This is a genomic window from Leucobacter sp. CX169 (genome assembly GCF_017161405.1).
Taxonomy (GTDB): domain Bacteria; phylum Actinomycetota; class Actinomycetes; order Actinomycetales; family Microbacteriaceae; genus Cx-87.
In genome coordinates this window covers 691,344-747,070 of sequence record NZ_CP071051.1, presented here as the reverse complement: position 1 = coordinate 747,070, position 55,727 = coordinate 691,344, and the positions used below count along the sequence as shown (strand labels likewise).

Annotated in this window: 58 protein-coding genes and 1 riboswitch (2 of these 59 cut by a window edge); of the genes, 8 read left to right on the top strand and 50 right to left on the bottom strand. The window is 67.6% G+C overall.

What is annotated here, in order from left to right:
• The 7 genes from JW030_RS03325 to sucC form a co-directional block, all read right to left on the bottom strand.
• A protein-coding gene (locus JW030_RS03325) for an iron ABC transporter permease (protein WP_188045690.1) crosses the window boundary here: on the bottom strand, positions 1-1,456 show its 5' portion. It extends 260 nt beyond the left edge of the window; only the first 1,456 of its 1,716 coding nucleotides appear in the window; its start codon is at positions 1,454-1,456; its stop codon lies beyond the left edge, outside the window.
• Between the two features lie 19 nt (positions 1,457-1,475).
• Positions 1,476-2,546 carry a thiamine ABC transporter substrate binding subunit gene (locus tag JW030_RS03320; RefSeq protein ID WP_188045691.1) on the bottom strand — a complete coding sequence of 357 codons (1,071 nt, stop codon included), beginning with the start codon at positions 2,544-2,546 and terminating at the stop codon, positions 1,476-1,478.
• Positions 2,541-2,650: riboswitch (TPP riboswitch) on the bottom strand. (Overlaps the previous gene by 6 nt.)
• Positions 2,651-4,519: a DUF6350 family protein gene (locus tag JW030_RS03315; protein WP_188045692.1), complete on the bottom strand. Its 1,869-nt coding sequence runs from the start codon at positions 4,517-4,519 to the stop codon at positions 2,651-2,653.
• A gap of 56 nt (positions 4,520-4,575) precedes the next feature.
• Positions 4,576-5,553: an endonuclease/exonuclease/phosphatase family protein gene (locus JW030_RS03310; RefSeq protein ID WP_188045693.1), complete on the bottom strand. Its 978-nt coding sequence runs from the start codon at positions 5,551-5,553 to the stop codon at positions 4,576-4,578.
• A 132-nt stretch (positions 5,554-5,685) separates the two neighbouring features.
• Positions 5,686-6,765: a hypothetical protein gene (locus JW030_RS03305; RefSeq protein ID WP_188045694.1), complete on the bottom strand. Its 1,080-nt coding sequence runs from the start codon at positions 6,763-6,765 to the stop codon at positions 5,686-5,688.
• Between the two features lie 210 nt (positions 6,766-6,975).
• Positions 6,976-7,878: a succinate--CoA ligase subunit alpha gene (gene sucD, locus JW030_RS03300; RefSeq protein WP_188045695.1), complete on the bottom strand. Its 903-nt coding sequence runs from the start codon at positions 7,876-7,878 to the stop codon at positions 6,976-6,978.
• 35 nt (positions 7,879-7,913) lie between these two features.
• On the bottom strand, positions 7,914-9,080 hold the full coding sequence (gene sucC / locus JW030_RS03295) for an ADP-forming succinate--CoA ligase subunit beta (RefSeq protein WP_188045696.1): 1,167 nt from the start codon (positions 9,078-9,080) through the stop codon (positions 7,914-7,916).
• Between the two features lie 260 nt (positions 9,081-9,340).
• Here sucC and JW030_RS03290 point away from each other — a divergent pair, with 260 nt between their 5' ends.
• Complete coding sequence (locus JW030_RS03290) at positions 9,341-9,994, top strand: TetR/AcrR family transcriptional regulator (RefSeq protein WP_241095534.1); 654 nt, start codon at positions 9,341-9,343, stop codon at positions 9,992-9,994.
• A 60-nt stretch (positions 9,995-10,054) separates the two neighbouring features.
• On the opposite strand, the gene JW030_RS03285 is transcribed toward JW030_RS03290, so the two are convergent.
• Genes JW030_RS03285 through JW030_RS03275 form a run of 3 tightly spaced genes read right to left on the bottom strand, consistent with a single transcriptional unit; the run spans position 10,055 to position 15,262 of the window.
• Positions 10,055-11,452 carry an MFS transporter gene (locus JW030_RS03285; RefSeq protein WP_188045697.1) on the bottom strand — a complete coding sequence of 466 codons (1,398 nt, stop codon included), beginning with the start codon at positions 11,450-11,452 and terminating at the stop codon, positions 10,055-10,057.
• Between the two features lie 60 nt (positions 11,453-11,512).
• Positions 11,513-14,146, bottom strand: a complete 2,634-nt coding sequence (locus JW030_RS03280) for an ATP-dependent helicase (RefSeq protein WP_188045698.1) — start codon at positions 14,144-14,146, stop codon at positions 11,513-11,515.
• A gap of 36 nt (positions 14,147-14,182) precedes the next feature.
• Positions 14,183-15,262 (bottom strand): glycerophosphodiester phosphodiesterase family protein, encoded by a 1,080-nt coding sequence (locus JW030_RS03275; protein ID WP_188045699.1) that lies wholly within the window; start codon positions 15,260-15,262, stop codon positions 14,183-14,185.
• A gap of 114 nt (positions 15,263-15,376) precedes the next feature.
• On the opposite strand from JW030_RS03275, the gene JW030_RS03270 reads away from it, so the two are divergent.
• Both JW030_RS03270 and JW030_RS03265 read left to right on the top strand, forming a co-directional pair.
• Positions 15,377-16,201: a Bax inhibitor-1/YccA family protein gene (locus tag JW030_RS03270; RefSeq protein ID WP_188045700.1), complete on the top strand. Its 825-nt coding sequence runs from the start codon at positions 15,377-15,379 to the stop codon at positions 16,199-16,201.
• Between the two features lie 24 nt (positions 16,202-16,225).
• Positions 16,226-17,254 (top strand): nitronate monooxygenase, encoded by a 1,029-nt coding sequence (locus tag JW030_RS03265; protein ID WP_188045701.1) that lies wholly within the window; start codon positions 16,226-16,228, stop codon positions 17,252-17,254.
• Positions 17,255-17,462: 208 nt separating this feature from the next.
• Here JW030_RS03265 and guaA read toward each other — a convergent pair whose 3' ends face one another.
• The 8 genes from guaA to groES form a co-directional block, all read right to left on the bottom strand.
• Positions 17,463-19,046, bottom strand: coding sequence for a glutamine-hydrolyzing GMP synthase (gene guaA / locus JW030_RS03260; RefSeq protein WP_188045702.1), 1,584 nt, complete (start codon positions 19,044-19,046; stop codon positions 17,463-17,465).
• The gene (locus JW030_RS03255; RefSeq protein WP_188045703.1) at positions 19,043-19,540 is read right to left on the bottom strand and encodes a DUF3817 domain-containing protein; all 498 of its coding nucleotides are present in this window, start codon (positions 19,538-19,540) and stop codon (positions 19,043-19,045) included. The genes guaA and JW030_RS03255 overlap by 4 nt, the downstream gene beginning before the upstream one ends.
• Positions 19,541-19,550: 10 nt before the next feature.
• Entirely contained in the window at positions 19,551-20,432 is an 882-nt protein-coding gene (locus JW030_RS03250; protein ID WP_241095533.1) for an SURF1 family protein, read from the bottom strand.
• 124 nt (positions 20,433-20,556) lie between these two features.
• Positions 20,557-22,311, bottom strand: a complete 1,755-nt coding sequence (locus JW030_RS03245; RefSeq protein ID WP_188045704.1) for a glycerol-3-phosphate dehydrogenase/oxidase — start codon at positions 22,309-22,311, stop codon at positions 20,557-20,559.
• 39 nt (positions 22,312-22,350) lie between these two features.
• Positions 22,351-23,472 carry a GuaB3 family IMP dehydrogenase-related protein gene (locus JW030_RS03240; RefSeq protein ID WP_188045705.1) on the bottom strand — a complete coding sequence of 374 codons (1,122 nt, stop codon included), beginning with the start codon at positions 23,470-23,472 and terminating at the stop codon, positions 22,351-22,353.
• Between the two features lie 48 nt (positions 23,473-23,520).
• Complete coding sequence (gene guaB / locus JW030_RS03235; RefSeq protein ID WP_188045706.1) at positions 23,521-25,023, bottom strand: IMP dehydrogenase; 1,503 nt, start codon at positions 25,021-25,023, stop codon at positions 23,521-23,523.
• An 81-nt stretch (positions 25,024-25,104) separates the two neighbouring features.
• Positions 25,105-26,040 carry an EamA family transporter RarD gene (gene rarD, locus JW030_RS03230; RefSeq protein WP_188045707.1) on the bottom strand — a complete coding sequence of 312 codons (936 nt, stop codon included), beginning with the start codon at positions 26,038-26,040 and terminating at the stop codon, positions 25,105-25,107.
• A 113-nt stretch (positions 26,041-26,153) separates the two neighbouring features.
• Positions 26,154-26,450 carry a co-chaperone GroES gene (gene groES, locus JW030_RS03225; protein WP_188045708.1) on the bottom strand — a complete coding sequence of 99 codons (297 nt, stop codon included), beginning with the start codon at positions 26,448-26,450 and terminating at the stop codon, positions 26,154-26,156.
• 212 nt (positions 26,451-26,662) lie between these two features.
• Between groES and JW030_RS03220 the strand changes: the two genes are divergently transcribed.
• Positions 26,663-27,145: a DUF4190 domain-containing protein gene (locus tag JW030_RS03220; RefSeq protein WP_188045709.1), complete on the top strand. Its 483-nt coding sequence runs from the start codon at positions 26,663-26,665 to the stop codon at positions 27,143-27,145.
• A gap of 2 nt (positions 27,146-27,147) precedes the next feature.
• A complete protein-coding gene (locus JW030_RS03215; RefSeq protein WP_188045710.1) occupies positions 27,148-28,401 on the top strand; it encodes a class I SAM-dependent methyltransferase in 1,254 nt (417 codons plus the stop codon).
• On the opposite strand, the gene tsaD is transcribed toward JW030_RS03215, so the two are convergent.
• From tsaD to glmS, 7 genes are read right to left on the bottom strand one after another with little or no spacing between them, the layout of a single operon-like run.
• A complete protein-coding gene (gene tsaD, locus JW030_RS03210) occupies positions 28,379-29,434 on the bottom strand; it encodes a tRNA (adenosine(37)-N6)-threonylcarbamoyltransferase complex transferase subunit TsaD (protein ID WP_188045711.1) in 1,056 nt (351 codons plus the stop codon). The two genes, JW030_RS03215 and tsaD, sit on opposite strands and share 23 nt — an antisense overlap.
• On the bottom strand, positions 29,434-29,949 hold the full coding sequence (gene rimI / locus JW030_RS03205; RefSeq protein ID WP_241095532.1) for a ribosomal protein S18-alanine N-acetyltransferase: 516 nt from the start codon (positions 29,947-29,949) through the stop codon (positions 29,434-29,436). The genes tsaD and rimI overlap by 1 nt, the downstream gene beginning before the upstream one ends.
• A complete protein-coding gene (tsaB, locus tag JW030_RS03200) occupies positions 29,946-30,707 on the bottom strand; it encodes a tRNA (adenosine(37)-N6)-threonylcarbamoyltransferase complex dimerization subunit type 1 TsaB (RefSeq protein WP_241095531.1) in 762 nt (253 codons plus the stop codon). Before tsaB ends, rimI begins: the two co-directional genes overlap by 4 nt.
• Complete coding sequence (tsaE, locus tag JW030_RS03195) at positions 30,704-31,186, bottom strand: tRNA (adenosine(37)-N6)-threonylcarbamoyltransferase complex ATPase subunit type 1 TsaE (RefSeq protein ID WP_188045835.1); 483 nt, start codon at positions 31,184-31,186, stop codon at positions 30,704-30,706. Before tsaE ends, tsaB begins: the two co-directional genes overlap by 4 nt.
• A 47-nt stretch (positions 31,187-31,233) precedes the next feature.
• Entirely contained in the window at positions 31,234-32,358 is a 1,125-nt protein-coding gene (alr, locus tag JW030_RS03190; RefSeq protein ID WP_188045712.1) for an alanine racemase, read from the bottom strand.
• Positions 32,359-32,369: 11 nt separating this feature from the next.
• Entirely contained in the window at positions 32,370-32,774 is a 405-nt protein-coding gene (locus tag JW030_RS03185; protein ID WP_188045713.1) for a holo-ACP synthase, read from the bottom strand.
• Between the two features lie 26 nt (positions 32,775-32,800).
• Complete coding sequence (gene glmS, locus JW030_RS03180) at positions 32,801-34,651, bottom strand: glutamine--fructose-6-phosphate transaminase (isomerizing) (RefSeq protein WP_188045714.1); 1,851 nt, start codon at positions 34,649-34,651, stop codon at positions 32,801-32,803.
• Positions 34,652-34,683: 32 nt separating this feature from the next.
• Here glmS and coaA point away from each other — a divergent pair, with 32 nt between their 5' ends.
• Positions 34,684-35,652 carry a type I pantothenate kinase gene (gene coaA / locus JW030_RS03175; RefSeq protein WP_188045715.1) on the top strand — a complete coding sequence of 323 codons (969 nt, stop codon included), beginning with the start codon at positions 34,684-34,686 and terminating at the stop codon, positions 35,650-35,652.
• 237 nt (positions 35,653-35,889) lie between these two features.
• Entirely contained in the window at positions 35,890-36,717 is an 828-nt protein-coding gene (locus tag JW030_RS13485; RefSeq protein ID WP_241095530.1) for a type IV toxin-antitoxin system AbiEi family antitoxin domain-containing protein, read from the top strand.
• A gap of 134 nt (positions 36,718-36,851) precedes the next feature.
• Here the strand turns inward: JW030_RS13485 and JW030_RS03165 are convergent, their stop codons facing one another.
• The 8 genes from JW030_RS03165 to truA all read right to left on the bottom strand — a co-directional run bounded on the left by JW030_RS03165 (position 36,852) and on the right by truA (position 43,805).
• Positions 36,852-37,781: an ABC transporter substrate-binding protein gene (locus JW030_RS03165; RefSeq protein WP_188045716.1), complete on the bottom strand. Its 930-nt coding sequence runs from the start codon at positions 37,779-37,781 to the stop codon at positions 36,852-36,854.
• Positions 37,782-38,582, bottom strand: a complete 801-nt coding sequence (locus JW030_RS03160) for an ABC transporter permease (RefSeq protein ID WP_188045717.1) — start codon at positions 38,580-38,582, stop codon at positions 37,782-37,784.
• On the bottom strand, positions 38,567-39,268 hold the full coding sequence (locus JW030_RS03155; RefSeq protein ID WP_188045718.1) for an ABC transporter permease: 702 nt from the start codon (positions 39,266-39,268) through the stop codon (positions 38,567-38,569). The genes JW030_RS03160 and JW030_RS03155 overlap by 16 nt, the downstream gene beginning before the upstream one ends.
• A complete protein-coding gene (locus tag JW030_RS03150; RefSeq protein WP_188045719.1) occupies positions 39,265-40,116 on the bottom strand; it encodes an ABC transporter ATP-binding protein in 852 nt (283 codons plus the stop codon). The genes JW030_RS03155 and JW030_RS03150 overlap by 4 nt, the downstream gene beginning before the upstream one ends.
• 128 nt (positions 40,117-40,244) lie before the next feature.
• A complete protein-coding gene (gene glmM, locus JW030_RS03145; RefSeq protein ID WP_188045720.1) occupies positions 40,245-41,594 on the bottom strand; it encodes a phosphoglucosamine mutase in 1,350 nt (449 codons plus the stop codon).
• A 22-nt stretch (positions 41,595-41,616) separates the two neighbouring features.
• Positions 41,617-42,099 (bottom strand): 30S ribosomal protein S9, encoded by a 483-nt coding sequence (rpsI, locus tag JW030_RS03140; protein WP_188045721.1) that lies wholly within the window; start codon positions 42,097-42,099, stop codon positions 41,617-41,619.
• Between the two features lie 42 nt (positions 42,100-42,141).
• On the bottom strand, positions 42,142-42,588 hold the full coding sequence (rplM, locus tag JW030_RS03135; protein ID WP_188045722.1) for a 50S ribosomal protein L13: 447 nt from the start codon (positions 42,586-42,588) through the stop codon (positions 42,142-42,144).
• A gap of 197 nt (positions 42,589-42,785) precedes the next feature.
• On the bottom strand, positions 42,786-43,805 hold the full coding sequence (truA, locus tag JW030_RS03130) for a tRNA pseudouridine(38-40) synthase TruA (RefSeq protein WP_371813517.1): 1,020 nt from the start codon (positions 43,803-43,805) through the stop codon (positions 42,786-42,788).
• A 97-nt stretch (positions 43,806-43,902) separates the two neighbouring features.
• Between truA and JW030_RS03125 the strand changes: the two genes are divergently transcribed.
• Complete coding sequence (locus tag JW030_RS03125) at positions 43,903-45,810, top strand: acyltransferase family protein (RefSeq protein WP_241095529.1); 1,908 nt, start codon at positions 43,903-43,905, stop codon at positions 45,808-45,810.
• 144 nt (positions 45,811-45,954) lie between these two features.
• On the opposite strand, the gene rplQ is transcribed toward JW030_RS03125, so the two are convergent.
• The 17 genes from rplQ to rplX form a co-directional block, all read right to left on the bottom strand.
• Entirely contained in the window at positions 45,955-46,431 is a 477-nt protein-coding gene (rplQ, locus tag JW030_RS03120; protein WP_188045724.1) for a 50S ribosomal protein L17, read from the bottom strand.
• Positions 46,432-46,481: 50 nt separating this feature from the next.
• The gene (locus JW030_RS03115; RefSeq protein ID WP_188045725.1) at positions 46,482-47,471 is read right to left on the bottom strand and encodes a DNA-directed RNA polymerase subunit alpha; all 990 of its coding nucleotides are present in this window, start codon (positions 47,469-47,471) and stop codon (positions 46,482-46,484) included.
• Between the two features lie 118 nt (positions 47,472-47,589).
• A complete protein-coding gene (gene rpsK, locus JW030_RS03110; protein WP_188045726.1) occupies positions 47,590-47,988 on the bottom strand; it encodes a 30S ribosomal protein S11 in 399 nt (132 codons plus the stop codon).
• A gap of 51 nt (positions 47,989-48,039) precedes the next feature.
• The gene (gene rpsM, locus JW030_RS03105) at positions 48,040-48,411 is read right to left on the bottom strand and encodes a 30S ribosomal protein S13 (RefSeq protein ID WP_188045727.1); all 372 of its coding nucleotides are present in this window, start codon (positions 48,409-48,411) and stop codon (positions 48,040-48,042) included.
• 162 nt (positions 48,412-48,573) lie between these two features.
• A complete protein-coding gene (rpmJ, locus tag JW030_RS03100) occupies positions 48,574-48,687 on the bottom strand; it encodes a 50S ribosomal protein L36 (protein WP_009199219.1) in 114 nt (37 codons plus the stop codon).
• A gap of 71 nt (positions 48,688-48,758) precedes the next feature.
• Positions 48,759-48,980: a translation initiation factor IF-1 gene (gene infA / locus JW030_RS03095; protein ID WP_188045728.1), complete on the bottom strand. Its 222-nt coding sequence runs from the start codon at positions 48,978-48,980 to the stop codon at positions 48,759-48,761.
• Between the two features lie 127 nt (positions 48,981-49,107).
• Positions 49,108-49,935 carry a type I methionyl aminopeptidase gene (gene map / locus JW030_RS03090; RefSeq protein WP_370567031.1) on the bottom strand — a complete coding sequence of 276 codons (828 nt, stop codon included), beginning with the start codon at positions 49,933-49,935 and terminating at the stop codon, positions 49,108-49,110.
• A 16-nt stretch (positions 49,936-49,951) separates the two neighbouring features.
• Positions 49,952-50,545, bottom strand: a complete 594-nt coding sequence (locus tag JW030_RS03085; protein WP_188045730.1) for an adenylate kinase — start codon at positions 50,543-50,545, stop codon at positions 49,952-49,954.
• Entirely contained in the window at positions 50,545-51,864 is a 1,320-nt protein-coding gene (secY, locus tag JW030_RS03080; protein ID WP_188045731.1) for a preprotein translocase subunit SecY, read from the bottom strand. Before secY ends, JW030_RS03085 begins: the two co-directional genes overlap by 1 nt.
• 165 nt (positions 51,865-52,029) lie before the next feature.
• The gene (gene rplO / locus JW030_RS03075) at positions 52,030-52,503 is read right to left on the bottom strand and encodes a 50S ribosomal protein L15 (protein ID WP_188045732.1); all 474 of its coding nucleotides are present in this window, start codon (positions 52,501-52,503) and stop codon (positions 52,030-52,032) included.
• Positions 52,503-52,688, bottom strand: a complete 186-nt coding sequence (gene rpmD, locus JW030_RS03070; RefSeq protein WP_188045733.1) for a 50S ribosomal protein L30 — start codon at positions 52,686-52,688, stop codon at positions 52,503-52,505. The genes rplO and rpmD overlap by 1 nt, the downstream gene beginning before the upstream one ends.
• Positions 52,688-53,410: a 30S ribosomal protein S5 gene (gene rpsE, locus JW030_RS03065; protein WP_188045734.1), complete on the bottom strand. Its 723-nt coding sequence runs from the start codon at positions 53,408-53,410 to the stop codon at positions 52,688-52,690. Before rpsE ends, rpmD begins: the two co-directional genes overlap by 1 nt.
• Positions 53,407-53,781 (bottom strand): 50S ribosomal protein L18, encoded by a 375-nt coding sequence (gene rplR, locus JW030_RS03060; protein WP_188045735.1) that lies wholly within the window; start codon positions 53,779-53,781, stop codon positions 53,407-53,409. The genes rpsE and rplR overlap by 4 nt, the downstream gene beginning before the upstream one ends.
• 2 nt (positions 53,782-53,783) lie before the next feature.
• Positions 53,784-54,320, bottom strand: a complete 537-nt coding sequence (rplF, locus tag JW030_RS03055) for a 50S ribosomal protein L6 (RefSeq protein ID WP_188045736.1) — start codon at positions 54,318-54,320, stop codon at positions 53,784-53,786.
• Positions 54,321-54,326: 6 nt separating this feature from the next.
• Complete coding sequence (gene rpsH / locus JW030_RS03050) at positions 54,327-54,725, bottom strand: 30S ribosomal protein S8 (protein WP_188045737.1); 399 nt, start codon at positions 54,723-54,725, stop codon at positions 54,327-54,329.
• Positions 54,726-54,829: 104 nt separating this feature from the next.
• Positions 54,830-55,399 (bottom strand): 50S ribosomal protein L5, encoded by a 570-nt coding sequence (gene rplE / locus JW030_RS03045; RefSeq protein ID WP_188045738.1) that lies wholly within the window; start codon positions 55,397-55,399, stop codon positions 54,830-54,832.
• Positions 55,399-55,727, bottom strand: partial view of a 50S ribosomal protein L24 gene (gene rplX, locus JW030_RS03040; protein ID WP_188045739.1) — the 3' portion only. Its footprint extends 34 nt past the window's final position; 329 of the gene's 363 nt are visible here — the last part of the coding sequence; its start codon lies beyond the right edge, outside the window; the stop codon is at positions 55,399-55,401. Before rplX ends, rplE begins: the two co-directional genes overlap by 1 nt.

Here is a 55,727-nt window from a genome sequence, read left to right as displayed (position 1 = left end):
CGATGGTGCGGAGCACCCGCCACCCGTCAGCGCCCAGTGTCGCCGCGGCGTCGCGCAGCCTCGGGTCGATCGCCCGCAGCACCGGAGCGATCGTGCGCACGACCAACGGCAGCGCAATGAGCGCCTGCGCGACCGGGATCAGCACGATCGAGCTGCGGAGGTCGATGCCGATGCCCAGTGGGCGATGCATCGTGAGCAGCAGCCCAAATCCGACGGTCACGGCAGAGACCCCGATCGGCAACATGACGGCGCCGTCGAAGGCGTGGATCCCGCGACGAAGCGCTCGCGACCGGGGCCGCCGCGACGCGACGAGGGCGACCAGCACCCCGAGCACCACGGCGATGAGCGCCGCGACGAGGGCAAGCCGGATAGACAGCCACGCCGAGTCGAGCACCGAACCCGACAGCGGCGAGTCCGGCGGCGGCACGACGAGGTTGTGGTAGTGCTCGAGCGTCCAGGCCCCGTCGACGGTGCGCAGCGAGCGCAGCACCAGCGACCCGATGGGCAGCATGTGCAGCACGAGAATGGTCACCGCGAAGACGGCAAGTACCGGCAGGTGGGTGCGCCGGATCCGGGCCGCCGCCGGGCGCATCGCCGCCGCGCGTTCGCGCCCCGAGCGCAACCGCGCCGAGACGGCGATCGCCGCGGCGACGATGACGAGCTGCAGGATCGAGAGCACCGCCGCCCCACGCAGATCGAGGTACTGCACCGTGAGCCGGTAGATCTCGGTCTCGATGGTCTGAAACTCGCGCCCGCCGAGCACGAGCACGATGCCGAACGAGGTCGCGCAGAAGAGAAACACGAGGGCTGCGGCGGACGCGATCGCCGGGGTGAGCGCGGGCAGCGTGACCGTCCACCACACCCGCGCGGGGCTCGCGCCGAGGCAGCTCGCCGCCTGTTCCGGGCGGGCATCGAGCTGCGCCCAGAATCCGCCGACGGTGCGCATCACGACGGTCACGTTGAAGAAGGCGAGGGCGAGCACAATGATGACGAAGCTGCCGTCGATGTCGAGAAACGCGAGCGGGCCCCCCGGGCCGAACACCGCGCGAAACGCGACCGCGACGACGACCGTCGGCAGCACGAACGGCACAGTGAGGAGCCCGCGCAGCGCCGCCCTCCCGCGAAAGCGCAGGCGGTAGAGCACGAACGCGGCAGGCACGCCGAGGACGACCGAGAGCGCCGTGCCCGCGGCGGCCTGCGCGAGGGTCTGGCCCAGGGCCCGCCAGGTGCGCGCCGAACCGAGCACCTCGGTGAGCCCCGAGAGGTCGATCCCGCCCGCGCGCCCGCCGACGCCGCCCAGAAAGCCGGTCGACACGAGGGCGACGACCGGCCAGACGAAGAAGACGAGCAGGAACGCGAGCGGCACCAGCACGGCGGCACCCCACGCGATCACACTGCCGAGCGGCCAGCGCCGCACGTGGCGGGCTCGCCGCCGCACGCGCGGTGGTCGATTCATCGGCGGGATCCTGCCGGCCCTAGAAACCTGTCGCCTCGCCCCAGCTGCGCAGCCACTCGTCGCGTTCGGCACCGATCGTCGCCGCGGGCAGGTCGTTGAGCGATTCGGGGAGCGTGGCGAACCGCAGCCACTCCTCGGGCAGCGTGACGCTCGCGTCGACCGGGTACATGAACATCGTGTCGGCGATAGTGCCCTGGAACTCCTGCGAGAGCAGGTAGTCGATCACGGCACGCGCACCCTCCGGATTCTCCGCCCCGCGCAACACCCCGGCGTACTCGATCTGGGTCGAGCAGGTCTCGGGGAGGTTCGCGGTCGTCGACGCGGAACCGTCCTCCGTCACCGTCCAGGCGGGCGACGTGCTGTACGAGACGACGATGGGGCGGGTGCCCGATTCGCCGCCCTGCGTGAACTGGCCGTTGTACCCCTCAGTCCAGCCCTGCGCGAGCAGCGCACCGTTGTCCAGCAGGTCCGCCCAGTACTCGGCGAACGCGTCCTCGCCGAAGTGCGCGACCGTGCCGACGAGGAACGAGGTCCCCGTCGAGGACGAGGTCGGGTCAAGCAGCACCGTGAGGTCGCGGTAGGCGGGCTTCGCCAGGTCCTCATAGCTCACCGGTGCAGGGATACCCCGCTCGGCGAACCACGCAGGATCAATGTTGACGCAGGTGGCGCCGTGGTCGACCGGAACGACCGAACCCTTATCGTCAAACGCGAAGTCGGCGGCGCCCTGCGGCAGCTCGGCCGCGTACGGCTCGACGACGTCGTGCTCGATGAGGCGGGAGACGAGCGCGTTGTCGACGCCGAAGAACGCGTCGGCGATCGGGGCGCCCTGGGTGAGCACGAGCTTGTTCGTGAGCTCTCCCCCATCGCCGGCCGTCAACACCGTGACGTCGAGGCCCGTCGCCGCGCTCGCGGCCTGCGCGAACTCGTCGTTCGGGAACGAGTCGTGCACCATGATCGTCACGGCGTTCGGCGACGCGCTGCCGGTGGCCTCCGCCCCCTGGCAGCCGGCGACGGCAAGCGTGGCCGCAATGACGATCGTCACGGGAAGCGCGCGTCGCGCCGTCCGATTCACAATTCGGGTACGCATCATTCTGAGGTTCCTTCCTCCGCTGGTATGACCCAGATCAGGTTGAACGGTCGAAGCGCGCGCGCTCCCTCTCAGCCCGCCGCGTGCGGGCTCCCGTGGATACCTCGTTAGTCTAGCTGCTCCGGCCGCGCGAGCGGGTCGCTGCCCAGATCGACCGTGGGCAGGTCGGTGGCCGTCTCGTCATCGGCCTCCGAAGCCTTCGCCTTGCGCCCGCGTCGCGTCGCGCGCTCGCCGAGCTGGCGCCACCACGGAGCCACGGCGCCGCGTCCGCTCGCCTCGTCGGAGTGGTCATCGGCCGGCGCGGGCAGCACCTCGCCGGTAAACGACGCGTCGTCCCAGGCGTACGCGCGCACGAGGGCTTCTTCCTCGTCGATCGGGTCAGTTTCGGTGAACGGCGCGGGCACGGGCTCCGGTTCAGATGCGCGCTGGAGCTCAGCCTCGATCCCTGGGGCAGCCGGGGCCCACTGCCCGTCCTCCTGCGGCGGCAGGGTAGCGCGAACAGGCGTGCCGGAATGCGCCGCGTCGTCGAGCTCGTCCGCTGGCAGCAGCGCCGATGCACCGTAGTCCTCGGTCACCTGTTCGGCGTCGTCGATCTCGGGCAGCACGCCCTCTTGCACTGCGCGGGCGACACCGTAGGGCAGCGTCACTTCGGGGGCAAAGTCCGCCGCGTCGGCCGGGTCGAGCGGGCTCTGCTGCGCAGCGCTTGCGCCCAGCACGTCCGTAGTGCCCGCCCCCGCACGCCCCAACCGTGCGAGCTTGCGGGTCAGGTCATGGCGTGCGGCGAACGCGCCGATGGCCAAGCCGAACGCGACCTCGGCCGCGACGAACGCCCCGGCCTGCCACGGGTTTGGCCCAGTGGTGTCGAGTCGATCGGGGCCGATCGATCCGGTCGCGAGCGCCGAGAGACCGACGACCGCAAGACCGACGAGCGCCGCCCCGCTCAGGACGATTCCCGCTTCCCGGAGCGCCCCGGCGGCCCCGCGTCGACCCGCGAAGAGCACCCCACAGGCGATCGCGCAGAGCACGACGAGCAGGATCGCAATTGAGCCCCACGTGCCCCAGGCGGGCGGGATGGCCCCGAAGATCGGGAGCGCCGGGACGGGCCCGAGCAGCGTCTCGAACGGGGTCACCGAGCTGCCCGCACCGATGGCAAACCCCGACCCGCTGAACCAGGCGAGCGCCCAGATGACGGCCACCGGGAGGAATGCGATCTGCAGGATGAAGACCGCGGTCGCGCCGATGGGATCCAGCTGCAGGTGCTGGCTCAGGGTGACGACCTGGACGTACCCGCCCACAATGCTCACCCCAACGCCCAGCGCGGCGAGGGCGAGCAGCACGGCGAGGGTCGCTGCGGCGAGCCGCAGGGCGTCGGCGAGAGCCGCGATGACCTCGGGCGAACGACGCCAGCCCAGGCCAGCGATGCCGCGGTGCAGCTCACGCAGGGCGCGGTGCCACCACTCGTGGCCGTCGTGGGCCGCGCGCAGCAGGAAGCCCGCGACGGCGGGAAGCGTGAAGAACAGTGTGGGCGCGAGCACAGCGCCCCAAACCGGAGCGGCAAGCAGCGGGGCGGCGAGCGCCACCGGCAGCAGTGTGACGGCGGCGAACCCGGCGAGGCCTGCGGGCAATCCCACGGCCCCCGCCCCACCGCGACGCCCGAGCCGCCAGCCGATCCGCGCGCCTGCGCCCGCGGTGATGAGGCCGATCCCGAGCGGCGCGAGCGAGAGGGTGAACCGCAGTGCCTCTGGTGCGAGGCCGAAGCTCAGCGCGGCTTGCGCATCGAGCGTGAATCCGAGGGGCACCGCGTGCCCGAGCAGCCAGACCGCGGACAGGGCGGAGAGCACCTCGCCCGGCTCGCTTCCGAGCTGAAAGGTGATGATCCAGAGCAGGATCGTCGGGATCGCCACAATGACGAGTCCCGCCAGCGCGACGGCGCCCGCCTCGATCGCAGTGATCACTGCCGTCAGGATGCGTTTCATGCCGCAAGCAGTGTATCGAGCGCAGCCGGGCCAAACCGACCGGCACGCCCCATCACTCAGAGGTTGAGCGTCGCGACAATGGCGCGGTGATCGCTCTGCCCAGCGCGCAGCGTGGTGTTCGCCACGACGTCCATTCCCCGCTGAAAGAGGTGATCGATCCGCATGATCGGCGCGGTGCTCGGCCAGGTGAAGCCAAATCCACCGCCGCTCTGCCGCGGTTCGGCGAGCACCGACGTCAGCGCGCGCAGCGAGCGGTCGGTGGAACTGGCGTTGAAGTCCCCCACCGCAATCACCCGGTCGTTCACGTCCCGTTCGAGGGTGTCGGCCAGGTTCACCAGCATGGTGTCGCGGTCCCCGTGGTCGCCCAGACGAGCGGAGGCGGCATGGACGACATACAGGCTGACCGGTCCGCTCGGGGTCACCAGGTCCACCGAGAGGCCGCGGCTCCACCCCAGGCCCAGATCGAGCATCGTGGCGTTCTCGAACGGGTACACGCTCCAGACCCCGATCGTGCCCGCCCCGTACGAGTACGGGTAGCGCGCATCAAGCACGGCGGCGGCGGCGCCCCGGGACTCCGCGTCCATCTCCTGTAGCGCGACGACGTCTGCGGACTGCGCGGCCAGGACCTGGGCCGTCTCCGCGGCGGTGCCGGAGCCCGCGCGCACGTTCTGGCTCGCGATCGTGAGGTGTGCGTCCGCCACAGGCGGCGCGGTCCACGACAACGGAAGGATGAGGGGCACGACGATCGCGCACCAGACCGCGGCAGTCGCGACCGCCGCGGCGATCGCCGCACGAGCCCGCGAGAGCAGTGCCGCGAATATGAGCGGCGGCAGCAGGATTCCGAGCCAGGGAAGGCCGGAGTCGAGCGCAAGCGCCAGCCCTCCAACGTCGGGGACCACCAAGTGCAGCGCGAGCAGGATCCCGAGCGCGACGCCGGCGACGAACGTCACGCGGGCGAGCCCGACCCGCGGGGTGCGCGGACGCCGGGGCGGGCCGTGCTCGGCGCTCGGCGCGTTCGTCTGCAGCGTGGTCATCCCGTCGAGGCTAGCTCACGGTGGCTGCGGAAACTCACGCGCGACGCTCGGCACCGAGTCGCGCCACGCGGCGAGCAACCTGGCATCCCGCCGAGCGAACGAAACCCGGACCGCTGATCCGTCGGGTGTGAATCAGCTGGAGGTCGCGCCCGCGTGCGCGGCCGCGACGGCGCGGTGCGCCTCGTACAGTGCGGTCGTCGTTCCCTCGGGGGCCCGGCCGAAGCCGCACTCGGTGGCCACGCCAAATTCGCCAGCGTGCGCTCGCGCGGCGTCGATCCGGCGCTGGGCGCCCTCAGCGCCGTCCTGACGGTGCACCAGCCCGAGGTACAGCTCAGTCTCGTCCGCCAGGTTCAGCTGTGCGAGCGGGGAGAAGTAGGCGGCGTCGTCGCGCTCGATAGGCACGGGAAGGTGCAGCCACGTGATGGGGCGCGTCGTCGCCTCCCGCACGAGGTTCGCGAACCGCACGAGATTTGCCGTGTCCGTCGGCTCAACGAAGTGCTTTTCTGCCACGTCGCCGTAGCACAGGTGCACCCCTGCCTCGACGCCAGCAGGCACGCGGTCGAGCTGCCTGGCCAGGCGTTCGCTCGTGGCCACCCATTCGTCGTCGAACCACGCGGGCGACGGCGCGGCCGTGCGGCCAGCTTCCAGGATCGCGAACTCCAGCGCCGCGTCCCACTGGATCGCCAGGCGATCGTGCGGAATCGCGTCCACGATCCGCTCGAGCTCTGCAGCGAGCGCCGCCTCGTACACGGGCTCGAAGGCCGCGCGGTCCTCCGCTGCGACCAGCGCAGCGACAAAGCCGATTGGGGTCGGCAGCGAGACCTGGAAGCGCGTCGCATCGGCAATGACGCCCGCGTCCTGCAGCTTCGAGAAGATTGCCCACGACTCGAGCGCGGCGTCGGCGTAGCCCAGACTGGGCAGCACGATGTCCGCGGCGCGCACCCCGTCTGCCACGCGGACTGGGCGGAAGTCGATGCCGCGCTGGATGAACGGTTGGTCACCGACCCGTTCGATTCCCTCCGCGGCCCCGACACGATCGGCCTGGAACACAATCCAGTGGAAGCGCTCGCCCACCTCCCCGTCCGGGATCCGGCGCAGCAACGGACCGAGGTGTTCCGCGGCGGTGCGGAAGACGCTCTCGGCGTCGTCGAGGTTGATGCTGCCGACGAGGTGCGCGCCGCGCGGCGTCGGTGCGGCGATGGTTTCAGTCATGTCGTGCTCCCCGTAAATGGTCGTGGTGGACTGCGGCGCGGGCTCCCCCGCCAGCCCAGTGTCACACCGGGAGCAAGGTGCTCGCCGGACGTGCGACACGCAGCGTCACACACCGCGCCGCGGCACAACGTTCCCCGGCCCCACCAGACGCCACAGACGCACCAGGGCGGCCGAGGCAATAGCCCCGACCGCCCTGGTGAATCGCGCGAACTAGCGCGCGGCAAACACCTCGCGCAGCAGGCGAGCCGTCTCAGACGGCGTCTTGCCGACCTTGACACCGGCGGCCTCGAGGGCCTCCTTCTTCGCCTGGGCGGTGCCGGCCGAGCCGGAGACGATTGCGCCGGCGTGGCCCATCGTCTTGCCCTCGGGCGCGGTGAAGCCTGCGACGTAGCCGACGACCGGCTTCGTCACGTGCGCCTTGATGTACTCCGCCGCACGCTCCTCAGCATCGCCGCCGATCTCGCCGATCATGACGATCGCCTCGGTCTCGGGGTCTGCCTCGAACGCCGCGAGGGCGTCGATGTGCGTCGTGCCAATGACGGGGTCGCCGCCGATGCCGATCGCGGTCGAGAAACCGAGATCTCGCAGCTCGTACATCATCTGGTAAGTCAGCGTGCCCGACTTCGACACGAGGCCGATCGGGCCCTTGCCCGTGATCGTCGCGGGGGTAATGCCCGCGAGCGCCTCACCCGGCGTGATGATGCCGGGGCAGTTCGGGCCAATGATGCGCGTGTGGTTTCCCGTCGCCTTGGCGTGCGCCCAGAGCTCGGCAGAGTCCTTGACCGGCACGCCCTCGGTGATGATGACGAGCAGGCCGATGCCGGCGTCGATCGCCTCGATAGACGCGTCCTTGGTGAACGCGGGGGGCACGAATGCCACCGATACGTCTGCCCCGGTCGCGGCCATCGCCTCGGCGACCGTTGCGAAGACGGGCAGCTCGACGGCCGCGCCGTTGGCGTCAACGTGCGAGACCGTGGTGCCGGCCTTGCGCGCGTTGACGCCGCCCACGATCTGGGTACCAGCCGCGAGCATGCGGGCGGTGTGCTTGGTGCCCTCGCCTCCGGTGATGCCCTGGACGATGACCTTGGAATCCTTGTTCAGGAAGATAGACATTCTGGTGCTTCTCTCTTCGTAACGTTCGTCGTGGGCTAGCGCGCGTTCGCGAGCTCGGCGGCCTTGTCGGCGCCCTCGTCCATGGTCTCGGCCAGCGTGACGAGCGGGTGCGCGGCCTCGTTCAGGATGCGGCGTCCCTCCTCGACGTTGTTGCCGTCCAGTCGCACGACGAGCGGCTTGTTGGCCGTGTCGCCCAGCGTGTTCAGCGCGCCGACGATCCCGTTCGCGACCGCGTCACAGGCGGTGATGCCACCGAAGACGTTGACGAAGACTGACTTCACCTGCGGGTCACCGAGGATGACGTCGAGGCCAGCGGCCATGACCTCAGCCGATGCGCCGCCGCCGATGTCGAGGAAGTTCGCGGGCTTCACGCCGCCGTGGTTCTCACCGGCGTAGGCGACGACGTCGAGGGTCGACATCACGAGGCCCGCACCGTTGCCGATCACACCGACCTCGCCGTCGAGCTTGACGTAGTTGAGATCCTGCGCCTTGGCCTTCGCCTCAAGCGGGTCGACCGTGTCCTGGTCTTCGAGCGCCGCGTGCTCCGCGTGACGGAACCCGGCGTTCTCGTCGAGCGAGACCTTGCCGTCGAGGGCGACGATGTCTCCCTCTTCCGTGAGGACGAGGGGGTTGACCTCGACGAGCGTCGCGTCCTCACCGATGTAGACCTCGTACAGCTTCTGCAGCACGGGGACGACCTTGCCAATGAGCTCCTCGGGGAACTTCGCAGCGCGGGCAATCTCTTCGGCCTTCGCCGCGTCAATGCCGCCGATCGGATCAACCTCGATGCGCGCGAGCGCCTCGGGCTTCTCGACCGCGAGGATCTCGATCTCCATGCCGCCCTCAACGCTGCACAGCGAGAGGTACGAGCGGTTCGCGCGGTCCAGCAGCACCGAGAAGTAGAACTCCTGGGCGATGCGAGCGCCAGCCGCGACCATCACGCGCTTGACGATGTGGCCCTTAATGTCGAGGCCCAAGATTGCCTCTGCGGCGGCGAACGCCTCGTCGGGCGTCTTCGCGACCTTCACGCCGCCAGCCTTGCCGCGGCCCCCGGCCTTCACCTGCGCCTTGACGACGACAACGCCGCCAATTTTCTCCGCAGCGGCCCGGACGGCCTCCGGGGTCTCAGCGACGATGCCGGCAAGCACCGGAACCCCGTATCGCTCGAACAGATCACGTGCCTGATACTCGTAAAGATCCACGCCTATCCCATCATGCTGGTTGCGGAACCGTAAGTCTGCATGGCTTCGGCGCCGCGGTGTCTCGAGGAATGCACGACGTCGTGCCCCGGATCACGGGACCATACGCGTGCAAATCCAGCCTACACCCGCGCCACGCCCCAGAAAGCCGTCCCAGGGAGCCTGGAAATCCCGGCGGTAGACTGGGTTCAGTGTCACCGTTGGGGAGTGAACCGGGCAGACCCCGTCCGGCAGCTCCCCGCCAGGAAGAGAGGAAGTTCTCAGTGAGCTCTTCACCACCGAAACTCGGTCTTCGCGCTCGAAAACGTCGCGCCACTGAGAACGCCATCGAACTCGCTGCCGTTGAGCTCGCTCTCGATCTGGGCGTCGAACACGTCACCGTCGAAGCAATCTGCGAGCGCGCGGACGTGTCTCGTAGCACCTTCTTTAACTACTTCGCCGGTCGTGACTACGCGATCGTCGGACGCGCGATCACCGTGCTACAGGGCGACGAGGCGTTTGCCGTGCTCGACACGTGCCCGGGCGATTTGCCGCGCGGTATCTTCCGCCTCATTTTTGCCTCAATCGGACACCGCAACGTCCACACCGATGTTGCCCGCGGCCGCGCGAAGCTGGCGCGCGAGCAGCCCGCCGCACGCCGTCTCTCGTCGATCTCCATGGTCGAATCGGGCGAGGCGCTCATCGAGGTCGCGACGCAGTGGCTGCTCGCCCACCCCGAACACTCGCGGCTTGATTCGCCCGTGGTTGAGGCGAATCTCGCCGCCTCCCTTGCCCACGCTGCGGTCACGACGATGCTGATCGAGTGGGCCACGGGAGAGGGCGACATCGACGCGGACGAGAGTTCACTCGACGAGGCCTTCGCGCAGTTGCGCACCATCCTGGGCGAGGCTCCGCCGGCGAACTCGCCCGCCCCGTAGCGAAAGGCCTCCCCTTGGCGAGCGGGCGCCTACTCGGCAATGTCGCGATGGCGTAGCGCCTCAGCCCGCCCCCACTGCGTCGGGCTCCCCCGACGCGACCGGAACCGACTCCCGCTGGCCGGCAAACTGGTGCGACAGGATCCGGTACGACCGGGTCGCGAACGCCAGCCCGCCAATGACGATCATGGCGACCCCGGTGAACAGGAAGACGAGCGCGATCCCCCGCGCGTCTCCCTCGCCCAACAGCCACCCCCACCGGTCGCCCCCGGCGTCGGTGCGCATATACGGAATGACCCAGAACTGGGCGATCGGGGCGATCAGAAATGACGTGATCGGGGCCGCCGAGAACTCGAGCGCGGTCGCGGCGCCGAAGACGCGCCCCTGCTTGTCGAACGGCACCACCTTCTGAATCACCGTCTGCTCGGCCGCCTCTACCGCGGGCACGAGCGCCATGTACAGCCAGATTCCCCCGGCATACAGCCACCACGACTCGCGGATCGTGAAGACCGCCCCCAGCAGCCCCATCGCGATCACGACGAGCAACATGGTGCGGATGGGGTTTCTCCCCAGACCCCTGGCGGCGATGATCGCGCCGCCAATGATGAAGCCGGTCGAGGCGACGCCGAGCACGATCCCCCAGATCTGCACGTCGAAGAGTGTCAGCCCGTACGGGTCCATGAGCGCCATATAGACGCCGCCGATGAGGTTATTGAGCGTCGCGAACAGGATCAAGGCGAAGAGCCCGGGCACCGCACGAATCGCGGCCACCGCTCCGCGAACGTCGATCGCCTGGGCTCCGGCCACCCGCTCGGGTTTCGCCTCGGGCACCCGAATGAGCACGAGATGGAGGAGCGGGAGGGCGGTCAGGACAATCGAAATGATCAGCGTCCACCCCATCCCGAGGAACCCGATGGAGAGGCCAGACAGCACGCTCGTGACGACGAAGGCGAGGCCCTGCACCGTCCCGACGAGTCCGTTGGCGTTCGCGTGCCGCTCGACCGGTACGAGCAGGGTCACGGTCGTCGACAGCGCGATGTTGCGGAGGTTCTCGACCACCGCCCCGGCCAGGATGATCGTGGAAAAGATCCAGAACAGCGGGCCGCCGAGGTCGAGCATCGCCGACTCCGGCTGAGTGAAGAAGAGCAGGGCCGCCGTGAGGAACGCGACGAGGGTGACCAGCGCGGAAAAGACCATGACTCGTTGCTTGCGATGCCGGTCGACGACGGTGCCAAACACCATCCCGAAGATCGCGAGCAGCAGCAAGTATGCGCCGCCGATGATGCCGGTCGCGAGCACCGACAACGTCTCGAGGTACACCCAGAACACCAGCGCAAACCAGAGAAAGCTCGTCGTAATGTTCGCGAGGGCCGTGTTGATCAGGACGTGCAGGAAGATCCGCGACCCACCCGGAGGAGGTGGGGCGGCATCCGTCACGACTGATTCTGGCCCTACGCCCATGTTGCAACGATACGCCGGGATGCGACCGATCACGAGGGCCCCGGGGGCCGAGGGCGCCGCCTAGTCCTCCGCAGCAACCTTCGTGATCGGTGCGAGCTTCACCAGCAACTTCCGCTCGCCGACCGAGTCGAACATGACGTGCGCGACCCGCTTGGTACCGACACCGGTCACCGCGTCGACGCGCCCCTCGCCGTAGTCGTCGTGCAGGATCCGGTCGCCAGGCACCAGCTCGAGGTCACCGTTGTCGCGTATCGAGCCGACGATCGTGTTCGGGAAGCCGCCGCCGGCCGCCTGCAACGCCTTCGCGGCCTCCTTGCGCTCGCGCCACTTGTCGAGCGCTGACTGCATATTTCCGCTCGCGGGCTCCGAGATCGCGGCAGATCCGCGGCCGCCCCCGCCGAAGCTGACGGGCGAGTCGGCGTTTCGGCTTGTCGCCCCGCCCGAGCGCGACCAGCCCGATCCGCCCGATCCGTTGAGGGCCCGCGGCTGTGTGCCGCCGTGCGAGGTGACCTCGCCGGGCGACTGGCGCCAATCGATGAGCCCCTCGGGGATCTCCTGCAAAAAGCGCGAGGGCAGCGCCACGGAGACGTTGCCGAACTGCGATCGCGTGCTCGCCAGCGAGATGAAGAGCCGCTCGCGCGCCCGGGTGATGCCGACGTACATCAGTCGGCGCTCCTCCGAGACGCCGCCGACCTCGTCGACGGACATCTGGTGCGGCATCAGGCCTTCCTCGACCCCGGTCATAAAGACGACGCGGTATTCGAGGCCCTTCGCGGTGTGCAGCGTCATGAGCGAGACCGTGCCGCTCGTGTCGTCGAGGTCGTCCGCCGCGGCGACCAGGCTCACCTCGGTGAGGAACTCTACGAGACCCGCGCCCGGGTGCTGCACGTCGTACTCACGGGCCACGGCGACGAGCTCCTCAAGGTTCTCGGCGCGCGCCTCGTCCTGCGGGTCACGGCGCGAACGCAGTTGCTCGATCATCTGCGTCTCCGACAGGATCAGCGAGAGCACCTCGGCGACCGGGGCCGGCCGTTTGCCCGCGCCGGGGCTCAGCGTCTCCTCCGACGCCGGGTCGGCCGCCGCCGGCTCATCGACGGGGCCGGCAGGATCCTGCCCGGTGGCCGGCGTGCCCGCCGCCATCTGCGCCGCGCGCTCGAGCAGCTGCCCGAGCTCGAGGATCGCGCCGCGCACCTTGGGCCCGAACGATAGCTCGTCGACGCGCAGCATCGCCTCGTGGAACGAGATCTGCTGCGCCTCGGCGAAGTTCGCGAGCTGCGCCTCCGCCATCGGGCCGATGCCGCGCTTGGGAACGCCGAGCAGACGCGACCAGGCGATGGGGTCGTACGGGTTCATGACGCTCGTCAGGTACGCCATCGCGTCCTTAATCTCGGCACGCTCGTAGAACTTTGTGCCGCCGAGCACCCGGTACGGGATGGCCGAGCGGATGAGCAGCTCCTCCAGCGCCCGCGTTTGCGCGTTGGTGCGGTAGAACACCGCCATGTCCTGGTAGTCGATGGCGCCGCCGCTCGGACGGTGCAGCGACTCGATCTCCTCGGCGACGAAGCGCGCCTCATCGTGCTGCGAGTAGCCGGTGAATCCCACGATCGCGTCGCCGTCGCCTGCGTCCGTCCAGAGCTTCTTGTCCTGGCGGTCGAAGTTGTTGCCAATCACGGCGTTCGCGGCGCTCAGGATGTTCTGCGTCGAGCGGTAATTCTGCTCGAGCTTGATGACCTCTGCGCCCGGGAAGTCGCGCTCGAACTCGACGATGTTGCGAATGTCAGCGCCGCGGAAGGCGTAGATCGACTGGTCAGAGTCGCCCACGACGGTCAGGCTCGCCGCGGGGATGCGACCGGAGTCGTCAAGCTCCGCTGGGCGGGCGGGCGGCATGAGCCGTTCGACCTCCTCGGGCTCTACGGGCCGTGTGAGCTCGCGGATCAGCGAGTACTGCGCGTGGTTCGTGTCCTGGTACTCGTCGACCAGCACGTGCCGGAAGCGGCGCTGGTACACCGCCGCCACCTCGGGGAACGTGCGGAACAGATGCACTGTCTGACCGATGAGGTCGTCGAAGTCGAACGCGTTGGCCCGGCGCAGCTCGCGCTCGTAGCCACGGAAGATCTCCACGAACAGCCGCTCGCGCGGGTCCGCCTCGTTCGCGGTGCCCGCGTACGTATCGGCGCCGGTGAGCTCGTTCTTCAGCCGAGAAATCTTCGAGCCCGTGTTCGCGGGGGTGAAGCCGTACGTGTCGGCGTCGAGGTCCTTGATGAGGCGCTTGAGCAGCGCACGCGAGTCGGCCGAGTCGTAGATCGTGAACCCCGACACGTAGCCGAAGCGCTCTGCTTCGCGTCGCAGGATCCGCACGCAGGCCGAGTGGAAGGTCGAGATCCACATGCCCTCGGCACCCGAGCCGAGCAAGACCTCGGCGCGCTCGCGCATCTCGGCGGCGGCCTTGTTGGTGAAGGTGATCGCGAGGATCTGGCTCGGCCAGGCTTCCTTGCTGCGAATCAACCCGGCGATCCGATGCGTCAGCACCCGGGTCTTCCCCGAGCCGGCACCCGCCACGATCAGCAGGGCGGGGCCCCGGTAGGTGACCGCGCGTTCCTGGGGCGGGTTGAGCCCAGCGGTCAGCGGATCTGCCCCGGGTGCGGGGTTGCCGGCTGGCTGACCGGAAGGGTCCAGAAGTTCGAAGGTACTCATCGGCTCCAGTCTACGATCGAGCACCGACAGGCAGCTCTACGTGGCGTCCATACTCTCGCGCGCGGCGACGCCGAGGTCCGGGTGATCGACGAAGATTCCGTCGACCCCCGATTCCAACACGAGGCGGAACTCGCCCGGCCAGTCGCCCCACATCGCGGCCTCCCCGCCACGGGGCACCGTCGCCATTCCCCTCGGGCGAAAACGAGGGTTCAGGAACCGGTTCTCCGGGCGCAGGGTCCAGACAAAGACCCCAAGCCCTCGCCGGTGCGCCCGCTGTACGAGGTCGGTCGTCCCGTTGGCGAACCCGCGACGGGCGACACTGAGCAGATCGGCCTTCGCGACGCTGATCCCGTCGACACGGCCCACCAGCCAGTCGAGGCCGTCATCACTGCGGTACCAGGAATACGGTCGCGCAGCACGTCCGTTCAGCGCGCGGTCGTCGGGCGGCGAGCCCTCGGTCTCGGTCAGAAAGATGAACTGAGCGGCGGCCCCAACAGCCCGCAGGCGCTCAAGCACCCCGAGTTCGAAGCACTCGATGATGAGTCGTTCGGGACGGTCCGCCCACCCGCTCGCGTCGAGCTCGGCTCGCAGGAGCTCGTCGAGGGGCAGGCCGATGCCTGCGAAGTAGTGGGCGTGCTTGATCTCGACGACGACTGCCAAAGGACGCTTGCGTGCGGCACTCTCTTCATCGATGATGGCGAGCACGTCGCGCAGGCGCAGGATCCTGCCCTCGCCGTCGTAGTCGGCGTTGTCGGGGCGGGTCTTGCGCAGCCGCTCCCTCGTGGTGAGGGTCGACAACTCGGCCCAGGTGAAGTCCTCAGTGAACCACCCGGTGAGCTTGACGCCGTCGATCTTCTTGGTCGTGCGGCGACGCGCGAACTCGGGGTGATCAGCGACATCGGTCGTCCCCGAGATCTCGTTCTCGTGCCGTACGACGAGCACGCCGTCGCGCGTTGCGACGACGTCGGGCTCGACCGCGTCGGCGCCGAGCTCGAACGCGAGTCGGTACGCAGCCTCAGTGTGCTCCGGGCGATACCCGGGGGCGCCGCGATGCCCGATGACGAGCGGGCGACCGAAGCCGTCCCGCAGCGCTGAAGAAATCCGGGGGTTCGGCATGCGTCAAGCCTATCGCCGCGGGCGAACACCCGACTAAATCCCAGCCGCCAGGGCGCCCCTTTTCGATAGGCTGAGAGGGCCCTCCGGCCGCAACGACCAAAGGACCACCTGCTCATGAGCAACCCCGCCCTTACCAGCAACCCGGCGCTGAACGGCAAGTCCCTCAGCGCTGAGGAGCTTCGCCGCATCTACGACCAGCCCGCAGCGCAGGTTGAGCGCCCTGGCGTCGACGCCGCACAGGCTCCCGCCGCCCCCGTCATCCTGCCCTCAGACGACCCCATGACGATGGAAGACTCGATCGCCAAGACGGCGGCCCTCTTCGTCACCGTCGTAGCCTTTGCCGCGGTCGGCTGGATGTTCCTGCCGCAGCTGATGCTGCCCGCAGCGATCGTCGGCCTTGTCCTGGGCTTGGTGAACGCGTTCAAGAAGGAGCCGAACGTCGCCCTGATCTTCGGCTACGCCGTCGCACAGGGCCTCTTCCTCGGAGGCCTCTCCAGCTTCTTCGAGGCACAGTGGCCCGGCATCGTCTCGCAGGCCGTCATCGGCACCCTCTCGGTGTTCGGTGTCACCCTGCTGCTGTTCCGCAGCGGCAAGGTTCGCACCAGCCCCAAGATGACCAAGATCGTGCTCATCGCGATGGTCGGCTACCTCGTCTTCTCGGTCCTGAACATGATCCTCATGATGACGGGTGCCGTCACTGACCCGTGGGGCGTTCGCGGTGTCGAGGTTATGGGTATTCCGCTCGGCGTGATCATCGGCCTCCTCGCCGTGTTCCTCGCGGCCTACTCGCTGGTCATGGACTTCGAGTTCATCCAGAACGGCGTCCGCAACAAGGTGCCCCGCCGCTACGGCTGGTCTGCCGCGTTCGGCCTGATGGTCACGCTGATCTGGCTCTACGTCGAGATCCTGCGCATCCTCGCGATCCTGCGCGGCGACTAGCCACATCCGCGGGAGCTGACTGAGATGTTCGATCTGCGTTCACTTCCCGCACCCATCATCGCCGCGCCCATGGCCGGCGGCCCGACGACTCCCGAGCTCGCCGCAGCGGTTTCCCGCAGCGGCGGGCTCGGTTTCGTTGCGGGCGGCTATCTCACCGCAGCCGAGCTGCGCTCACGGTTTTCCCGCGCGCGGGAGCTCGCGGGGCCCGGCGCCCTCGGCATCAATCTGTTTGTCCCCGGGCCCACCGTCATCGACGAGGAAGCCCTCGAGGACTACGCGGCGCGGCTCGCTCCCTACGCGGCGGCGCTGGGCGTCACGCTCGAGCTGCCTCGGGTCGGGCAGGACCGCGAAGACTACGAGGCGAAGCTCGCGCTCGTCGGTGAGCTGGCGCCCGAGGTCGTCTCCTTCACGTTTGGCTGTCCCACGCCCGATACCCTGGGCTGGTTGCGCGCGCAGGGCATCTGTACGAGCGTCACCGTAACGACCCGCGCCGAAGCAGAGGCCGCCCTCTCCGCCGGGGCCACCTCGCTCACGCTCCAGGGACCGGACGCAGGGGGCCACCGCGGCACGTTTGACCAGATGGCCGTGCCCGACGCGACGCCCCTCGCCATACTGCTCGACGACGTGCTCGCGACGGCCGGGCACACTCCCGTGATCGCCGCTGGCGGCATTTCCTCCCCCGCTGCGGTCGCCGCGGTGCTCTCGGCGGGCGCGGTCGCCGCCCAGCTCGGCACGGCGTTCCTGCTCGCCGACGAGGCGGGCACGCACGCTGTGCACCGTACGGCGCTGGCCCTCCCTCACGAGTCCGCGCCGACGCGGGTCTTCTCGGGCCGCTACGGGCGAGCGCTCGTCACCGAGTTCGCCTCCGCGATGGACCTGTTCGCCCCGGCGGGCTTCCCCGAGATCCACTCCCTCGTGGCGCCGCTGCGCGCCGCGGCCCTTGCGAGCGACCACCCCGAGTTCGCCTGCCTCTGGGCCGGAACGGGCTTCGCCGAGGCGATTGCCGCACCGGCGTCCCGCATCGTGGCGGCGATGATGCCGCCCCGCGACTAGGGCGGATCCTGCCCGGGGCAGGTCCTCGCGCCCCACGCCCGGTGAATCATGCCGGAAACGCGAATCTTTCTGCACGGCTCAGGCCCGTTCATTCCGACATGATTCCCGTTTCCGACATGATTCCCGCCCGGGCGATGCGGCGCGGTCCCAGAGACGCAAAAACGGGGGCGCAGAAGCACCCCCGTTTTGCTGACCTACCTCAGTAGGGTTATTCCCACTCGATCGTTCCCGGCGGCTTCGACGTGACGTCGAGCACCACTCGGTTCACCTCGGGCACCTGGTTCGTGATCTTGTTCGAGATCCGCGCCAGCACGTCGTACGGCAGGCGCGTCCAGTCGGCCGTCATGGCGTCCTCGGACGAGACGGGGCGCAGCACAATCGGGTGACCGTATGTGCGACCGTCGCCCTGCACGCCCACCGAACGCACGTCGGCGAGCAGCACGACCGGGCACTGCCAGATCTCGCCATCGAGGCCCGCCGCGCTCAGCTCGGCGCGAGCGATCGCGTCGGCCTCGCGGAGGATCTCGAGGCGGTCACGGGTGACCTCTCCGACGATGCGGATGCCGAGGCCGGGGCCGGGGAAGGGCTGGCGCCCCACGATGGCCTCGGGCAGGCCGAGGTCGCGGCCGATCTGGCGCACCTCGTCCTTGAAGAGGGTGCGCAGCGGCTCGATGAGTTCGAAGTCGAGGTCCTCGGGCAGCCCGCCCACGTTGTGGTGCGACTTGATGTTCGCGGTGCCGGATCCGCCGCCGGACTCGACGACGTCGGGGTAGAGCGTGCCTTGGACGAGGAACTTGACCTTCTCGCCCTCGGCCTTCGCCTCGGCGACGAGGTCAAGCTGGACCTTCTCGAACGCGCGAATGAACTCGCGGCCGATGATCTTGCGCTTCTCCTCGGGGTCGGTGACGCCGGCGAGGTGGCCGAGGAACGTGTCCTCGGCATCGACCGTGATGAGGCGGACGCCCGTCGATGCGACGTAGTCCTTCTCAACCTGCTCCCGCTCGCCCTTGCGCAGCAGCCCGTGGTCGACGAACACCGCCGTCAGCTGGTCACCGATTGCGCGGTGTACGAGGGCCGTCGAGACGGCTGAGTCCACGCCACCCGACAGCGCAGAGATGACGCGGGCGTTCCCCACCTGCGCGCGGATGAGCTCGATCTGCTCGGCGATGACGTTGCCCGAGTTCCAGTCCGAGGGGATCTCCGCGACGTCGTGCAGGAAGCGCTCGAGCACCTGCTGACCGTGCGCCGAGTGTTTGACCTCGGGGTGCCACTGCACGCCGTACAGGCGGCGCTCGGCGCTGCCGAAGGCGGCGACCGGGGTGACCGCGGTCTTCGCAAGCACCTCGAAGCCCTCGGGCGCCTGCTGCACGGCGTCGCCGTGGCTCATCCAGACGTTCTGCGCAGCGGGGCCGTCGCCCAGAATCGCGCCGCCGCCAGCGATGATCTCGGCGTCAGTCGCGCCGTACTCGCGGTCGCCGGTGTTGCCGACCTTTCCGCCGAGCGCGCGCGCCATGACCTGGAAGCCGTAGCAAATGCCGAGCGTCGGGATGCCGAGATCGAAGATCGTCTCGTCGAACGCCGGTGCGCCGTCCGCGTAGACGGACGAGGGGCCGCCCGAGAGCACGATGCCGAGCGGGTTCTTCTCGGCGACCTCGGCGGCCGTGATGGTGTGCGGCACCAGCTCGGAGTACACGCCGGCCTCGCGCACACGGCGCGCGATCAGCTGCGCGTACTGCGCTCCGAAGTCGACCACGAGCACTGGGCGCTGCGCGGTGTGAGGGGTCTGGGTCATGAACGGCCTTCCGGGGTCGTGGGGGCAGCAATCGGAATCTGGGGTGCCTCGGCGGCCAGAGCCGCTTCCCGGCGGGCGAGATCGGCATTGACCTCGCGGACGACGCGTCCCTCCATGATGAAGGACAGGAACGGGACGACGCCGCCGAGCGCGAGCACGAGGAAGCGCCAGAACGGCCAGCGCATCGGGCTCCACAGCATGAAGTTACTGATCAGGTAGACGACGTAGAACCAGCCGTGGGCTACGAGAAACGCCTTGAACAGGTTGAACCCGGGCCGCACGAAGGCCTCTTCTTGGCCCTCGGGCACGATCGGCATGAACTCAGCGAAGCCGTTCGGCGTGAAGAGGAACAGCTCGACCTTGAAGGCGTACTTCATCACCATGACCGCGCAGAGCAGCAGCAACATGGTGCCGGTGATGACCGAGGTCACCTTGTACACGCTCAGAGCCTTGCGGATGCGCGGGAAGTCGGCGGGTTTGGGCTGAAGTGCCATGAGGTCCATTCTACGGCTGGCTGGGGGGTGCAAATTTCGGGGCAGGATCCGCGCCGGCGCCGATGCCTGCCGCGGTCTCTTCAGGCGAGCCTGCCGCCTGGTCTTCAGCCTCGGCGTCGATCGCGAGCTGGTCGAGTTCCTTCTCCCAGGCATCGCGCGTGATCCGGTACCAGAAGAAGAGCGCGAAGCCCGCGAACACGACCCATTCGAGCGCGTAGAAGAGGTTGAGCCAGTTGACCGTCTCCTCGGGCAGTGGCGGCACGGAGTTGATCTCCGCAAGCCCGCCCTCGGGCGTGTGCGACACCAGGTACCCGGCGAACACGGGCCCGTCGAACTCGGCCCACAGGTTCGCGAGCTGCGCCGGCATCATGGTGCGGAGCACCCATGGATCCTGGTCTGGCTTCGGGACGACCGGTCCCTCCGCGGGCATGTACCGGCCCTCGAGCTCGACCGGCGCAGGATCCGCGACATCGATCTTTGCGAGCGCGCGCTCGGCGCCCTGCGTGTCCGGTGCCCAGCCGATCGCAACCGACAGGTGGTTGGCGGGACTGTCGTCGGTGACCAGGTGCCCCACGACCCAGGCGCCCGTCTTGCCGTCGTTGACCCGGTTCTCCACGACGCGGAAGTCGCCGGGTGCGAAGGTGCCCGAGACCGTGACCATGCGCCCTGCGGCGGTGTCATTCACGGGAGTGCCCGGGCGGTTGAGCTCCTCGATGGCGAGCGGCGTCTCGCTGTCAATCGCCGAGTCAGAGTTGATTTTGACGGCGTGGCCCATCTGCCACTGCGCCAGCCCGGCGAAGCCGCCGCCGACCAGCAGTGCAAGCAGCAATGCGCCGATCCAGCGAGGCCGCCGCATCACCTGACCGAGCGTGGGTGCCGAGGTGCGGCTCATGTAATCGGGGCTCCTGGACGAAAGAGGAATGAGTCCAGCCAGTCTACCGAGCCCAGAATGGGCTTTTCCTGGTGGTCGGCGAACCTCGGTGCGAGCGAAACTCGGCAGGATCCCGACCCGCGCGTTAGGGGGTACCGAGCGCGGGCGCGCCGGGCTCTGTCGCCTGCAGCCGCACGCGGTCGGCGTCCGCGTCGGTGAGCTGATCCTGGCTGGCCCGCTCGGCGGCGACCCGCTCCAGGTATCGTGCCGTCTCAAGCTCGATCCGTGCCTCATCCCAGCCGAGCACGCCACCCATGAGGCGGGCGGCGACCGGTGCCGCCGCAATGCCCCGGTCCCAGGCCTCGATTGAGACGCGGGTGCGCCGCGCGAGTACGTCGTCCAGGTGCAACGCGCCCTCGTGGCTCGCCGCGTAGACGACCTCGGCGGCGATGTAGTCGTCGGCGCCGGGCAGCGGCTCGCCGAGTTCGGGGCGCTCGCCGATGAGGTCGAGGACCTCGTTCGTCAACGAGCCGTAGCGGTGCAACAGGTGCTCGATCCGCGCCGGGTGCACCTGGAACGCGCGCGCCACGCGGGCACGACGGTTCCAGGCGGCCCGGTACCCCTCAGCGCCCAGCAACGGCACGTCCTCGGTGATCGAGGCGGGGGTACGCCCCTCGAGGGCGTCGACCGCGGCGTCGATCGCGTCCTTCGCCATGACGCGATAGGTCGTCCATTTCCCGCCCGCGACCACGACGAGTCCGGGCACCGCGTGCGCGACGATGTGCTCGCGCGAGAGCTTCGACGTGTCGTCCGACTCACCCGACAGGAGCGGTCGCAGCCCCGCGAAGACGCCCTCGACGTCGTCGCGGGTCAGCGGCACCGCGAGCACCGCATTCACATGCTCGAGCAGGTAGTCGATATCGGCGGCGGTCGCCGCAGGGTGGGCCTTGTCCAAGTCCCAATCGGTATCGGTCGTGCCGATCAGCCAGTGCCGCCCCCAGGGGATGACGAAGAGCACGCTCTTCTCAGTGCGCAGGAGCAGCCCGAGCTTCGACTGGAAGCGGTCGCGCGGCACCACGAGGTGCACGCCCTTAGACGCGCGGACCTTGAACTGTCCGCGCTCCCCCACCATCGCCTGGGTGTCGTCGGTCCAGACGCCGGTGGCGTTCACCACCTGCTTGGCACGGATCTCGAATGTCTCGTCCGTGACGAGGTCCCGTGCGGTCACGCCGACGACGCGCTCTCCCACCTTGAGAAACCCCTCGACCCGCACCCGGTTCGCGGCGTGCGCCCCATAGGCGGCGGCGGTGCGGGCGACCATCGCGACGTAGCGCGCGTCGTCGACCTGACCGTCGGAGTAGCTGAGGCCGCCCCGGAACGCGTCCTTGCGGAGCCCCGGCGACGCACGCCGCAGCTGCTTCCGCGACAGGTGGGTGTGGAACGGGACGCCCGGGCCTCGCCGGCTCGTCCGCGCGAAGAGGTCGTAGAGCAGCATGCCGGCGCCGACATAGACGCGCTCGAAGACCGGCTTGGTGAGCGGGTACAAGAAGCGGACGGGATGCACGAGGTGCGGGGCGATGCGCTGCAGCAACAGGCCGCGTTCGATCAAGGCCTCGTGCACCAGCCCGAAGTTGAGTTGCTCGAGGTAGCGGATGCCGCCGTGCACGAGCTTCGATGAGCGGCTCGAGGTGCCCGACCCCCAGTCGCGGGACTCGACGATGCCGGTCGAGAGCCCCCGGGTGACGGCGTCGAGCGCCGAGCCCGTGCCGACGATGCCGCCTCCGATGACCAGGACGTCGAGCTCGCGCTCGGGATCCCGCAGCGCCGCGATGGCGGCGGCACGCTCCTCCGGGCCAAGTCGTAGTGTCCGACTCGCTTCTTGAGTTCTCTTCCGACTCATGCCGCCCCCTTCAGGGTCTCCGGTGGAGCGTGACGCCCGCTAACGCTGCGCGTGCACGATGTCGACGCGCTGGAACTCCTTGAGCTCCGAGTAACCCGTCGTGGCCATCGCCCGGCGCAGCGCGCCGATAAGATTCGCCGTGCCGTCCGCGACGTGCGCGGGGCCGTTCACAATCTCCGCGAGCGGCGCGACCGCGCCGACGCGCACGCGCGTGCCACGGGGCAGGTCGTCGTGGTGAGCTTCCTGGCCCCAGTGCCAGCCGGCGCCCGGGGCGTCGGTGGCGCGGGCAAGGGCCGAACCCAGCATGACCGCATCGGCGCCGCAGGCCACGGCCTTGATGAGGTCGCCCGAGGTGCCGAGGCCACCATCGGCGATGACGTGCACGTAGCGCCCGCCCGATTCGTCGAGGTAGTCGCTGCGCGCGCCCGCCACATCGGCGATCGCCGACGCCATGGGTGCGCGGATGCCGAGCGTGGCGCGCGTGGTCGATGACGCGCCGCCGCCGAAGCCGACGAGCACACCGGCCGCGCCGGTGCGCATGAGGTGCAGCGCGGCCTGGTACGTCGCGGCCCCGCCGACGATGACGGGCACGTCGAGCTCGTAGATGAACTTCTTGAGGTTCAACGGCTCGCGGTCATCGGTCGAGACGTGCTCGGCCGAGACGGTGTTGCCGCGAATCACGAACAGGTCGACGCCCGCGGCGATCACGGTGTCGGAGAACTCGGCCGTCCGGTGTGGCGACAGCGCGCCGGCGACGGTGACCCCGGCCTCGCGGACCTCGCGGAGGCGCTCCTGGATCAACTCGGGGCGGATGGGCGCGCTGTACAGCTCGCGCATGCGCTTCGTGGTCTCGACGCCGTCGCCGAGCCCGGCAAGCTCGTCCAGCAGGGGCTGGGGGTCTTCGTGTCGGGTCCACAGGCCCTCGAGGTTCAATACCCCGAGTCCACCGAGGCGTCCCAGCGCGATGGCGGTGGCCGGCGACATCACCGAGTCCATGGGCGCACCCAGCACGGGGATGTCGAAGTGGAAGGCGTCAATACCCCAACTGGTCGACACCAGCTCGGGGTCCCGAGTGCGTCGGGTCGGCACAATGCCGATTTCGTCGAAGGTGTACACGCGGCGGGCCCGCTTGCCGCGGCCGATCTCGATCTCGTTGCTCACACATCGAGTCTATCCGGTGCCGCAGACAGGCGGGCCCGCCTTGCGCTGCTACTTCTTGTAGTTGGGCGCCTCAACGACCATCTGGATGTCGTGCGGGTGCGATTCCTTGAGGCCAGCAGCCGTGATCTTCACGAACTGTCCGCGCTCCTTGAGCTCGGGAACCGTCCGCGCGCCGACGTAGAACATCGACTGGCGCAGGCCGCCAATGAGCTGGTGCGCCACCGAGCCGACCGGGCCGCGGTAGGGCACCTGACCCTCGATGCCCTCGGGAATCAGCTTCTCGTCACTCGGAACGTCCGCCTGGAAGTAGCGGTCCTTCGAGTACGAGGTGCGCTCGCCACGGGTCTGGAGCGCGCCAAGCGAGCCCATGCCGCGGTAGTTCTTGAACTGCTTGCCGCCCACGAAGGCGAGGTCGCCGGGGCTTTCGTCCGTACCCGCGAAGAGCGAGCCGATCATGACCGAGCTCGCGCCGGCCACGAGGGCTTTCGCGATGTCGCCCGAGTACTGCAGGCCGCCGTCCGCGATGACGGGCACGCCAGCCGGCGTCGCCGCTTTCGCTGCCTCGTAGACCGCGGTCACCTGGGGCACGCCGACGCCGGCGATGACGCGCGTGGTGCAGATCGACCCGGGGCCAACGCCCACCTTGATCGCGTCGGCGCCAGCCTCGACCAGCGCGCGGGCACCGTTGTAGGTCGCGACGTTGCCGCCGATGATGTCGATGTGCGCAAACGCCGGGTCGGCCTTGAGCTTCGCGATGATCTCGAGCACGCCGCGGCTGTCGCCGTTGGCGGTATCGACGACGAGGAGGTCCACGCCGGCGTCGACGAGCGCGCCCGCACGCTTCCAGGCGTCGCCGAAGAAGCCGATTGCCGCGCCGACGCGCAGGCGTCCGGCATCGTCCTTGGTCGCGTTCGGGTACTGCTCTTCCTTGTCAAAGTCCTTGACGGTGATGAGTCCGGTGAGCTTGCCATCGCTGTCCACGAGGGGCAGCTTCTCGATCTTGTGCGTCGCAAAGATCGTTGCGGCATCCTCGCGGCTGATGCCGACCGGCGCCGTAATCAGCGGCATCTGGGTCATGGCATCGGCGACCCGCACCGATGCACGGCGCTTCGGCTCGATGAAGCGCATGTCGCGGTTCGTGATGATGCCGAGCAGGATCCCCTGCTTGTCGACCACGGGAAGTCCGCTCACGCGGTATTCGCCGCAGAGCGCGTCCACCTCGGCAACCGTCGCTTCGAGCGACGTCGTGACGGGGTTCGTGATCATGCCGGCCTCGCTGCGCTTCACCCGGTCGGCCATCTCGGCCTGATCCTGGATGGAGAGGTTGCGGTGCAGGATGCCGAGGCCGCCGTTGCGCGCCATAGCGACCGCCATGCGCGTCTCGGTCACCGTGTCCATCGCCGCGGAGATCAGGGGAATGCCCAGGCTGATGTTTCTGGTCAGCCGAGTCGAGGTATCCGCCTCGCTGGGGATCACGTCGGTGTGCGCCGGCAGCAGCAGCACGTCGTCGTAGGTGAGTCCGGTGAACGCGAAGGGATCACGCTGTTCCATGAAGACCTCTCTTGATGGTCGGTGGTGGCTCCTGAGGCGATCCGCTGTGGCAGATCACGGGCACGGTGGTGGACCGTCCCCCTATCGTAAACGCACGTCGGCCGCCGTTGATTCCGCCGGGGTGCGCCGCGCCTGCCGTACGGAGTCCCCCACGAGCAGGATCAGCGCGATCCAGACGGTCGCAAAGCCAATCCAGCGCGCCGGATCCATGGGCTCGTGGAGCAAGAATGCGCCCGTGAGAAAGTTCAGGATGGGCGTGATGAACTGGATAAATCCCATGTGCGAGAGCGGCAAGCGTCGATTCGCCGCGCCGAACAGGAGCAGCGGGATCGCCGTCATCAGCCCGCTCCCAATCAAGAGCAAGGTGATCCAGGGGCCGTGCGAGAATCCGCCGAGCGCGAAGCCACCGGATCCGCCGGCGACGAAGCCGACAATGATCAGCTGCACGATCGCAAACGGAGCCGCCGCGAGCGTCTCGACGGTAAGTCCGCTCAGCGCGTCGATCTGTTCGCTCGCCTGCTTGCGAACAAAGCCATACAGCCCGAATGAGCAGGCGAGTCCGAGCGCGATCCAGGGCATGGTGCCGTACGCGATCGCGGTAATGACGAGACCCAACGCGGCGATCCCCACCGCGAGCCACTGGACCGGCCGGAGCCTCTCGCGACGGATGATAACGCCGAGCAGGATCGTCACGAGGGGGTTGATGAAGTAGCCAAGGGCCGTCTCAATCACGTGACCGGTGAGCACCGCGACAACAAAGATCTGCCAGTTTGCATAGAGCAGCAGCGCCGAAAGCGTAAACCAACCGCCCATCTTGGGCGAGCGCAGGACGGCGAGAAGGGGGGCCCACTTGCGCAGGATCGCGATGAATACGAGGCAGAACATCAGGCAGGTGAGTACCCGCCAGGGAATCAGCTCGAACGGGTCAATGTCGGCCAACAACAAGAAATACAGGGGAAAAAGCCCCCAGAGCAGATACGCGCTAATCCCGTATACGTAGCCAATCCGATTCCCCACCGGACCAGGCTACTCCGCCCAAGGCGCCGCAGCAGACACTCGCCCCGCCGGGATCCGGAAACAACAAACGGGCGGAGCCGACACTGTCGACCCCGCCCGTATGCGAAAGAAATTTAGCGAACGACGACCGCGAGGACGTCGCGAGCGGAGAGCACCAGGTACTCCTCGCCGGCGTACTTGACCTCGGTCCCGCCGTACTTCGAGTAGATCACGCGATCGCCAACGGCGATGTCCATGGGGACCCGGTTACCGTTGTCATCGATGCGGCCGAGGCCCACGGCCACGACCTCGCCCTCCTGGGGCTTCTCCTTGGCGCTGTCCGGGATGACCAGGCCAGAGGCGGTGGTCTGCTCAGCGGCGACCTGCTGGATGACGATACGATCCTCGAGCGGCTTGATAGCGACCGACACGATTGACCTCATTTCTGAACGACGAAGGCTGGCATTGGCACACTCGATGCGAGAGTGCTAATTCAGATTCTAGGGGTCGAGTTGGCACTCACGCAAGGCGAGTGCCAAGCGGGAATCCCCGAATTGCGGCAGACCGTGGCGACAAGTGGCAGAATTGACGGGGGACCTGGCATCGGGCCGCCCGCCACCGAACCGACGAAGGGGTGTTCGTAATGTCGAACCCGAACGATCCAAACGTTTCCGAGCCGACCGGCATCCCCCCGGTGCCGCCCGTTCCGCACTACGGCGCAACGCCCGAGGCCCCGCAGCAGCCGCCCGCTGCCCCACAGTATGTCGCCCCGCAGGCGCCTGCCCCGCAGTACGCGGCGCCCCAGCAGCCCGCCTCGCCCTACGCGGCGCCCCAGGCTCAGGCGCCCCAGTACGCGGCCGCGCAGCCCTACCCCGCGGGCCCGGTTCGCCCGACCAACGGCATGGCCATCGCCGCCCTCATTACGGGCATCCTGGTCCCGATTGTCGGCATCTTCCTCGGCCACATCAGCCTGAAGCAGATCAAGCGCACGGGCGAGGCCGGCCACGGCATGGCGCTCGCGGGCCTCATCTGCGGGTACGTGTTCACGGCCTTCTGGGTCCTGTACATCATCTTCATCATCTTCGTGGTCGTGCTGGCTGGCGCTTCGAGCAGCTACAACTACTAGGCATGACCGCACTCCCCGGCTGGGACGAGCTTCCGAGCCCCGAGGGCCTCGCCGCGCTTGATCGCGTGGGCGAGGCCCTTTCGTCTGGCACCCCCTCCGACCGCGTCGGCGCGACGCTGCGCAAGGAGGGCGTCGACCCGGCATTCATCGCGGCGCTGCTGACACAGGCGCGACTGCGGCAGGCAGGCGTCGCGAAGTTCGGCGACGCTGCGCGCGCGATGCTCTTCACTCAGGCTGGCCTCGAGCAGGCGACGCGCCAGCTCGTTGCGGCGCACCACGCTGCCCGATTCCTGCGGGCAGGATCCGCCCGCGTCGCAGATCTCGGGTGCGGGATCGGGGCCGAGTCCCGTGCGTTCCTAGCCGCCGGCCTCGGCGTGCGCGCGGTCGAGATCGACCCGTTCACCGCGCGGATCGCCGCACACAACCTCGGGCTCGCGGGGCAGGCGCGCGGGGGCGACTTCGAAGTGCTCACGGGCGACGCGGTGCTGCTGGGCCGGGGGGACGCCGATGCGGTCTTTCTCGACCCCGCGCGCCGCACGTCCGGGCACCGCGACACCCGCAGACTCACCGCGCCTGAAGACTATCTGCCCCCGCTCGATTTCGCTTTCGGGCACGGCCGGGACCTGCCGACCGGCGTCAAGCTTGGGCCGGGATTCGACCGGGACCTGCTCCCCGCGGACGCCGAGGCCCAGTGGGTGTCGGTGGACGGCGCGGTCGTCGAGACCGGCGTCTGGTTCGGGGCAGCCCAGACCCCGGGCGTCGGACGCTCAGCGCTCGTGTTCCGGGGCGGCGAGGCGCACGAGCTGTCGGCCCCCGCGGACTCCCCCGATGTCGAGGTGCGCGAGCCCGGCGAGTACCTGTACGAGCCCGATGGCGCTGTCATCCGGGCGCGCCTCATCGGCCTACTCGCGCACGAGCTGGACGCGGGGATGCTCGGTGCGGGCATCGCGTATCTCACCTCGGACCGCGCGGTGTCCACGCCCTTCGCGACCGGGTTCCGCCTGCTGGAAGAACTGCCCGCCAAGGAGAAAGAGCTACGTCGCGCACTCACCGAACGCGGCATCGGCCGTCTCGAGATCAAGAAGCGCGGAGTGGACGTGGATCCTGCCGCCCTGCGCACCCGGTTGAAGCTTCGCGGCGACGCCTCCGGCACCCTCATCGTGACGCGGGCCGCCGGCCGGCACGTCGCGTACCTCGCCGAACGAATCTCAACTGCAGCCCGCGCGGCCGACGCTAGCGCACCTGGATCTCGGTGACCGGTAGCGACGAGTCGGCGCCGAAGTCCAGGCTCGACGGGGCGTGGCCCGCGATGACGAGCTGGGCGCCGAGCGACGCGATCATCGCGCCGTTATCCGTGCACAGCGAGAGCGGCGGCACGCGCAGCGTGACGCCCGCGGCGTCGGCCCGTTCCTGAGCGACCTCGCGCAGTCGCGCATTGGCCACCACGCCGCCGCCGAGCAGCAGGCGCGGCACCCCGTTGTCGAGGCAGGCCGCGATGGCCTTCGCCGTGAGGATGTCGACGACGGCCTCACGGAAGCTCGCCGCGACGTCGGGCACGGACACCTCGGTCCCGGCATCGCGCGCCTTCTCCACCCAACGGGCGACGGCGGTCTTGACGCCTGAAAACGAGAAGTCGTAGCGGTGCTTCGCCATATCTTTGGGCAGGCTAAGGCCGCGCGGGAAGCGGATCGCGGTGGGGTTTCCGGTGGCGGCCGCACGGTCGATCTCCGGCCCGCCCGGGTAGGGCAGGCCGAGCACGCGGGCGACCTTGTCAAACGCCTCGCCTGCGGCGTCGTCAATCGTCTCGCCGAGCAGCTCGACGTCCCCAACGAGGTCGCGCACGAGCAGGAGCGAGGTGTGCCCGCCTGACACCAACAGGGCGACCGTTGGCAGCTCGAGCTCACCGGCCGAGTCGTCGAGCAGATCCGCACCGACATGCCCGACGAGGTGGTTCACGGCATAGAGTGGCTTGCCGAGCGAGAGCGAGAGCGCCTTCGCCGCGGCGACACCGACCATGAGCGCGCCGGCGAGGCCGGGACCGCAGGTCACCGCGATCGCGTCGAGGTCGTCGAGCTTGATGCCTGCCTCGGCGACGGCCTGGTCGATGGTCGGGCCCATCGCCTCGAGATGGGCCCTGGCCGCAACCTCTGGCACCACGCCGCCATAGCGGGCGTGCTCGTCCATCGACGAGGCGATCGCGTTGGACAACAGCGTGCGTCCACGTACGATCCCGATTCCGGTCTCGTCGCAGCTCGTCTCGATGCCGAGTACGAGTGGCTCGTGGCCCATCAGCGTCCCTCTCCTTCGGTGTGCGTGTCGGTGTTCTGCGTCGGCGGCAACGGGCTCAGCCGCATCACCACCGCATCGATCGCGCCCGGCTGATAGTAGCCGGGGCGCAGCCCGATCTCGGCAAATCCCAGCGAGGTGTAGAGCGTGCGCGCCACCGGATTGTCGGCACGGACCTCGAGAAAGAGCTCGCGGACGCCACATTCGCGCGCGGCCGCGAGCAGTTCGAGCATGAGCCGACGGCCGGCCCCCTGCCCTTGGTACTCCGGTGCGACGGCGATTGTCTGCACGTCGCCCTCGGTGCCGACGGCGAGCAGCCCGGCGTACCCGGCAATCTGGCCCGTCGCGGCGTCTTCGAGGGCGAGGTATCGGCGGTGCTTACCGGTGATCTCGTCGCGCACGAGGTCGCGGCTCCAGGCCTCGCCCGCGAAGAGCTCGGCCTCCATCGCGGCCAGGACGTCGAGGTCGGCGAGCGTGACGTCCCGCAGGATCAGCTCGTCCCCCGCACGCCCGCTCACGGCACGACCCGCTTCGGGGCGCTCGGGGCGCGGACGTCGGGCACGCGCAGGTAGACCGCGCGATCCGCTTCGAACTCGCGTCCCGCGGCCAGGCGACGGGCCGCGAGTTGCACGAGCCGGGCGGCCGGGATCCGCGCGGGCCAGACATCGCCCGGACGAGGCAGGTGTGCCACGCGCTCCTCAAGCAGGGGGCCGGCCGCGCGCACGGGGAGGCCCGCCCAATCAAGTCCGCCGTACTCGGTCACAAAGAGCTCCCGGCGTCGCGCGTCCTGCACGACGCGGAGTTCGCTCGGCGCCGCGCCCCACTCGAGCATCGCGAGGGCAACCGCCTCGTGCCCCTGCAGCGGGAGCAGCGGTAGCTCGCGGCCACGGGCGAAGGCGTGCGCCGCCGCGATGCCCACTCGCAGTCCGGTGAACGGCCCGGGGCCTACCCCGGCGACGACACCGTCGATCGTCGCGGGGTCGCAGCCCGCGCGCTCGAGCACCTGCGCGAGCAGGCCGCCGATCGCCTCGGCGTGGCGCATCGGGTCATCGCTCGACGCCTCGTAGATGATCCCGTCCTTGCCGAGCGCCACGCTCGTGCCGAGCGCGGTATCAATTGCCAGCAGGGTGCGGCCGGCGAGCTCTGGAGCCGCCACCTCGCGCGAGCGGGGCGAGTCGAGTCGCAGTTCGTCGCGCAAGGCGAGGGGCACGGTGAGCCCCTCCGCCGAGCCTTCAGCCTGTGGGTGTGCCGCCGCGGAGGGCGCGTGTTCGGTCACAGTGCAACCCCGTCTGCCCAGCGCGGGCCGTGTCCTTCAATCCGAATGATGCGTGGCTCCACCGGCGCCTCGTCAGTGTCGTCCTCGTCCGCGTCGACTGCTCCTTCAACTCCCCCGCGGTCGGCAGCCCCGCCCAAGGGCCGCTCGATCACGAGCTCGAGCCAAGAGTCGCGGTCTTCGAGGAGCCCCGCACCCCACTCGGCCACGACCACCGAACCGGCAAAATCAATGTCGAGGTCGTCGAGTTCGAGCGCGTTCGCGAGCCGGTACGCGTCGACGTGTACGAGCGGCGCGCCCCCGACCAGCGACGGATGGGTACGGGCGAGCACAAAGGTCGGGCTCGTGACGGGGCCGCGCACGCCGAGACCCTCGCCGATTCCGCGGGTGAGCGTGGTCTTGCCGGCGCCCAGGGGGCCGGTCAGTACGACGAGGTCGCCCGCCTGCAGCTGGGCGCCGAGGCGCTCACCGATGCGATGCATCTCGTCGGGGTCGTTCGCTTCAACGACGTTCACGAAGTGTTCGACGCTCACGCGAGCTCCTCCTCGACAGGGATCCGCACGACGCGCGCGCCGATGCCGACAACGATCTCGTAGTTGATCGTCCGCATGAGCTCAGCCCATTCCTCGATCGCCGGGGCCCCGCTCTCGGGGTCACCAAACAGCACGACCGCGTCGCCGATCGCGGCCCGGTCGGCGACGGCGCCGAGGTCGACGATGAACTGATCCATCCCGATGCGCCCGACAATGGGGCAGCGCACCCCGTGCACCGTGACGCTTGCCCCGGCGCCGTTCAGCGCGCGGGGCATGCCGTCCGCGTAGCCAATCGGGACGAGGCCGAGCGTCGTGTCGGTCTCGCACACATGGTTGTAGCCGTACGAAACCCCTGTCCCTGCGGATACGCGGCGCAGCGCCACCAGCTGTGATGTGAGCGTCATCGCGGGGACCAGGCCGAGCTCGGCCGAGCTCGTCCCGGCAAAGGGGCTGAGCCCGTAGATCGCCATCCCGACGCGCACCGCGGTGTAGCGAAGCTGAGGCCGAGAGAAGGTGGCCGCGGAGGCGGAGAGATGCAGGTACTCGGGTCGCACGCCGCGCTCGGCCAGCGCGGCGATGGCACGATCGAACTGCTCGGCCTGGGCGAGGTCGCTCTCCTCACCCGCGTTCGCGAGATGGCTGAAGAGCCCGCGCACCCGGATCCGCCCGGCAGCGCTCAGCTCAGCCATACGGGCGAAGAGCGCCGCCCACTCATCGGGCGCTGCGCCATTACGACTCAGCCCCGTATCGACCTTGAGGTGAATACTCGCGGTGACGCCCACCTGTTCGGCGGCGCTCGCGAGCGACTCGAGCTGGGCGAGACTGTTAATGCCAATCTCGATGTCGGCCGCGACTCCGGCCGCGAAGTTCACTGCGGGTCCGTGGAGCCAGCAGAGCACCGGGGCCTCAATGCCGGCTTCGCGCAGAGCGAGCGCCTCTTCGAGATCGGCGACGCCAATGATGGCCGCCCCCGCGTCCACCGCCGCCTGCGCGGCGGCAGCGGCGCCGTGTCCGTAGCCATTCGCCTTCACGACCGCTATCAGGGCCGCGCCGTTCGCGCGTTCGCGGATGGTCCGCACGTTGTGTCGAATCGCCGGCAGCGAGATCTCCGCGGCGCGCATGCAGCCTGTCCTCATTGCTCTCCCCTGTTCGCTGCTTCGACGGTCGATGCCCCGGGCGACGCCGGCGCAGTTTCCAGCACGACCGTCGCGATGGCGTGATTGCCGTCGTGCGCGATGGACAACCACGGTTGCCCAGCGCCGTGGGCGGTCAACACTCGTGCCAGCTCGGCCGTGCGGGTAAAACTCGGAGCGCGGTTCTCACCGCGCACGATCTCGAGATCGTGCCAACCCAGTTCCCCCGACCCGCCGAGGGCCTTAATGAGGGCTTCCTTGCCGGCGAACCGTGCCGCGAGCGACCGATCGCTGAGGCCGCGCTCGGCCGGGGTGAAGAGGCGATCGCGGAGCGCCGGGGTGCGCTCGAGCTGGCGCGCGAAACGCACCACGTCGACCAGGTCAACCCCGACTCCGCAGATCACCTCTGCCGCCCTCAGCCCGTGTCCGACTACTCGACCGTGACCGACTTTGCCAGGTTGCGCGGCTGGTCCACGTCCAGGCCCTTCGCGCTCGCGAGCTCGAGGGCGAACCACTGCAGCGGCACGACCTGGGTGAGCGGCTCGAAGTACTCGTCAACGAGGGGCAGGCGGATCACGTCGTCGGCGTAGGGCAGCACCGAGGTGTCGCCCTTCTCCGCGATCGCGATCACGCGGGCGCCGCGCGCGCGGATTTCCTGAATGTTCGAGACCACCTTGGAGTGCATGAGCGGCGCGGTGCGCGGGCTCGGCACAAGCACGAACACCGGCTGCCCGTGATCGATCAGCGCGATCGGCCCGTGCTTCAGCTCACCGGCTGCAAAGCCCTCGGCGTGGATGTAGGCGATCTCCTTGAGCTTCAGCGCGCCCTCGAGCGCCACGGGGAACCCGACGTGGCGCCCCAGGAAGAGCACCGAACGCGTGTCCGCCATCCAGTGCGCGAGCTGCGTGATCTGCTCGTGCGTTGCGACGGCCTCGGCCATCGCCTCGGGCAGACGCTCGAACTGCGCCACGGCCGCGGCCTCGTCGGCGCTGTCCAGCGAGCCGCGCACGCGGCCGAGGTGCAGCCCGAACAGGTAGAGGGCGGTGATCTGGGCGACGAACGCCTTGGTCGAGGCGACCGCGACCTCGGGGCCGGCGTGCGTGTACAGCGCCGCATCCGACTCGCGCGGGATGGTGGCGCTCTGCGTGTTGCAGATCGAGAGCGTGCGTACGCCCTGCGCGACGGCGTACTTCACCGCCATCAGGGTGTCCATGGTTTCGCCCGACTGGCTCACCGAGACCAGCAGGGTGCGGGGGGTCAGGATGGGGTTGCGGTAGCGGAACTCGTGGCTCAGTTCGACCTCGACCGGCACGCGCGCCCACTGCTCGATTGCGTACTTACCGACGACCCCGGCGTACGAGGCCGTGCCGCAGGCGATGATGATGATGCGATCAATGTCACGCAGCACCTCGTCGCCGAGACCCGCGAGCTCGTCAAGGACGACGTGTCCATCGGTGATCCGACCGCGGGTCGTGTTCCCGACGGCATCCGGCTGCTCGGTGATTTCCTTGGCCATGAACGACGGCCAGCCGCCCTTGTCGGCCGCCCCGGCGTCCCAGGCAACTTCGTATTCCTCGAACTCCTCGGGAGTCCCCTCGAAGTCAGTGACGCGCACGCCCTCGGGGGTGATCACCGCGATACGATCCTCACCGATCGCGACTGCGCGGCGCGTGAACTCGACGAACGCAGCGACATCTGAGCCCATAAAGTTCTCGCCCTCGCCCAGTCCCACCACGAGGGGCGAGTGGTGGCGTGCGCCGACCACGGTGCCCGGCTCGTCGCGATGCATCGCGAGGAGAGTGAATGTGCCCTCGAGTCGGCGCACGATCGCGCGGAAGGCAGGTTCCAGAGATCCGACGCGCGCGACCTCGCGGCCGAGCAACACCGCAACGACCTCGGTGTCGGTCTCGCTGGCAAGTTGGTAGCCATCGGCCTCGAGCTCGGCGCGAAGCTGCGCAAAGTTCTCGACGATACCGTTGTGAATCAGCGCGAGCTTGCCCGCATCACCCAGGTGCGGGTGAGCGTTCAGATCGGTGGGTCCGCCGTGCGTCGCCCAACGCGTGTGCCCGATCCCGGTGTTCCCGGCAACGATCGGCTCCTCGGCCAGCGACTCGCGCAGCCGCACCAGCTTGCCCGAGCGCTTGCGCACCACGAGCTCGCCCGTCTCATCAACGACCGCGACACCCGCCGAGTCGTACCCCCGGTATTCGAGGCGGCCGAGGCCGCCCATCAGCACGTCGAGCGTCTGGTTCGGCCCGGTGTATCCAACGATTCCACACATGCAGCCAAGTTTAGTGGCACGATGAGTGGACCATGGCTGAGTACCCCACCGACACACGCGCAATTCTTCGCCCCGACGTGATCTCCCCGTTCACCGAGATCGACCGCGACGAATGGGCGCGACTGGCAGGCGAGACCCCGATGCCTCTCCGGGAGGCCGAGGTCGAGTCGTTCCGCGGCCTCGGCGAACCACTCGACCTCGCCGAGGTCAGCGAGGTGTACCGTCCGATCAGTCGCCTGATCAACCAGTACGCCATCGGAGCTCGCGAGGCGCACTCCCGGGTCCGCCGCTTCCTGCACCATCCCGACGAGAACCCCTCGCCGTTTGTGATCGGGATTGCCGGGTCGGTCGCCGTGGGCAAGTCGACCGTCGCCAGGATCCTGCGCGATCTGCTCGCCCGCTGGCCGGAGACCCCGCGCGTCGACCTCGTGACGACCGACGGCTTCCTGCTGCCAAACGCGGAGCTCGAGCGGCGCGGAATCGCGCACCGCAAGGGATTCCCCGAGTCCTACGACCGGCGCGCGCTGCTGCGCTTCGTCTCGCAGGTGAAGAACGGACTACCGGGCGCGAAGGTGCCCCATTACAACCACCTCGTGTATGACATCGTGCCGGGCGAATTCACCACCGTGAACGCCCCCGACATCCTCATCGTCGAGGGTCTGAACGTTCTCCAACCCGCCTCGATGGCCCACCCGCTCGCGGTCAGCGACCTCTTCGACTTCTCGATCTACGTCGACGCACGCACCTCCGACATCGAGCGCTGGTTCCAGGATCGCTTCTTGCGACTCCAGAAGGCGGCCTTCACGAACCCCGACTCGCACTTCCGGCGCTTCGCGGGGCTCAAGGAGGACGAGGCGCGGGCGCTCGCGAGCGAGTTCTGGCACAACATCAACGAGCCAAACCTGATCGAGAACATTCGCCCGACGCGGGCACGGGCATCGCTCGTGCTGCGCAAGGAGGCGAACCACCGCGTGCAGAAGGTGCTGCTCCGCAAGCAGTAGTCCGCCCCAGCCCGCCTTCCTCGGCGTACGCACCTTCGGGTCCCGTCGCACTTTACGGAGCTTTCGCACATCACGGCGCCAGGATCCTGGCGTCCGCGCTCCGACAACTCGGATCGCGCAGGCAAGTGCGCGCCAGATCCCCGGCAGCTTGCCCCTCACAGGTAGCCCGAACCCGGAGTTATCCGGAGTTTCGCCAGGCTCTCCCCGCAGCGGCCGCTCCGCGCCCAGACTTCCCACATGTTGCTTCAAGTGCTGAACTCACACCACGGGATCCTCCGCACCACCGCGCTCCTCGAGCTTGGCCTGAGCCGACATCGACTCAACCAGGCCCTTGCCTCCGGACTCATCGTCCAGCCGCGCAAAGGATGGATAGCCGTGCCCAACGCGGCACCCGAGCTCGTCTTCGCTGCGAAGCACGGCGTGCTGCTCGGCTGCGCAACCCAGGCCCGGCGGCTGGGACTCTGGACTCGAGAGCGCGATCCGCAGCACTACGTCGTACCCCGATCTGGCTCGCTCATCAGGCCGAAGGACGCGACGCTGCACTGGGGAAAGCCGATTGTCCCGCGCGAGCCCTGGGGCCTAAGCGATCCCGTTGAGAACGTCCTCAACACCGTCGCCCACTGTTTCCCTCATGAGGAAGCGGTCGCCGTCTGGGACTCGGCAATCAACAAGCGGCTAGTCGATCGGCCAATGCTCGCACGCCTGGGCTTCGACGGCACCGCGCTGCGTGTGCTCGAAGACGCCATTCCCTGGGCAGATTCGGGGCTCGAGACCTATGTCCGACTGCGGCTCGGACGGTTCGGCCTTCGAATCGTGCCTCAGGTCTGGATCCTGGGCCACACTGTCGACCTACTCATCGAGGACTTCATTGTGTTTCAGGTCGACGGGGGCCATCACGTCGGCGCGCAGCGAAGCAGCGATATCGAACACAACGCGATCCTCTCGCTGCATGGTTACACCATCGTGCGCGTCAGCTATGTCCAGCTGATGCACCACTGGCCCGAGGTCCAGGATCGACTCTTGCGTGCTGTGGCGCAGGGGAAGCCGCGCGCGTCCCGCACGTAGCGGAGCGATCGCAGTTCCCGGAGCCACACAGTAGGTGAGATCTCTCCGGGAACTACGAAAGCTCCGGCAAGTTCGGCAACCCGTGCGCGTTGCCGCGGCATCGTGTTGCCGGCGAATCACGGGGCCGCGAGGCCCTAGATCAGCCCCTTCTCCTTGAGCCAGTCCCGCGCTGCCACATCGGCCTGCGCGTTCTCCTCGCCCTCGACGCGCTCACGCAGCGAGATGAGATCCTCCGTCGTGAGTGCTGCCGAGACGGTATTCAGCACCGTAGCGAGTTCGTCGCTGAACACGTCGGAGCTCAGCAGCGGGAGCACATTCTGCGCCGCAATCAGGTTCTTCGGATCTTCAAGCACGACGAGGTCCTCGGCCGGAATCGAAGGAGAGGTCGTGAAGATATCGGCGACCTGAACCGCGTCGTCCACGAGCGCCCGCACCGTGTCGGGGCCGCCGAAGTCTTCGATCGGCAGGAACGTCACGTCTGTGACCCCATACACTGACGCGAGCCCGGGAAGCCCATACCCGAGCTCGCTAAACTGGGGCGATGCGCCCAGAGTGAACGGCTCAAGCGCGCTGAGGTCCCCGATTTCGACCAGGTCAAACTGGTCAGCGGTCGCCCGCGTGACAACGTACGCATCCTTGTCCTGCGCGGGCGATGAGTCGAGCACCTGGAACCCGGAGGGCACGAGCGTCGCCAGGGCGGCGTCGACTTCCTCAGTCGTCCGGGCTTCGTTCTCGGGATCGTAGTGGAACAACAGGTTCCCGTTGTACTCCGGGATCAGGTCAATTGACCCGTCCTCCAACGCAGGAATCGTGGCCTGGCGCGGGCCGAGGTTCAGTGCGGTGTCTACCTCGAAGCCGGCCTCTTCCAGGGCGATCACGTAAATCTCAGCGAGGATCTCGCTTTCGGGGAACGCGAAGGAGCCCACCGTAATGCTCTCGCTGCCGCCAGCCTTCGACGGCTCAGCCCCGGTGGGATCGGCGGTCGCGCACCCTGCCAGAGCGAAAAGCGCCCCGATGGCGGTCACGCTCGCGGCAAATCGCAACCTCTTGTGTGTTGGAGACATCTATTGCTTCCCTTCGTCGGTTGTGGTCATTGCATCCGCACGTTGCTCGAACGAGCGCGCGCGGGAGTCTGTTGCATTGCGGGCACGAACCGAGCGCGGCGCGCGCTGCGCGACCGTACCTCGGGGGCGGACGAGACGCTGGACGAGCGCGAGCGCGCCGTCCACGACCAGCGCGAGGACCGTGACGAGCAGCGCGCCGCCCAATATTCTGTCGTTATCATTCAGGCCGATACCGCTCGAGATAATTCGACCAATACCGCCGAGCCCGATGTACGAGGCAATGACGGCAGTGGCAATCACCTGCAGCACGGATGCCCGGATGCCGCCCACGATGAGCGGCAACGCGAGAGGTATCTCGACCTTCGTCAGTATCTGCAGTTCACTCATGCCATTCGCTCGCGCCGCGTCGACGGTCACACGATCGACCGATTCGATTCCGGAATAAGCGCCCGCGAGGGTGGAAGGAATCGCCAAGATCGTGAGGGAGGTGAATGCCGCGGCGAAGCCGCTCGCAGTGAAGCTCAAGAAATAGCCAAAAACGACCGAGAACGCCATCAGCAGACCCAGTGTCGGCATGGCGCGAGCCCCACCCGTAAACGCGATCACGAACTGCCGGCCTCGCCCCGTGTGCCCGATGTAAAACCCGAGCGGCAGGGCAATCAGGCACGAGAGTGCCACTGCAATCACCGTGTAGCTGAGGTGCTCCGCGACCCTGTCGCCAATGGGGAGCGGGGTCTGCGAGCCCGCCACATAGTTCGCCGGGTCGAAGAGCCAAGCCAGCGCGCTCAGGAAGAAATCCATGTTGCCTCCCCCCTCGCCGCGAGCCGCGCGGTCCGCCGGGATGCCCGCCGCCGCCCAGTCTCGTTCCACGGCATTACGAGCTTGCCGAGCGCTACCAACAAGAGATCGAACACGAGCGCGATGAGCACGCTCGCCACGATACCGACGAGAATCTCCTCGAGATTATTGCGCTGCCGACCGTTCAGGAAGAGGTACCCGAGGTTGCGGGATCCGATGATCGCGCCGACCGACACGAGGGCGATCGTGCTCACCGAAACGACCCGCATACCGGCGAGCAGAACTGGACCCGCCAGGGGGAACTCCACACCCCAGAACCGGGACCACGCAGAGAAGCCCATCGCCGTGGCGGCTTGTCGCGTTGTTGCGTCAACCGAGCCCAGGGCGTCGGCGGCCGAGCGCACCATCACGGCAACACCGTAGATGAGCAGCGCGACAATCACGTTCACCTCGCTGAGTACCCGCGTACCGAGGATGTACGGCAGCATCACAAAGAGCGGCAACGAGGGAATCGTGTAGAGCAGGCTCCCCGAAGTTATGGTCACCGCGCGAAGCACACGGTTGCGGTTCGCGAGCCAGCCCAACGGGACGGCGATCACAAATGAGAGCACGATAGGAATCACGCTCAACCGGATGTGGTTGATCGTGAGCTCGGCAATCAGCTCCAGATTGTCGAGGGTCCAGGTCACTGGGTTCCCGCTCCGAGCGGTGTCTCCGCACCCGCAAGGACTCCGGCGGGCCGGCCCTCCCTGTCGACGACGAGCGTTATGTCGCCGTCGCCCTGGCGGCGCTGCAAGTACAGCTGTCGTTTGCCGGCGTCGGCTCCAATGAAGCTCGCTACGAACTCGTCGGCAGGATCCGCCAGGATCTGGGCTGGGGTGCCCACCTGCGCGACGATGCCGCCCTTCCTGAGAATGACGACCTGGTCGGCAAGGGTGAATGCCTCGTCGATGTCGTGTGTCACGAACACGATGGTTTTGCCCAGCTCGCGCTGCAACCGGTTCAGTTCGACTTGGAGCTCTGCGCGAACGATCGGGTCAACCGCCCCGAACGGCTCGTCCATGAGCAGCACCTGGGGGTCGCTCGCCAGCGCCCTGGCGACGCCCACGCGCTGCTGCTGCCCACCCGATAGTTGGCGCGGGTACCGCTTCGCGAGCGACTCGTCGAGCCCCACGGTGTTCAGGAGCTGGCGCGCGGCGCGGCGCGCATCGGCCTTCGGCATTCCGTTGAGGCGGGGCACGGTTGCGATGTTGTCGACAACGCTCCGGTGCGGCAGCAGGCCAGACGCCTGGAGCACATAGCCGATGCTCCGGCGCAACTGCACGGGGTTCATTCCGGCGATGTCTTCGCCATCAATCAGGATCTGGCCGCTGCTCGGTTCCACCATCCGGTTGATCATGCGCAGCAGGGTGGTCTTGCCCGAACCCGATGAACCGACGAAGACCGTCGTCTTGTTCGAGGGCAGAGTCAGCGTGAAGTCCTCGACGGCTCTCGTACCATCGTCAAAGACCTTGGAAACCTGGCGAAACTCGATCATGAACTGCTCTCGTTCCTCGTGGCGCCGTGAAGGAACTATCAAATCTAGTGCACGAACATGTTTGCTCCGAGTGCAGCAGAGAATTCCTGTCTTGGTTCGCTCGCCGGGCACAAAAAGCGGCGCGTCAGCTAGACGGCGAGGCGCTCCGCGACCACCGCGGCCAGGGAATCAGCGAGCTGCTGCGCCTGGGCCACCTCGGCGGCCTCGACCATCACGCGTACCACCGGCTCGGTGCCCGACGGGCGCAGCAAGACGCGCCCATTGCCGCCCAGGTCGCGCTCGACCTGCGCGACGGCCTGAGCCAGCACCTCGTCCTCGGCGACCCGCGTGCGATCGACGCCGCGTACATTCACGAGCACCTGCGGGTACACCGTCATGCACGAGGCCAGGTCCGCGAGCGTGCGGCCGGTGCGCGCGATCTCGGCGGCCAGGTGCAGACCGGTCAGGATCCCGTCGCCGGTCGTGGCGAACTCGCTCATGATGACGTGCCCGGACTGCTCGCCGCCCAGCGAGTACCCGTGCTCGTTGATGGCCTCGAGGACGTAGCGGTCCCCCACGCCGGTCTCGATCACGTCGATGCCGTTGTCGGCCATCGCGAGCTTCAGCCCGAGATTACTCATCACTGTCGCGACGAGCGTGTTCTTTTCCAGCATGCCCCGGCTCGACATCGACAGGGCAAGGATCGCCATGATCTTGTCGCCGTCGATGACGTTGCCGTCGGCGTCGACCGCGAGGCATCGATCCGCGTCGCCGTCGTGGGCAATGCCGAGATCGGCGCCCTCGGAACGCACGCGCTCAATGAGCTGCTCAAGGTGAGTCGAGCCGATGCCGTCGTTGATGTTAAAGCCGTCGGGGTCGTTCCCAATGACCGAGAGCTTCGCGCCGGCATCGGTGAAGACCTGCGGCGAGATGCCGGCCGCGGCGCCGTGGGCGCAGTCGAGCACGACGTGAATCCCTGCAAGGGAGGTCCCTGCGAGCGTGCTCAGCAGGTGCAGAATGTAGCGGTCCTCGGCATCGGCGAAGCGCCGGATGCGACCGACCTGGCGGCCCGTCGTGCCGACCAGCGGGCCGGCGAGCGCGGCCTCAATCTGGTCCTCAACGTCGTCGGCGAGCTTGCGCCCTCCAGCCGCGAAGAACTTGATCCCGTTGTCCGGAGCCGGATTGTGTGAGGCCGAAACCATCACGCCAAAGTCGGCTCCCGTGTCCGCCACCAAGTAGGCGGCGGCTGGGGTGGGAATGACCCCTGCATCGCGTACATCCACGCCGGCCGATGCAAGACCGGCAGAGACTGCCGCGGCGATGAACTCGCCCGACACCCGGGGATCCCGAGCCACCACTGCGGTGGGGCGCCGGCTCTCGGAACGCGCATCGCGTCCCAAAACCAGTGCCGCCGCCTGGGCGAGGTTCAGGGCAAGTTCTGCGGTCACATCGACCCCAGCCAAGCCCCGAACCCCGTCGGTGCCGAACAACCGCGCCACGGCAGTCTCTCCGAACGCCTGTTTAGCGCTTCGAGTACTGAGGCGCCTTGCGGGCCTTCTTGAGACCAGCCTTCTTGCGCTCCTTGACGCGAGCGTCACGGCTCAGGAAGCCGGCCTTCTTCAGGGTCGCGCGGTTGTGCTCTTCGTCGATCTCGTTGAGGGCACGAGCGATCGCGAGGCGAAGCGCGCCGGCCTGACCCGAGGGGCCACCACCGGTGATCTTCGCGATGACGTCGTACGCGCCACCGAGCTCGAGCACGGTGAAGGGGTCCGTGATGAGCTGCTGGTGCAGCTTGTTCGGGAAGTACTCAGCCAGCTCGCGGCCGTTCACCGTCATGGTGCCGGCGCCGGGGATGAGGCGCACGCGGGCAATAGCCTGCTTGCGACGGCCCACAGCTGCACCGGGAACGGTCAGCGCGGGGCGGGGAGCCGCTGCCGCTGCCTCAGCGGCCGGGGTCTCGGTGGTGTAGCTCTCAGGAGCGACAGTCTGGTCTGCGTTGGTCACGTTGTGAATCCTTTTTCTCTGAAGTCTGATCGGGTGCGCGAACTACTGCGCGACCTGTCCGAGGGTGAAGGTCGCCGGCTGCTGAGCCGTGTGGGGGTGGTTCGGGCCTGCGTAGACCTTCAGCTTCTTGATCTGATCGCGACCAAGCGAGTTCTTCGGCAGCATGCCGCGGATCGCCATCTCAACGGCGCGCTCCGGGTTCTTGCCGAGCAGCTCGGTGTAGCTCACCGAACGGAGGCCGCCCGGGTAGCCCGAGTGGCGGTACGCGCGCTTGGTCTCGGCCTTGTTGTTCGTGAGAACGACCTTGTCAGCGTTGATGATGACAACGTAATCGCCCATGTCCATGTGGGGGGCGAAGGTGGTCTTGTGCTTGCCGCGCAGGAGGATTGCAACCTGCGAAGCGAGACGGCCGAGCACTACGTCGGTGGCGTCAATGATGAGCCAGTCGTGCTTCTGCTCGGCTGCCTTCGGGGAATAAGTGCGAGTCACTGTCGTGCTGCTTTCTATCGAAATGGAGGTGTCCGTGAATCCCGCTCCGTTGCCGGTTTGCCGGGCAGATGCCGCGAAAAACCGAGTCGGTGGAGGGCTCAACTTCGGGTGCCGACGTACAACGCCGAGCGCCAAAGAGAAATCTTATCACAGGGTGGGCGTGTCACCCGAGCGCGCGCCCCTGCCGTACCGGCAGCCTACTCCGCAGGATCCGGGCCGCAGCCCTCGCGCAGCTCTCCGGCCACGGCAATCTCGCGCAGCTCGGCGGGGGCCTGGGGCGGGATCGCCGCTCGCCTCGCACGCGTGAGGGCGGCGCGATCGGCGACCTCGTGGTGCGGCGGGTACGTAATTTCCTCGAGGCTGAGCCCGTGCGGCGGCATGACGGCGAAGCGGTTCGGACGTTCCCGCGCCTCGAGCAGCCGGTCAAGCTCGGCCACGTCGATCCTGCCGGTGCCGACCGAAACCACCGCCCCGACGAGCGAGCGCACCATGGAGTGGCAGAACGCGTCGGCCTCGATGCGGGCGACGAATACCCCGTCGGGGTCCTCGCGCCAACTGAACTCGAGGAGGTTGCGCACCGCGGTAGCGCCCTCGCGCGCCTTACAGAAACTCGTGAAATCCCGCAGCCCGACCAGCGAGGAGGCTGCCCGCTGCATCTCGGCGAAGTCGAGCTCGTGCGGCACGTCGGCGGTGGTGGCGCGGCTCAGCGGGTCGCGGCGCACGCCGAGACCGCGGAGACGGTACTCGTAGCGTCGCTTGATCGCCGAGTACCGCGCTTCGAAGCCGTCGGGAACCTCGGTGACCTCGTGCACGACCAGGTCAGGAGCGGTGCGCTTGATAATCCCGTTGATGCGGCGGGCCCGCAGCGTCGGGAGCAGGCCGGCGTCGGTGATCTGTCCTGCCCAGCGCGCCAACTGCTGGGGCGTCACGTCAATGTGCGCGACCTGGCCACGCGCGTGGACACCGGTGTCGGTGCGCCCGCCGACGGTGACCGCGACGCGCTTGTCCGGCGAGCGCAGCAGCACTCCGAGGGCACGCTCGAGCTCGCCCTGCACCGTGCGGAGGCCGGGCTGCATCGCCCACCCGAAGAAGTCGGTGCCGTCGTACGCGATGTCGAGGCGAAGCCGCACGAGGTCCGCGCTGCGCTCGGGCCGGCGCGCAAGATTCCCCCGCGCCAATTCGTTCTGCGCCGAGGACTCGCTCGTCTCGTACACCACCGATATCCCTTCGTCCGTTCGACTGCTCTGCCAGGGAGTGTCGACCATTCTGGCCTACACTCGATGGGTCCCCCAGCTCAGGAGCACAGCCACCCCCATGTCACTCGGAACCGCCACCGGTCACGCCGAACCGGCGATTCCGAAGGCGACCCAAGCTCCCATGGTACGGGCACGGTACCGGGGCCTCGACGGGCTGCGCGCGATTGCGGTCGGTCTCGTGCTGGTCTATCACCTCTTCCCCGGCCTCCTACCCGGCGGCTTCCTGGGCGTCGACGTCTTCTTTGCGATCAGCGGCTTCCTCATCACCTCGCTCCTGCTGAGCGAGTGGTCCGCGTCGGGCAGGATCCGGTTGGCGGACTTCTGGCGCCGTCGAGCCCGCCGCCTGCTGCCAGCCCTCGGGCTCGTGATCGCAACCGTGTCGACGGCAGCGCTCGTGGTGGGTGGCGACGTCCTTGTGGGCATCGGCCGCCAGATCGCCGGCGCCGCCTTATTTATGAGCAACTGGACCTCGATTGCGGCCGGCTCCGACTACTTCGCGAAGGACGCGCCAGAGCTCTTCCGGAACACCTGGTCCCTCGGCATCGAGGAACAGTTCTACCTCGTCCTCCCCTTACTCGCGCTCGCGCTCGTGCGCCTGCCCGGTCGCGCCGGCAGGATCGGGCGCCCCGTGCTCTTCGCAGCGCTCGGGCTGACCTCCGCCGTCCTGATGGCGGCGGGATCATTCGCCGGCGCTGAACCGTCCCGCCTGTACTTCGGTTCCGATACGCACAGCTTTGGCCTCCTCCTCGGCGCCGCGCTCGCCTGCGTACTGCACCGGGGCGCCCGCGAGGGGACCGCGGCAGAGCGCCCGGCACGCCAGTGGCCGCTCTGGGTTACCGCAGCAGCAGGCCTCATCGTCCTGGGGGCGCTTGCGCTCACGCTACGCGAGGGCAGCCCCGAGAGCTTCCGCGGCGGGATCCAGCTGGCGACGCTCGCGGCCCTCGCGGTCATCGGGGCGGTCACACGCCCGGGCATGGGGCTCGCGCCGCACCTCGACGCGCGCCCGCTGCGGTGGGTCGGCGAACGCTCGTACGGCATCTACCTTTGGCATTGGCCGCTGCTCCTGCTCGCGCAGGCCGTCTTCGGAAAGTGGGCGTCCTCCGGTACCGGCTGGCTCACCACCGGCCTGTGCGTGTTGGCGCTGACGCTGGTGCTGTCCCAACTCTCGTATCGGTATGTCGAGCAGCCCGTCCGCCGACTCGGGCTCATGCGATCCCTCCGCAGGCTCGGGCAGCTCGGCCGAGGCGATCGGCGAGCGCGCGTCATCGCGCTCTCATTCGTCACCGTTCTCGCGATCACCGTCCCGGCGACGATCGCCGCGGTGGTCACGGCCCCACAGACCACGTCCGCGGAGGCCGCGATCGAGCGAGGCCGCGTGCTCCTCGAGGCCGCCGAGCAAGAGGCCGCCGAGCAAGCCCCGAAGACGAGCGCGCCTGAGAGCGGACCGCTGCTGCCCACTGGCGCGCAGTTGACCGCAATCGGCGACTCGGTCATGCTCGCGAGCAGCCCTGAGCTCGCCGCCCGGTTCCCCGGGATCAGCATTGATGCCGAGGTCTCACGCGGACTGTCCGTCGGTGTGGGCCTGGCCCAGGATCAGCTCGCCAGCGGCAGCCTCCGATACGCCCTCGTGGTCGGACTCGGCACGAACGGGCCGATCGACGAGGCCGATCTCGATGCGCTCCGCGCGGCCGCTGGCCCACGCCCGCTTGTGCTCGTGAGCGCGCACGCCGACCGCGATTGGATTCCGGGGGTGAATGCGCTGCTCGCGCAGTACGCGGCCGCCCACCGCGGGGTCGTCCTCGCCGAATGGGACACCGCGATCACCCCCCACCCGGAGATGCTGGCCGGCGACGGGATCCACCCCGAGCCGTCGGGCGGCGAGCTCTATGCCTCGGCCATCGAGGAGGCCCTCGCGCGCCTGCACACGCCGAGCGAAAGCGTCGGCTTCGGCGGACCCCGCCGGTAGTTCGGCCGCTCGCCTGCTGCCCCTGCGTCGACCGCGCGCGCTCGACGCTGTCACCAGTGCCCGGCGATGGCCTCACCGGCCTCACCGACAACGCAGAACGCCCCGCTCCCCCAAAGGGGTGCGGGGCGTTCGTGAGTCCGAGAGTTACTCGGCAGCAGCCTCGGCGGGAGCCTCGACAGCGGCCTCCTCGGCAACCGGCTCGGCAGCCTTGGGCTCAGCAGCAGCCTTGGGGGCCGCCTTCTTTGCCTTGACCTTGGGGGTCACGGGCTCGAGAACGAGCTCGATGACTGCCATGGGGGCGCGATCGCCCTTGCGGAAGCCGGTCTTGATGATGCGGGTGTAGCCACCCGGACGATCAGCAACGAGGGGCGCGATCTCGGTGAAGAGCTCGTGCACCACGCCCTGGTCGGTGACCTGGCGCAGGACGCGACGACGCGAGTGCAGATCGCCACGCTTCGCGAAGGTGATCAGGTGCTCGGCGACAGGCTGCAGGCGCTTGGCCTTGGTCTCCGTGGTCTGAATCTTCTTGTGCGTGAAGAGCTGCGATGCGAGGTTGTTCAGCATCAGACGCTCGTGAGCGGGGCCGCCTCCGAGGCGTGCACCCTTAGTGGGCTTAGGCATTTAATACTCCAGTGGATTGAGGTTCGAGAAGGCCGGAAGCCGACGGTTCCCTAGTTGTTGTTGTCGTCTTCGTAGCTGTAGAACTGAGCCCCGTCGAATCCGGGAACGGCGTCCTTGAGCGACAGACCCATTTCGGTCAGCTTGTCGCGAACCTCGAACACCGACTTCTGGCCGAAGTTGCGGATGTTCATCAGCTGGGCCTCCGAGAGCGCAACGAGCTCGCTCACGGTGTTGATGCCCTCGCGCTTGAGGCAGTTGTAGCTACGGACCGACAGATCGAGATCCTCGATCGGAATCGACAGCTCACCATCTACGACGGCGTCCACGGGCGCGGGCCCGATCTCGACACCCTCGGCGGCCGTGTTCAGCTCGCGAGCGAGACCGAACAGCTCGACCAGGGTCGAACCAGCCGACGCGATTGCATCGCGGGGCGTGATCGCGGGCTTCGACTCAACGTCGACCACGAGGCGGTCGAAGTCGGTGCGCTCACCGGCACGAGTTGCCTCGACGCGGTAGGTGACCTTCAGTACGGGCGAGTAGATCGAGTCGACCGGGATGCGGCCTACCTCGGCCTCGTCGTTCCGGTTCTGCGCCGCCGAAACGTAGCCGCGGCCACGCTCGATGGTCAGTTCCAGCTCGAACTGAGCCTTGTCGCTGAGCGTCGCGATGACGAGCTCAGGGTTGTGCACCTCGACACCGGCCGGAGCCGAGATGTCAGCGGCGGTCACCTCGCCTGCGCCGGTCTTGCGCAGGTAGGCGGTGATGGGCTCGTCGTGCTCGCTCGAGACAACGAGACCCTTGATGTTCAGGATGATCTCGGTAACGTCCTCGGTCACGCCGGGGATCGTGGTGAACTCGTGCGAGACGCCCTCGAAGCGAACGCTGGTGACTGCTGCGCCGGGAATCGACGAGAGCAGCGTGCGACGCAGCGAGTTGCCGAGCGTGTAGCCGAAGCCGGGCTCGAGGGGCTCGATGATGAAGCGCGAGCGGTTCTCAGAGAGTGACTCTTCAGTCAGAGTGGGGCGCTGTGCAATGAGCAAGGTTGATGTCCTTTCGCTGCGAGTCCGCTATATGACTCATGCGTGATCGGGATGGGTTCGAAGATGGATCGGTGTGCGAGGCGGGAAGCCCCGCACACCGATTACTCGCTCGTGCTCGTTAGACGCGGCGACGCTTGGGCGGGCGGCAGCCGTTGTGCGTCTGCGGGGTGACGTCGGTGATGGAACCGACCTCGAGGCCCGCTGCCTGCAACGAACGGATCGCGGTCTCGCGACCGGATCCGGGTCCCTTGACGAAGACGTCAACCTTCTTCATACCGTGCTCCTGCGCCTGACGCGCAGCCGACTCGGCAGCGAGCTGAGCAGCGAACGGGGTGGACTTGCGAGAGCCCTTGAACCCGACGTTGCCCGACGAAGACGAGGTGATGACGGCGCCCGTGGGGTCCGTGATCGACACGATCGTGTTGTTGAACGTCGACTTAATGTGGGCCTGGCCCACGACGATGTTCTTCTTATCCTTTTTGCGCGGCTTGCGAGCAGCCGACTTGGGTGCAGCCATGTGTTTTCTCCTGAAAGATTTCTACGTGTTAGGTCAGAGCCGAGCCGGCGACTACTTCTTCTTCTTGCCGGCGACGGTACGCTTCGGGCCCTTGCGGGTGCGTGCGTTCGTCTTCGTGCGCTGACCGTGCACGGGCAGCCCCTTGCGGTGGCGAATGCCCTGGTAGCTGCCGACCTCGACCTTGCGGCGGATGTCCGCTGCCACCTCGCGGCGCAGGTCACCTTCAACCTTGAAGTTGCCTTCGATGTGATCGCGAAGCGCAACGAGCTGTTCGTCGGTGAGGTCCTTCACACGGATGTTCCCATCGATCTGGGTCTCCGCAAGCGTCTTCAGCGCGCTGGTGCGGCCGACGCCATAGATGTACGTGAGTGCGATCTCCACGCGCTTTTCGCGGGGAATGTCTACTCCGGCGAGACGTGCCATTGTGGCTCTCCTCATGGGTTATGGAGGTGTGGTGCGCATCGGGGGTTCGGGCCTCCAACCCGAGGTGTCCCCCACAGCCGAGGCTGCGGGTTCTTCGATGCGCTGTTTCAGTTGTTCAATTTGCGATCTTTGGGATGACCCACGCGACCGCGGCGCTCGGGGCTAGCCCTGGCGCTGCTTGTGGCGGGGGTTCTCGCAGATCACCATGACGCGTCCGTGGCGGCGGATGACCTTGCACTTGTCGCAGATCTTCTTGACGCTGGGCTTGACCTTCATGGGAGTTCCTTAATACTTCGCTGTCCTCGTACTCGCAGGATGCTGCGAGCCGTTACTTTCCAGCGTTCGGCCTACTTGTAGCGGTAGACAATCCGACCGCGGGTCAGATCGTACGGGGTCAGCTCTACAATCACGCGATCCGCAGGGAGGATCCGAATGTAGTGCTGACGCATCTTTCCCGAGATGTGTGCGAGAACCTTGTGTCCGTTGGTCAGCTCAACGCGGAACATCGCGTTGGGCAGAGCCTCGACAACCTGGCCCTCGATCTCGATGACGCCGTCTTTCTTGGCCATAGCCTCACTATCGCTTGAGTAGTTGAATACTGGTCTTGCGTGATGCAACGCCGAAAAATCGGCATAACGCACCAAGGGACTATCGTAGTCCGGATATGCTCAGCTGTCTAGCCGGGCGTGTCGCGAATTACGGGATCGGCGTCGGCGTAATGCCGAGGGGCGCGAGTCCAGCCGCTCCCCCATCGGATGCGGTGAGCACCCAAATGCCGTTCTCGTGTACGGCGACAGTGTGCTCCCACTGGGCGCTCGCGCCGCCGTCCTCCATCGTGACAGTCCAGCCGTCGTCTTCGGTGAAGGTGTCAATGCCGCCCGCGGCGATGATCGGCTCGATCGCGACGACAAGACCCGGGCGAACCTCGGGACCCTTGCCGCGCACGGGGTAGTTGAAGACCGGGGGGTCTTCGTGCATGCTCCGGCCAATGCCGTGGCCAATGTAGTCCTCGAGGATGCCGTAGTTGCTCTCGGAGTGGACGTACTTGGCGATCGCATCGCCCACCTCATTGAGGTGCGTGGCGCGCGCCAGCTGCGCGATGCCGTGCCACATGGCCTGTTCGGTCACGCGGCTGAGTTCCTGCAGCTCGGCAGTCTTCTTCGGGTCGGCCGGGTCCGGTACCACCACGGTGTATGCGGAGTCACCGTGCCAGCCGCCGATCTCTGCCCCCGCGTCAATCGCGACGATGTCGCCGGGGCGCAGCGGCCGATCGGTGGGGATCGCGTGCACCACGTGCGCATTGACGTTCGCGCAGATGGTGTGCCGGTAGCCCGGCTCCATCATGAAGTTCGGGCGACCGCCACGGTCGCGGATCGCGGCCTCGGCAAGTGCGTCGAGCTCCAGCGGGGTGATACCGGCCCTCAGGGCGCCACGGGTGGCTTCCAGGGCCGCCGCGGTTGCAAGCCCCGGCTCACGCATCAGGCGAAGCTGCGCCGGCGTCTTGTAGATCGAACGACGGAACATGTTCCGAGCCATCGTGCTATCGGCCCAGCTTCAGATCGAGCGCAGTGGCGATGCGTTCGGCAACCTCGTCGATCTCGCCCAGTCCATCGACCGAGACCAGGATCCCGCGGCCGTCGAATAGCGCGATGAGCGGGGCGGTCTGAGCCGCGTACACCTCCTGGCGGTGGCGAATCACGTCCTCAGTGTCGTCCGCGCGACCCTCAACGAGCGCGCGATTCAAGAGGCGAGCCACGACGGCGTCGGTGTCGGCCTCAAGCAGGACGACAGCGTCAAGCGCCGCGCCCTTTTCGGCGAGTACGGCGTCGAGCGCGTGGACCTGGTCGACCGTGCGAGGATACCCGTCCAGCAGGAATCCCTCGGCAGCGTCATCCTGCGCAAGGCGGTCGGCGACGATCTCGTTGGTCAGGGCGTCGGGGACGAGCTCACCGGATTCGATGATCTCCTGAATGCGCTGACCGAGCTCGGTCTGTCCCTTGATGTTCGCGCGGAAGATATCTCCCGTGGAAATCGCGGGGACCTGGTAGCGGTCGGCGATCCGTCCGGCTTGGGTGCCCTTGCCGGCCCCAGGGGGGCCGACAATCAACAGGCGTGCGGGTGCGGGGTGGGTCATTATTTGAGCAGTCCTTCGTAGTGCCGCTGCTGCAGCTGAGCATCAATCTGCTTCACCGTCTCGAGGCCGACACCCACGATGATGAGGATCGATGCACCGCCAAACGGGAAGTTCTGGTTCGCGCCAAAGAACGACAGGGCAATCAGCGGGATGAGCGCGATCACGCCGAGGTAGAGCGAACCAGCGGAGGTGACGCGGTTCAACACGTAGCTGAGGTACTCCGCGGTCGGGCGACCGGCACGAATGCCGGGCACGAAGCCGCCGTACTTCTTCATGTTGTCCGCGACTTCTTCAGGGTTGAAGGTGATCTGCACGTAGAAGAACGTGAACGCGATCACCAGGAGGAAGAAGATGGCCATGTAGATGGGCTGATCACCCTGCACCAGGTTGTTCGAGACCCAGACGACCCAGGGCTTCGGCTCCTCGCCGATTCCGGGCTGGTTGAACTGCGCCACCAACATCGGCAGGTACAGGATCGACGAGGCGAAGATCACGGGGATCACGCCGGCCATGTTGACCTTGATCGGGATGTAGGTGTTGTTTCCACCGTACGTCCGACGCCCGACGACGCGCTTGGCGTACTGCACCGGGATCCGGCGCTGTGACTGCTCGACGAACACGACGGCCGCGACGACCAAGAGGCCCACCGCCAGCACGACGAAGAAGACGTTCCAGCCCTTTGCGTCCTTGATGGCCCAGAGTGCGCCGGGGAAGGTGGCAGCGATCGACGTGAAGATCAGCAGCGACATTCCGTTGCCCACGCCACGCTCGGTGATGAGCTCGCCGAGCCACATGATCAGGCCGGTGCCAGCGGTCATGGTGATGATGATCATCACGATGGCCCACCACTCCTGCGAGATCAGGTTCTGGCAGGCGACGGAGCCGGACGAACCGAACAGCATTCCCGAGCGGGCGACAGTGACCAGCGTCGTGGACTGCAGGATCGCGAGCGCGATCGTGAGGTAACGCGTGTACTGGGTGAGCTTGGCCTGACCGGCCTGGCCCTCCTTGTGCAGCGTTTCAAAGTGAGGGATAACGACGCGCAGCAGCTGGGTGATGATCGACGCCGTAATGTACGGCATGATGCCGAGCGCGAAGATCGACAGCTGCAGGAGGGCTCCGCCGCTAAAGAGGTTGATCATGTCGTACAGCCCGCTTGTCCCCTGGTTAGAGGCGAGGCAGACCTGGACATTGTTGAAGTTCACAAACGGCGCCGGCACAAATGAGCCGAGGCGGAAGATCGCGATGATCGCGAGCGTGAACAGGATCTTGGTACGAAGATCGGGCGTCTTCAAGATCCGTCCAATGGCGCTGAACAAAAGCTGCCTCCTGAGGGGTGTCGTCAAAGGCCCCGTCTGCAGACACGGGCCAAAAATTGAGCCTACACGCCTAAGCAGGGTGTGGCGAAACATCAACGGGGGCCGGCCCCGACGTTACGGCACAAATGCCGCAGTCGGAACCGTCCCCCGCGTAATGGTTGAGTGCTACTTAACCGAACCGCCAGCGGCGACGATCTTCTGCTCAGCCGAGCTCGAGACCTTGTCAACCTGAACGGTCAGTGCCACTGCGATGTCGCCATCGCCGAGCACCTTGACCGGCTGGTTCTTGCGAACCGCACCCTTGGCAACGAGATCCGCGCTCGTGACGTCTCCACCCTTGGGGTAGAGCTCCGCCAGCTTCGCGAGGTTCACAACCTGGTACTCGGTACGGAACGGGTTCTTGAACCCGCGCAGCTTCGGGGTGCGCATGTGCAGAGGCATCTGCCCACCCTCGAAACCAGCCTTGACCTGGTAACGCGCCTTCTGGCCCTTGGTACCACGGCCAGCCGTCTTACCCTTCGAGCCTTCACCGCGACCCACACGGGTCTTGGCCTTCTTCGAGCCCGGGGCGGGACGCAGGTGGTGCGCCTTGAGCACCTGCTCGCGTGCCTCCACGGCCTCTTCCTTCTTCTCGCTCATCAGTTGATCTCCTCAACCTCGACCAGGTGCGCAACCGTGCGGACGTAGCCGCGGTTGGCCTGGGTGTCCTCGCGGACAACGGAATCGCCGATCCGCTTCAGGCCGAGGCTGCGCAGCGTGTCCCGCTGGTTCTGCTTCTCGCTGATAACGGACTTGATCTGCGTAACCTTCAGGCTCTTAGCCATTACGCACCTGCCTTTGCCTTAGCTGCAGCTTCCGCCATAGCCGTTGCCTCTGCGCGCACCAGGCGTGCCGGAGCAACGCGGTCGAACGGAAGGCCGCGGCGAGCTGCGACGGAGCGGGGCTCCTCGAGCTGCTGCAGCGCCTCGACGGTCGCGTGCACGATGTTCAGAGTGTTCGACGAACCGAGCGACTTGCTCAGCACGTCGTGAATGCCAGCGCACTCGAGGACGGCGCGAACCGGGCCACCCGCGATAACACCGGTACCGGCAGCTGCGGGACGCAGCAGCACGACGCCAGCAGCTGCCTCGCCCTGTACGGGGTGAGGAATGGTGCTGCCAACGCGGGGGACGCGGAAGAAGTTCTTCTTCGCCTCTTCGACACCCTTCGCAATTGCGAGCGGCACCTCCTTGGCCTTGCCGTAGCCGACGCCGACCATGCCGTTGCCATCGCCCACCACGACGAGCGCGGTGAAGCTGAAGCGACGGCCGCCCTTGACGACCTTCGACACGCGGTTGATGGTCACGACGCGCTCGAGGAACTGGCTCTCGTTGCGATCGCGTCCGCCGCGCTCGTTGCGGGTGCCGCGGTCGCGGCTTCCACGACGCGCCTCGCGGGGCTCGTTGCGGTGGTCCTGAGCGGGGGCCTGCGCAGCCTCGGCGGCCGGTGCGGCCTCCGCGGCCTGGGTCTCTGCAGTCACTGCCTGCTCCTTCGTCTCGTTGCTCACAGGCTCAAACCTGCCTCTCGAGCGCCATCGGCGACCGCTGCGACGCGACCGGCGTACTTGCTACCGCCACGGTCGAACACAACGCTCTCGATGCCGGCGCTCTTTGCGCGCTCCGCGACGAGCACGCCAACACGGCGTGCCTTTGCGGACTTGTCGCCCTCAAACGAGCGAAGATCGGCTTCCATGGTCGACGCCGACGCGAGGGTACGACCCACTGCGTCGTCGACAACCTGCACGAAGACGTGACGCGAGGAACGAGTCACGACGAGGCGCGGACGAAGCTCCGTGCCGACGACCTTCTTGCGAAGGCGGACGTGACGACGGATACGAGCCGCTGCGCGGCCCTTTGCCCGAGTAATCGATGCGGCCATGGTTACTTACCAGCCTTTCCAGCCTTGCGGCGAACGATCTCGCCTGCGTAGCGGATGCCCTTGCCCTTGTAGGGCTCCGGCTTCTTCAGCTTGCGAATATTCGCAGCGGTCTCGCCGACCGCCTGCTTGTCGATACCGCGAACGGTGATCTTGGTGTTGCCCTCGAGCTCGAACGAGATGCCCTCAGGAGCATCAACGAGCACGGGGTGCGAGAAGCCGAGGGCGAGCTCGAGGCCCGTGCCCTTTGCGACCACGCGGTAACCGGTGCCGACAACTTCGAGGCCCTTTGAGTAGCCTTCGGTCACACCGATGATGTTGTTGTTGATGAGGGTGCGGGAGAGGCCGTGCAGCGCCCGCGAGTCGCGCTCATCGTCGGGACGGGTGACGAGCACCTGGCCCTCTTCGAGCGAGACGCGAATGGGCTCTGCGATGACGAGCTTGAGCTCGCCCTTCGGGCCCTTCACGGTGACCGACTGACCGTCGATCGAGACATTTACCCCTCCGGGAACGGAGATGGGAAGCTTACCGATACGTGACATCTGGGATTACCACACGTAGGCGAGGACTTCCCCGCCAACGCCCTTCTGCTCGGCCTCGCGGTCGGTGAGAAGCCCCGAGGAGGTGGACAGGATCGCTACGCCGAGGCCACCGAGAACGGTGGGGATTTCGGTCGAACGTGCGTACACGCGAAGGCCGGGCTTCGAAACGCGCTTGATGCCCACAATGGAGCGCTCGCGGTTCGGGCCGTACTTCAGCGACAGGGTCAGCGTGGTGCCAACGCGAGCGTCTTCGACGCTCCAGTCAGCAATGTAGCCCTCGCGCTTCAGCATGTCCGCGATGCGGAGCTTGAGCTTGGAGCCGGGCATGGCCACCGTTTCATGGTGAGCCGAGTTTGCATTGCGCAGTCTGGTGAGCAGGTCTGCTACCGGATCTGTCATCGTCATAATGACTCTACTTTCTCGCCTGGTTTCGCCGAGCCGGTCAGGGCTGGCGACCTGGGTGTACACGGGTGGGCGCCCGAAACGGGCGCCCACCTCGCATGGACTATTTAGTTGTCTACCCGGAACGGGAAGCCGAGCGCCTTGAGCAGCGCGCGACCCTCATCATCGGTCTTTGCGGTGGTCACGACAGTGATGTCGAACCCACGCACCCGATCGATCTTATCCTGATCGATCTCGTGGAACACACTCTGCTCCTGAATACCGAAGGTGTAGTTGCCGTTTCCGTCGAACTGCTTGGCCGACAGACCGCGGAAATCGCGGATGCGGGGCAGTGCGAGCGAAACCAGACGATCCATGAACTCCCAGGCACGATCGCCGCGCAGCGTAACGTGCGCACCAATCAGCTGACCCTCGCGAAGCTTGAACTGCGCGATGGACTTGCGTGCCTTGGTGACCATGGGCTTCTGGCCCGTGATCTTGGTCAGGTCGGCGATTGCACCGTCGATGACCTTGCCATCGCGAGCTGCTTCACCCACACCCGTGTTCACGACGATCTTGACGAGGCCGGGAACCTGGTGGATGTTGCCGAACCCGAACTCCTCGCGGAGGGCGGGAACGATCTCGCTCTGGTACTTCTGCTTCAGCCGGGGCTGAGCCTTGACAGCCTGTTCAGTCATCAGAGGTCCTTCCCAGACGTCTTCGCGTAACGGACGCGGACGGTCTTCTTCTTACCGTCCTTCTCGATCTCCTCGACGCGGAAGCCAACGCGAGTCGGCTTCTTGGTCGAGGGATCAACGAGTGCGACGTTCGACACGTGGATGGGGGCCTCCATCGTCTGGATGCCACCCTCCTTCGTGCCGCCAGCCGACTGGCCGACCTTCGCGTGCTTGGTGACGTAGTTGACGCCCTCAACGATGATGCGCTCGGTCTCAGTGTTGATCGCGAGAACGCGACCCTGCTTGCCCCGGTCGCCGCCACGCTCCTGCGTAGCGCCCGAGATGACCT

Excerpts from the sequence above, each read along its gene's own strand:
- JW030_RS03320 (WP_188045691.1), bottom strand. The coding sequence starts at position 2,546 with ATGATGCGTACCCGAATTGTGAATCGGACGGCGCGACGCGCGCTTCCC.
- JW030_RS03315 (WP_188045692.1), bottom strand. The coding sequence starts at position 4,519 with ATGAAACGCATCCTGACGGCAGTGATCACTGCGATCGAGGCGGGCGCC.
- JW030_RS03310 (WP_188045693.1), bottom strand. The coding sequence starts at position 5,553 with ATGACCACGCTGCAGACGAACGCGCCGAGCGCCGAGCACGGCCCGCCC.
- JW030_RS03305 (WP_188045694.1), bottom strand. The coding sequence starts at position 6,765 with ATGACTGAAACCATCGCCGCACCGACGCCGCGCGGCGCGCACCTCGTC.
- sucD (WP_188045695.1), bottom strand. The coding sequence starts at position 7,878 with ATGTCTATCTTCCTGAACAAGGATTCCAAGGTCATCGTCCAGGGCATC.
- JW030_RS03285 (WP_188045697.1), bottom strand. The coding sequence starts at position 11,452 with ATGGGCGTAGGGCCAGAATCAGTCGTGACGGATGCCGCCCCACCTCCT.
- JW030_RS03280 (WP_188045698.1), bottom strand. The coding sequence starts at position 14,146 with ATGAGTACCTTCGAACTTCTGGACCCTTCCGGTCAGCCAGCCGGCAAC.
- JW030_RS03275 (WP_188045699.1), bottom strand. The coding sequence starts at position 15,262 with ATGCCGAACCCCCGGATTTCTTCAGCGCTGCGGGACGGCTTCGGTCGC.
- JW030_RS03270 (WP_188045700.1), top strand. The coding sequence starts at position 15,377 with ATGAGCAACCCCGCCCTTACCAGCAACCCGGCGCTGAACGGCAAGTCC.
- JW030_RS03265 (WP_188045701.1), top strand. The coding sequence starts at position 16,226 with ATGTTCGATCTGCGTTCACTTCCCGCACCCATCATCGCCGCGCCCATG.
- guaA (WP_188045702.1), bottom strand. The coding sequence starts at position 19,046 with ATGACCCAGACCCCTCACACCGCGCAGCGCCCAGTGCTCGTGGTCGAC.
- JW030_RS03255 (WP_188045703.1), bottom strand. The coding sequence starts at position 19,540 with ATGGCACTTCAGCCCAAACCCGCCGACTTCCCGCGCATCCGCAAGGCT.
- JW030_RS03250 (WP_241095533.1), bottom strand. The coding sequence starts at position 20,432 with ATGAGCCGCACCTCGGCACCCACGCTCGGTCAGGTGATGCGGCGGCCT.
- JW030_RS03245 (WP_188045704.1), bottom strand. The coding sequence starts at position 22,311 with ATGAGTCGGAAGAGAACTCAAGAAGCGAGTCGGACACTACGACTTGGC.
- guaB (WP_188045706.1), bottom strand. The coding sequence starts at position 25,023 with ATGGAACAGCGTGATCCCTTCGCGTTCACCGGACTCACCTACGACGAC.
- JW030_RS03220 (WP_188045709.1), top strand. The coding sequence starts at position 26,663 with ATGTCGAACCCGAACGATCCAAACGTTTCCGAGCCGACCGGCATCCCC.
- JW030_RS03215 (WP_188045710.1), top strand. The coding sequence starts at position 27,148 with ATGACCGCACTCCCCGGCTGGGACGAGCTTCCGAGCCCCGAGGGCCTC.
- tsaD (WP_188045711.1), bottom strand. The coding sequence starts at position 29,434 with ATGGGCCACGAGCCACTCGTACTCGGCATCGAGACGAGCTGCGACGAG.
- tsaE (WP_188045835.1), bottom strand. The coding sequence starts at position 31,186 with ATGCATCGCATCGGTGAGCGCCTCGGCGCCCAGCTGCAGGCGGGCGAC.
- alr (WP_188045712.1), bottom strand. The coding sequence starts at position 32,358 with ATGCGCGCCGCGGAGATCTCGCTGCCGGCGATTCGACACAACGTGCGG.
- glmS (WP_188045714.1), bottom strand. The coding sequence starts at position 34,651 with ATGTGTGGAATCGTTGGATACACCGGGCCGAACCAGACGCTCGACGTG.
- coaA (WP_188045715.1), top strand. The coding sequence starts at position 34,684 with ATGGCTGAGTACCCCACCGACACACGCGCAATTCTTCGCCCCGACGTG.
- JW030_RS13485 (WP_241095530.1), top strand. The coding sequence starts at position 35,890 with ATGTTGCTTCAAGTGCTGAACTCACACCACGGGATCCTCCGCACCACC.
- JW030_RS03165 (WP_188045716.1), bottom strand. The coding sequence starts at position 37,781 with ATGTCTCCAACACACAAGAGGTTGCGATTTGCCGCGAGCGTGACCGCC.
- JW030_RS03160 (WP_188045717.1), bottom strand. The coding sequence starts at position 38,582 with ATGGATTTCTTCCTGAGCGCGCTGGCTTGGCTCTTCGACCCGGCGAAC.
- JW030_RS03150 (WP_188045719.1), bottom strand. The coding sequence starts at position 40,116 with ATGATCGAGTTTCGCCAGGTTTCCAAGGTCTTTGACGATGGTACGAGA.
- JW030_RS03125 (WP_241095529.1), top strand. The coding sequence starts at position 43,903 with ATGTCACTCGGAACCGCCACCGGTCACGCCGAACCGGCGATTCCGAAG.
- rplQ (WP_188045724.1), bottom strand. The coding sequence starts at position 46,431 with ATGCCTAAGCCCACTAAGGGTGCACGCCTCGGAGGCGGCCCCGCTCAC.
- rpsK (WP_188045726.1), bottom strand. The coding sequence starts at position 47,988 with ATGGCTGCACCCAAGTCGGCTGCTCGCAAGCCGCGCAAAAAGGATAAG.
- rpsM (WP_188045727.1), bottom strand. The coding sequence starts at position 48,411 with ATGGCACGTCTCGCCGGAGTAGACATTCCCCGCGAAAAGCGCGTGGAG.
- rpmJ (WP_009199219.1), bottom strand. The coding sequence starts at position 48,687 with ATGAAGGTCAAGCCCAGCGTCAAGAAGATCTGCGACAAGTGCAAGGTC.
- infA (WP_188045728.1), bottom strand. The coding sequence starts at position 48,980 with ATGGCCAAGAAAGACGGCGTCATCGAGATCGAGGGCCAGGTTGTCGAG.
- map (WP_370567031.1), bottom strand. The coding sequence starts at position 49,935 with ATGTTCCGTCGTTCGATCTACAAGACGCCGGCGCAGCTTCGCCTGATG.
- JW030_RS03085 (WP_188045730.1), bottom strand. The coding sequence starts at position 50,545 with ATGACCCACCCCGCACCCGCACGCCTGTTGATTGTCGGCCCCCCTGGG.
- rplO (WP_188045732.1), bottom strand. The coding sequence starts at position 52,503 with ATGAGCGAGAAGAAGGAAGAGGCCGTGGAGGCACGCGAGCAGGTGCTC.
- rpmD (WP_188045733.1), bottom strand. The coding sequence starts at position 52,688 with ATGGCTAAGAGCCTGAAGGTTACGCAGATCAAGTCCGTTATCAGCGAG.
- rplR (WP_188045735.1), bottom strand. The coding sequence starts at position 53,781 with ATGGCCGCATCGATTACTCGGGCAAAGGGCCGCGCAGCGGCTCGTATC.
- rplF (WP_188045736.1), bottom strand. The coding sequence starts at position 54,320 with ATGTCACGTATCGGTAAGCTTCCCATCTCCGTTCCCGGAGGGGTAAAT.
- rpsH (WP_188045737.1), bottom strand. The coding sequence starts at position 54,725 with ATGACGATGACAGATCCGGTAGCAGACCTGCTCACCAGACTGCGCAAT.
- rplE (WP_188045738.1), bottom strand. The coding sequence starts at position 55,399 with ATGACTGAACAGGCTGTCAAGGCTCAGCCCCGGCTGAAGCAGAAGTAC.